This window comes from Isoptericola sp. NPDC057653, assembly GCF_042799955.1.
GTDB lineage: Bacteria > Actinomycetota > Actinomycetes > Actinomycetales > Cellulomonadaceae > Isoptericola.
The window spans coordinates 57672-114749 of record NZ_JBHVHP010000002.1 but is presented as its reverse complement, the minus strand read 5'-3'; the positions used below and the strand labels follow the sequence as shown (position 1 = coordinate 114749).

Annotated in this window: 48 protein-coding genes (2 of these 48 running past the window's edge); 22 read left to right on the top strand and 26 right to left on the bottom strand. The window is 75.3% G+C overall.

Annotated features, from left to right (window positions below; translation table 11 throughout):
- The 3 genes in view from ACFU9A_RS11775 to ACFU9A_RS11765 are tightly spaced (each overlapping or abutting the next) and all read right to left on the bottom strand, a layout consistent with a single transcriptional unit that may run on beyond the window.
- Positions 1-2021, bottom strand: partial view of a PHP domain-containing protein gene (locus ACFU9A_RS11775; RefSeq protein WP_430575473.1) — the 5' portion only. 1732 nt of this gene lie to the left of the window's left edge; 2021 of the gene's 3753 nt are visible here — the first part of the coding sequence; its start codon is at positions 2019-2021; its stop codon lies beyond the left edge, outside the window.
- Positions 2014-3783: a DNA polymerase Y family protein gene (locus ACFU9A_RS11770; RefSeq protein WP_430575472.1), complete on the bottom strand. Its 1770-nt coding sequence runs from the start codon at positions 3781-3783 to the stop codon at positions 2014-2016. The genes ACFU9A_RS11775 and ACFU9A_RS11770 overlap by 8 nt, the downstream gene beginning before the upstream one ends.
- Positions 3783-4637: a hypothetical protein gene (locus ACFU9A_RS11765; RefSeq protein WP_430575471.1), complete on the bottom strand. Its 855-nt coding sequence runs from the start codon at positions 4635-4637 to the stop codon at positions 3783-3785. The genes ACFU9A_RS11770 and ACFU9A_RS11765 overlap by 1 nt, the downstream gene beginning before the upstream one ends.
- A 359-nt stretch (positions 4638-4996) precedes the next feature.
- Between ACFU9A_RS11765 and fabG (ACFU9A_RS11760) the strand changes: the two genes are divergently transcribed.
- From fabG (ACFU9A_RS11760) to ACFU9A_RS11740, 5 genes are all read left to right on the top strand, one after another.
- Positions 4997-5788, top strand: coding sequence for a 3-oxoacyl-ACP reductase FabG (gene fabG / locus ACFU9A_RS11760; RefSeq protein ID WP_430575470.1), 792 nt, complete (start codon positions 4997-4999; stop codon positions 5786-5788).
- Positions 5785-6249, top strand: coding sequence for a MaoC family dehydratase (locus tag ACFU9A_RS11755; RefSeq protein WP_430575469.1), 465 nt, complete (start codon positions 5785-5787; stop codon positions 6247-6249). Before fabG (ACFU9A_RS11760) ends, ACFU9A_RS11755 begins: the two co-directional genes overlap by 4 nt.
- Before the next feature lie 187 nt (positions 6250-6436).
- Positions 6437-7591 carry a bifunctional glutamate N-acetyltransferase/amino-acid acetyltransferase ArgJ gene (gene argJ, locus ACFU9A_RS11750; protein WP_430575468.1) on the top strand — a complete coding sequence of 385 codons (1155 nt, stop codon included), beginning with the start codon at positions 6437-6439 and terminating at the stop codon, positions 7589-7591.
- A gap of 55 nt (positions 7592-7646) precedes the next feature.
- Positions 7647-8177, top strand: a complete 531-nt coding sequence (locus ACFU9A_RS11745) for a YbhB/YbcL family Raf kinase inhibitor-like protein (RefSeq protein WP_430575467.1) — start codon at positions 7647-7649, stop codon at positions 8175-8177.
- Positions 8174-8758 carry a YbaK/EbsC family protein gene (locus ACFU9A_RS11740; protein ID WP_430575466.1) on the top strand — a complete coding sequence of 195 codons (585 nt, stop codon included), beginning with the start codon at positions 8174-8176 and terminating at the stop codon, positions 8756-8758. The genes ACFU9A_RS11745 and ACFU9A_RS11740 overlap by 4 nt, the downstream gene beginning before the upstream one ends.
- 200 nt (positions 8759-8958) lie before the next feature.
- On the opposite strand, the gene ACFU9A_RS11735 is transcribed toward ACFU9A_RS11740, so the two are convergent.
- The 5 genes from ACFU9A_RS11735 to ACFU9A_RS11715 form a co-directional block, all read right to left on the bottom strand.
- Entirely contained in the window at positions 8959-10008 is a 1050-nt protein-coding gene (locus ACFU9A_RS11735; RefSeq protein ID WP_430575465.1) for a siderophore-interacting protein, read from the bottom strand.
- A gap of 54 nt (positions 10009-10062) precedes the next feature.
- The gene (locus ACFU9A_RS11730) at positions 10063-10992 is read right to left on the bottom strand and encodes a universal stress protein (protein ID WP_430575464.1); all 930 of its coding nucleotides are present in this window, start codon (positions 10990-10992) and stop codon (positions 10063-10065) included.
- A gap of 72 nt (positions 10993-11064) precedes the next feature.
- Positions 11065-13167: an iron ABC transporter permease gene (locus ACFU9A_RS11725; protein ID WP_430575463.1), complete on the bottom strand. Its 2103-nt coding sequence runs from the start codon at positions 13165-13167 to the stop codon at positions 11065-11067.
- 13 nt (positions 13168-13180) lie between these two features.
- Positions 13181-14167, bottom strand: a complete 987-nt coding sequence (locus ACFU9A_RS11720) for an ABC transporter substrate-binding protein (protein WP_430575462.1) — start codon at positions 14165-14167, stop codon at positions 13181-13183.
- Between the two features lie 91 nt (positions 14168-14258).
- Entirely contained in the window at positions 14259-15146 is an 888-nt protein-coding gene (locus tag ACFU9A_RS11715; protein WP_430575461.1) for an ABC transporter ATP-binding protein, read from the bottom strand.
- Positions 15147-15300: 154 nt separating this feature from the next.
- Between ACFU9A_RS11715 and ACFU9A_RS11710 the strand changes: the two genes are divergently transcribed.
- Positions 15301-17316, top strand: a complete 2016-nt coding sequence (locus ACFU9A_RS11710) for a beta-N-acetylglucosaminidase domain-containing protein (RefSeq protein WP_430575460.1) — start codon at positions 15301-15303, stop codon at positions 17314-17316.
- A gap of 59 nt (positions 17317-17375) precedes the next feature.
- On the opposite strand, the gene ACFU9A_RS11705 is transcribed toward ACFU9A_RS11710, so the two are convergent.
- Positions 17376-18575 (bottom strand): ROK family transcriptional regulator, encoded by a 1200-nt coding sequence (locus tag ACFU9A_RS11705; protein ID WP_430575459.1) that lies wholly within the window; start codon positions 18573-18575, stop codon positions 17376-17378.
- Positions 18576-18616: 41 nt separating this feature from the next.
- Entirely contained in the window at positions 18617-22111 is a 3495-nt protein-coding gene (locus tag ACFU9A_RS11700) for an alpha-N-acetylglucosaminidase TIM-barrel domain-containing protein (RefSeq protein ID WP_430575458.1), read from the bottom strand.
- A gap of 114 nt (positions 22112-22225) precedes the next feature.
- Between ACFU9A_RS11700 and ACFU9A_RS11695 the strand changes: the two genes are divergently transcribed.
- Positions 22226-23233 (top strand): alpha/beta fold hydrolase, encoded by a 1008-nt coding sequence (locus tag ACFU9A_RS11695; RefSeq protein WP_430575457.1) that lies wholly within the window; start codon positions 22226-22228, stop codon positions 23231-23233.
- Between the two features lie 25 nt (positions 23234-23258).
- On the opposite strand, the gene ACFU9A_RS11690 is transcribed toward ACFU9A_RS11695, so the two are convergent.
- Complete coding sequence (locus ACFU9A_RS11690; RefSeq protein ID WP_430575456.1) at positions 23259-24107, bottom strand: TrmH family RNA methyltransferase; 849 nt, start codon at positions 24105-24107, stop codon at positions 23259-23261.
- A 67-nt stretch (positions 24108-24174) separates the two neighbouring features.
- Positions 24175-25185 carry an AraC family transcriptional regulator gene (locus tag ACFU9A_RS11685; RefSeq protein WP_430575455.1) on the bottom strand — a complete coding sequence of 337 codons (1011 nt, stop codon included), beginning with the start codon at positions 25183-25185 and terminating at the stop codon, positions 24175-24177.
- A gap of 133 nt (positions 25186-25318) precedes the next feature.
- On the opposite strand from ACFU9A_RS11685, the gene ACFU9A_RS11680 reads away from it, so the two are divergent.
- Together ACFU9A_RS11680 and ACFU9A_RS11675 are read left to right on the top strand one after the other, a co-directional pair.
- Entirely contained in the window at positions 25319-25996 is a 678-nt protein-coding gene (locus ACFU9A_RS11680) for an NAD(P)-binding oxidoreductase (protein ID WP_430575454.1), read from the top strand.
- Between the two features lie 41 nt (positions 25997-26037).
- On the top strand, positions 26038-26580 hold the full coding sequence (locus ACFU9A_RS11675) for a GNAT family N-acetyltransferase (RefSeq protein ID WP_430575453.1): 543 nt from the start codon (positions 26038-26040) through the stop codon (positions 26578-26580).
- 229 nt (positions 26581-26809) lie between these two features.
- Here the strand turns inward: ACFU9A_RS11675 and ACFU9A_RS11670 are convergent, their stop codons facing one another.
- The 6 genes from ACFU9A_RS11670 to ACFU9A_RS11645 form a co-directional block, all read right to left on the bottom strand.
- Positions 26810-28837: an ABC transporter ATP-binding protein gene (locus ACFU9A_RS11670; protein ID WP_430575452.1), complete on the bottom strand. Its 2028-nt coding sequence runs from the start codon at positions 28835-28837 to the stop codon at positions 26810-26812.
- Positions 28834-30585 (bottom strand): ABC transporter ATP-binding protein, encoded by a 1752-nt coding sequence (locus tag ACFU9A_RS11665; protein ID WP_430575451.1) that lies wholly within the window; start codon positions 30583-30585, stop codon positions 28834-28836. Before ACFU9A_RS11665 ends, ACFU9A_RS11670 begins: the two co-directional genes overlap by 4 nt.
- On the bottom strand, positions 30585-31364 hold the full coding sequence (locus tag ACFU9A_RS11660; RefSeq protein WP_430575450.1) for a TetR/AcrR family transcriptional regulator: 780 nt from the start codon (positions 31362-31364) through the stop codon (positions 30585-30587). Before ACFU9A_RS11660 ends, ACFU9A_RS11665 begins: the two co-directional genes overlap by 1 nt.
- 130 nt (positions 31365-31494) lie before the next feature.
- The gene (locus ACFU9A_RS11655) at positions 31495-32685 is read right to left on the bottom strand and encodes an SPFH domain-containing protein (protein ID WP_430575449.1); all 1191 of its coding nucleotides are present in this window, start codon (positions 32683-32685) and stop codon (positions 31495-31497) included.
- A 78-nt stretch (positions 32686-32763) separates the two neighbouring features.
- Positions 32764-33243 carry an NfeD family protein gene (locus tag ACFU9A_RS11650; RefSeq protein ID WP_430575448.1) on the bottom strand — a complete coding sequence of 160 codons (480 nt, stop codon included), beginning with the start codon at positions 33241-33243 and terminating at the stop codon, positions 32764-32766.
- A 94-nt stretch (positions 33244-33337) separates the two neighbouring features.
- Positions 33338-34135 (bottom strand): ABC transporter ATP-binding protein, encoded by a 798-nt coding sequence (locus ACFU9A_RS11645; RefSeq protein WP_430575447.1) that lies wholly within the window; start codon positions 34133-34135, stop codon positions 33338-33340.
- 74 nt (positions 34136-34209) lie between these two features.
- Here ACFU9A_RS11645 and ACFU9A_RS11640 point away from each other — a divergent pair, with 74 nt between their 5' ends.
- Positions 34210-34977 (top strand): hypothetical protein, encoded by a 768-nt coding sequence (locus ACFU9A_RS11640; RefSeq protein WP_430575446.1) that lies wholly within the window; start codon positions 34210-34212, stop codon positions 34975-34977.
- 28 nt (positions 34978-35005) lie between these two features.
- On the opposite strand, the gene glgA is transcribed toward ACFU9A_RS11640, so the two are convergent.
- Positions 35006-36262, bottom strand: coding sequence for a glycogen synthase (glgA, locus tag ACFU9A_RS11635; protein WP_430576454.1), 1257 nt, complete (start codon positions 36260-36262; stop codon positions 35006-35008).
- A 124-nt stretch (positions 36263-36386) separates the two neighbouring features.
- Between glgA and glgC the strand changes: the two genes are divergently transcribed.
- From glgC to ACFU9A_RS11615, 4 genes are read left to right on the top strand one after another with little or no spacing between them, the layout of a single operon-like run.
- The gene (glgC, locus tag ACFU9A_RS11630) at positions 36387-37631 is read left to right on the top strand and encodes a glucose-1-phosphate adenylyltransferase (protein ID WP_430575445.1); all 1245 of its coding nucleotides are present in this window, start codon (positions 36387-36389) and stop codon (positions 37629-37631) included.
- Positions 37624-38346 (top strand): phosphoserine phosphatase SerB, encoded by a 723-nt coding sequence (gene serB / locus ACFU9A_RS11625; protein WP_430575444.1) that lies wholly within the window; start codon positions 37624-37626, stop codon positions 38344-38346. The genes glgC and serB overlap by 8 nt, the downstream gene beginning before the upstream one ends.
- A gap of 33 nt (positions 38347-38379) precedes the next feature.
- The gene (locus ACFU9A_RS11620; RefSeq protein ID WP_430575443.1) at positions 38380-39804 is read left to right on the top strand and encodes a purine-cytosine permease family protein; all 1425 of its coding nucleotides are present in this window, start codon (positions 38380-38382) and stop codon (positions 39802-39804) included.
- Positions 39801-40346 (top strand): cysteine hydrolase family protein, encoded by a 546-nt coding sequence (locus ACFU9A_RS11615; protein ID WP_430575442.1) that lies wholly within the window; start codon positions 39801-39803, stop codon positions 40344-40346. The genes ACFU9A_RS11620 and ACFU9A_RS11615 overlap by 4 nt, the downstream gene beginning before the upstream one ends.
- 39 nt (positions 40347-40385) lie before the next feature.
- Here the strand turns inward: ACFU9A_RS11615 and ACFU9A_RS11610 are convergent, their stop codons facing one another.
- The 3 genes from ACFU9A_RS11610 to fabG (ACFU9A_RS11600) are packed head-to-tail and all read right to left on the bottom strand — an operon-like array spanning position 40386 to position 42558.
- Positions 40386-40937 (bottom strand): SixA phosphatase family protein, encoded by a 552-nt coding sequence (locus ACFU9A_RS11610; protein WP_430575441.1) that lies wholly within the window; start codon positions 40935-40937, stop codon positions 40386-40388.
- A 48-nt stretch (positions 40938-40985) separates the two neighbouring features.
- Positions 40986-41750 carry an enoyl-ACP reductase FabI gene (gene fabI, locus ACFU9A_RS11605; RefSeq protein WP_430575440.1) on the bottom strand — a complete coding sequence of 255 codons (765 nt, stop codon included), beginning with the start codon at positions 41748-41750 and terminating at the stop codon, positions 40986-40988.
- Between the two features lie 49 nt (positions 41751-41799).
- Positions 41800-42558 (bottom strand): 3-oxoacyl-ACP reductase FabG, encoded by a 759-nt coding sequence (gene fabG / locus ACFU9A_RS11600; protein ID WP_430575439.1) that lies wholly within the window; start codon positions 42556-42558, stop codon positions 41800-41802.
- A 210-nt stretch (positions 42559-42768) separates the two neighbouring features.
- Here fabG (ACFU9A_RS11600) and ACFU9A_RS11595 point away from each other — a divergent pair, with 210 nt between their 5' ends.
- The 3 genes from ACFU9A_RS11595 to ACFU9A_RS11585 are packed head-to-tail and all read left to right on the top strand — an operon-like array spanning position 42769 to position 44464.
- Entirely contained in the window at positions 42769-43263 is a 495-nt protein-coding gene (locus ACFU9A_RS11595) for a DUF3099 domain-containing protein (RefSeq protein ID WP_430575438.1), read from the top strand.
- A complete protein-coding gene (locus ACFU9A_RS11590) occupies positions 43263-43499 on the top strand; it encodes a hypothetical protein (RefSeq protein WP_430575437.1) in 237 nt (78 codons plus the stop codon). The genes ACFU9A_RS11595 and ACFU9A_RS11590 overlap by 1 nt, the downstream gene beginning before the upstream one ends.
- Positions 43496-44464, top strand: a complete 969-nt coding sequence (locus ACFU9A_RS11585; protein WP_430575436.1) for an SURF1 family protein — start codon at positions 43496-43498, stop codon at positions 44462-44464. The genes ACFU9A_RS11590 and ACFU9A_RS11585 overlap by 4 nt, the downstream gene beginning before the upstream one ends.
- A gap of 34 nt (positions 44465-44498) precedes the next feature.
- On the opposite strand, the gene ACFU9A_RS11580 is transcribed toward ACFU9A_RS11585, so the two are convergent.
- Positions 44499-46097 (bottom strand): ABC-F family ATP-binding cassette domain-containing protein, encoded by a 1599-nt coding sequence (locus ACFU9A_RS11580; RefSeq protein WP_430575435.1) that lies wholly within the window; start codon positions 46095-46097, stop codon positions 44499-44501.
- Between the two features lie 185 nt (positions 46098-46282).
- The gene (locus ACFU9A_RS11575; RefSeq protein WP_430575434.1) at positions 46283-48811 is read right to left on the bottom strand and encodes a GH92 family glycosyl hydrolase; all 2529 of its coding nucleotides are present in this window, start codon (positions 48809-48811) and stop codon (positions 46283-46285) included.
- Positions 48812-49029: 218 nt separating this feature from the next.
- On the opposite strand from ACFU9A_RS11575, the gene ACFU9A_RS11570 reads away from it, so the two are divergent.
- Positions 49030-50532 carry a DUF2809 domain-containing protein gene (locus ACFU9A_RS11570; RefSeq protein WP_430575433.1) on the top strand — a complete coding sequence of 501 codons (1503 nt, stop codon included), beginning with the start codon at positions 49030-49032 and terminating at the stop codon, positions 50530-50532.
- A 39-nt stretch (positions 50533-50571) separates the two neighbouring features.
- Here the strand turns inward: ACFU9A_RS11570 and ACFU9A_RS11565 are convergent, their stop codons facing one another.
- Complete coding sequence (locus tag ACFU9A_RS11565; RefSeq protein WP_430575432.1) at positions 50572-51282, bottom strand: Type 1 glutamine amidotransferase-like domain-containing protein; 711 nt, start codon at positions 51280-51282, stop codon at positions 50572-50574.
- A 105-nt stretch (positions 51283-51387) separates the two neighbouring features.
- Here ACFU9A_RS11565 and ACFU9A_RS11560 point away from each other — a divergent pair, with 105 nt between their 5' ends.
- Genes ACFU9A_RS11560 through ACFU9A_RS11545 form a run of 4 tightly spaced genes read left to right on the top strand, consistent with a single transcriptional unit; the run spans position 51388 to position 55671 of the window.
- Positions 51388-52293 carry a neutral zinc metallopeptidase gene (locus tag ACFU9A_RS11560; protein WP_430575431.1) on the top strand — a complete coding sequence of 302 codons (906 nt, stop codon included), beginning with the start codon at positions 51388-51390 and terminating at the stop codon, positions 52291-52293.
- Positions 52294-52340: 47 nt separating this feature from the next.
- Positions 52341-53252, top strand: a complete 912-nt coding sequence (locus tag ACFU9A_RS11555; RefSeq protein WP_430575430.1) for an ATP-grasp domain-containing protein — start codon at positions 52341-52343, stop codon at positions 53250-53252.
- Complete coding sequence (locus ACFU9A_RS11550) at positions 53249-54526, top strand: glycosyltransferase (protein WP_430575429.1); 1278 nt, start codon at positions 53249-53251, stop codon at positions 54524-54526. Before ACFU9A_RS11555 ends, ACFU9A_RS11550 begins: the two co-directional genes overlap by 4 nt.
- 17 nt (positions 54527-54543) lie before the next feature.
- Positions 54544-55671, top strand: coding sequence for a hypothetical protein (locus ACFU9A_RS11545; RefSeq protein ID WP_430575428.1), 1128 nt, complete (start codon positions 54544-54546; stop codon positions 55669-55671).
- Positions 55672-55696: 25 nt separating this feature from the next.
- Here ACFU9A_RS11545 and ACFU9A_RS11540 read toward each other — a convergent pair whose 3' ends face one another.
- Positions 55697-57078 carry the 3' portion of an ATP-binding protein gene (locus tag ACFU9A_RS11540; protein ID WP_430575427.1) on the bottom strand. The gene runs 394 nt beyond the window's last position, so 1382 of the gene's 1776 nt are visible here — the last part of the coding sequence; its start codon lies off the right edge, out of view; its stop codon occupies positions 55697-55699.

Here is a 57078-nt window from a genome sequence, read left to right as displayed (position 1 = left end):
CGGGGCAGACGCAGCATGCGCTCGGCGAGGTCGAGCACGGGCGCGGGGATCTGCCCCTCCTCCGCGGCCGACGGCGGGCGCCGGCCGGGCACGACGTCGTGGGAGTCGTCCGCGCGGCGGACCTCGCCCTCGTCCGTCGCGAGCGGGTCCACGACCCGCCGGCGGCCCTCGTCGCCGTCGGGCCGGGGGCCCTGCCGGTGGCCGAGCGTCGGCGACCAGTCGCGGCGGCCACGCCCCGGCTGGTGACCCGCGTGCGGGCGGTCGGCGCGGCCCCCGCCCCGTCCTCCCTGCCCGCCCTGTCCGCCCTGCCCGAGCTGTCCGGGCTGTCCGAGCGGCCCGTCCGGGAGCGTCTCCGCCGGCCCCCACAGCGCGGCCACGCGCTCGTCCTTGGCCGCCGTCCGGTTCTCCGGTGCGCCCGCCGCCGCCCGCGCGGCCCCGGCCGCGGCGTCGGCCGCCGGGCTGGCCGGGTCCGGCCCGCGCAGCGACCCCCAGCGCTCGATGGACTTGCTCCAGGCGTCCTGCTGCCCGACGTCGTAGCCGAGCGCGCGGGCCGCGTCACGCACGGCCGATCGCGGCCGGTAGGAGATGACGTTCGCGACCTGCGCGGCGTGCGTGCGCCCGAACGTCGCGTAGACGTGCTGGATGACCTCCTCGCGGCGCCCGGACTCGATGTCGATGTCGATGTCCGGCGGGCCGTCGCGCTCGGGCGCGAGGAAGCGCTCGAACAGCAGGCCGTGCTTCACCGCGTCCACCGCCGTGATGCCCAGGGCGTAGCAGACCGCCGAGTTGGCGGCGCTCCCCCGCCCCTGGCACAGGATGCCCTCGCGCCGGCAGAACTCCACGAGGTCGTAGACGACCAGGAAGTAGCCGGGGAACGTCAGGTCCTCGATGACGCGCAGCTCGTGGTCGATCTGCGCCCACGCCCGGGCGGCGCCCACCCCACCGTCGTCCGGCCCGGCATCCGGCCCGGCGTCCGGCCCGGCGTCCGGCCGCGGCCCGTACCGGTCGGTGGCGCCCCGCCGCACCAGCTCGCGCAGCCAGCTCGCCTCGTCGTGGCCGTCCGGCACCGGGTAGGGCGGCAGGTTCGGCGCCACCAGGCGCAGGTCGAAGGCGCACTCGGCGGCGAGCGCCGCCGCCGCGGCGACGGCCTGCGGGTGCCGGCGGTGCAGCGACCGCATCTCGGCGGCCGAGCGCAGGTGCGCCACCGGGCCGCCGGGCAGCCAGCCGTCCAGCCCGTCCAGCGAGGAGCGCGCCCGCACCGCGGCGAGCGCGCCCGCGAGGTCGGCGTCGCGCGGGCGGGCGTAGTGCGCGTCGGTGGTCGCCACGAGCGGCACGCCCGCGTCGCGGGCCAGCGCCGCGAGCGCCGCGTGCAGGTCGGCGTCCCGGGGGTCGCCGGTCGCCGTGATCTCGACCGCGATGTTGTCGCGGCCGAAGGTGGCGGTCAGCAGGTCGAGCTCGCGCCGCGCCGCGGCGACGCCGCCGCCCGGCCCGGGGGCGGTGAGGGCGCGCCGGACGGCGCCCTTGCGGCACCCGGTGAGCACGAGCCACTCGCCGCCCGCCTCGGCGCCGAGCTGCTCGAGGTCGTAGCGGGCCTTGCCCTTGACCCCCGCCTCCAGGTGCGCGGTGGCGATCGCGCGGGACAGGTTGCGGTAGCCCTGGTCGCCGCGGGCGAGGACCAGCAGGTGGGTGGCGCGCGGGTCGGGCAGCCCGGTGGGCGGGTCGAGCACCGGGCGGCTCCCCGCCGTGCCGGGCGCCGCCCCGGGCGTCAGCGGGGCGGGCAGGTGCAGCTCGGCTCCGAAGACCGTGGGCAGCCCCACCTTCCGGGCCGCCTCCGCGAAGCGCACCACGCCGTACAGCCCGTCGTGGTCGGTGAGGGCCAGCGCCTCCAGCCCCAGCCGCGCGCCCTCGGCGGCCAGCTCCTCCGGGTGCGAGGCGCCGTCGAGGAAGCTGAACGCCGAGTGGGCGTGCAGCTCCGCGTAGCCGCCCGGGCGCCCGCCGGCGCTCCCCGTCGCCTCAGTCATAGAACGCCTCCACCTGCCACCGGCCGCCGGACTGCGCCAGCAGCAGCGCCCGCCCGTCGTCGAGCACCGCCTGCAGGTAGACGCGGCGCGCGCCCCCGCCGGCCGCCCACCAGCGCTCGGCGAGCGGCCACGGCCCGGCCCAGCCCGTCACGGAGGCCGCCTCCCGCGCGCCGGGGCCGCCCGGGTCACGACCGCACACGACGGCCGCCGGCTCGCCGCTCATCGCGAGCCGGGCGTCCACGACGACGTCGTGCCCCGCCGCGTCGAGCACCCGTGCGGGCACCGGGTCGTCCGGCAGGCCGGCGGGCGCGGGGCTGGGCAGGGCGCCGGGCCAGGGCAGGTCGGGGTCGCGGCCCGCGCCGCCCTCGGTGCCGAAGGGCACGAGCCGCACCCGGTCCCGGGGGCCGCGGCCGCCCTGCAGCTCCACCGTGAGCACGGCGTGCCCGCCGAGCAGCCCCTGCACCCGGCCGAGGGCGCGCCGGGCGCGCTCCCCCTCGCCGGCGTCCGCGCCCCACAGGCCGGGCTGGTGCGTGGTCGCCGGGACGACCTCCTCCGCCGCCAGCGCGAGGTGCGCGATGGGCGCGACGACCGGGTCCGTGCCCGACCCCCCGCGCCGGGCGGAGGCGGCGGTGAGCCAGCCCTCGAGCTGCCACCGCACGCGGTCGGTGATCCGCGCCGCGCTCATCCCGCCGGCCGCGCCGTCGTCCGTGCGCCACACGCGCTCCAGCACGGCGCCCTCGGCGTCCCCGCCGACGTCGTCCCCGCCCAGGTCCGCGCCCGCCGTCGTGCGCGCGGTGATGCGCAGGCGCCCGCAGGCCAGGCCGCGGGCGGTGAGCAGGTCGTACAGCGCGGTCGCCAGGCGGCGCGCGGCGAAGGTCGCGACGTCGACCCGCAGGGCGGGCGGGTCGAGCTCCTCGGCGACGGCGAGGTCCTCCTCCACGCGGCGGCGCGCCGGCGGGCGCAGGTCCTCCCCGCGGGCGAGTCGCTGGGCCCAGGTGCCCAGGTCGCCGAAGCGGGCCTGCACGCTCGGGGCGGGCAGGGCGGCCAGGTCGCCCAGGGTGTGCAGCCCCAGCCGCCACCACAGCCCCGCCGCCTCGCGCACGGCGGCCACCCCGGCCGGGTCGCAGACGGCGTGCACCAGCTCGCCCACCGGGCGGTCGGCGAGGAAGGCCGCGGACCCGCCCGCGGGCACGACGGCGTCCTCGCGGGCGGCGAGCACCGCCGCGAGCAGCCCGTCGGCCACGCCCACCTGGCTCTCGTACCCGGTGCGCGCGGCGACCGCGCCCACCAGGGCCTGCGCCAGCGCGAGCTCGGAGCCGTGGTAGCGCGCGGCCCCGCCCGCCGGCAGCAGGAGCAGGCCGGGACGCGCCACCTCGAGCCCCGCCACCACCGTCTCGGCGGCGAGCGCCACGGGCTCGAACTCGCGCGCGTCGCGGGCGTCGTCGGCGGGCAGCAGCGCCACCTCGGGGCACCGCTCCTGCGCCTGCCGGCGCCGCATCCCGCGCCGCACCCCCTGCGCCCGCGCGACCGCGGACACGGCCACCACGCTGTGCCCCGCGCCCGATCCGCCGCCCGACCGCGCGCCGAGCACCGCGGCCGGGACGTGCGCGTCCAGGCCCGCGCCCGCCAGCGCCGCCACCACCGGCCAGTCCGGGACCCACACGACGGCCGTCCGGACCCCGACCGCCGTCGTGCCGCCCGGCGTCGTCGCACCCCGCGCTGCGGCGTCCGGCGCCGTCGCAGGACCCGACGTCGCAGCCATCACGCCACCCGCAGCCGGGCGCCCGGCCCGCCGCGCTCCGCAGCGGGCGAGCCGAGCCCCTCGTCGAGACCCGCGCCGAGACCCGCGTCGAGACCCGCCGGGTCGCCCCCGACCACGCGCTCGACCCGCAGCGGCACGTCCACCTCGACCTCGACCGGCCGGGCGGCGGCGCCGCGCCCGGTGCGGCGCACCCGCAGGGTGCGGCGGCGCAGCCACCCCGACCCGTGGTCGACGCCGGACCAGGTGCCGCCGCGCGCCTCGAGGGCGACGTGCGCGCCCGGCCACGCCGCCTGCGCGACCAGCACCGCGCCCCGCTCCCGGGCGCGCGCGGCCAGGCGACGCCGGTCGGCGTCCAGCAGCGTGGCGCCGGGGCCGACGACCACCACGTCCATCCCGTCGAGCAGCGCGGCGAGGGCCGCCGGCGCGTCCGGGCCCGGGGCCGGCACGAGCACGGTCCGTCCGAGCGCGATCCCGGCGTCGGCGGCGGCCAGCATCCCGACCGCCGGCGTGCCGACGAACGCGACCCACGCCCCGGCCCGGGACGCCTCGCCCAGCAGGGCGAGCAGCAGCGTGGTCGAGCCGTGCACCGCGAGCACGGTGCCCGCGGCCAGCCCGCCCCCGGGTAGGAGGCCGGTCAGCCCCGGGTGCACCGGCAGCAGCCGGGCCTCGCGGGGTTCGGTCGCCCGGCCGGGCCCGGCGTGCTGACCCGTGTGGTGCCCGGCCTGGCGTCCGGCGTGGTGCCCGGTGCGGTGCTCCGCGGCGCGGAGCGCGGCGCGCGCCACGGCCGCGCGGTCCTGGGCCGGTGCGGCGGCCGGGGCGGGAGCCGCGGTGCGCGGAGGTGCGACGACCGTCACGCGACCTCCTCCCGGGCCCCCGACGTGCGCGAGCACCCCGGACGGGCCAGACCAGCACGACGGGCGACGCCGCGTCGCGTTCGAACGCTTGTTCGAACACTGCCAGTAGACGTCGGGCGCGGCCGACCTGTCAACCGCGCAGGTCCGCGCCCCGGACGCCGCGCCGTCACCCCGCCGCCGCGCACCGACCGCACGTCGTCGTACGCTCTCCTCGCCGCGCCACACCCCGCGCGGCGACCCCCGGCCCGGCCGGAGGAGCACCGCGGCGACGAGGAGGTCGTGCCCGTGCAGACGCCCGACGCGACGTCCCGCCCCGCCCTGCGCCGGCCCCCGCGCCTCCACCCGAGGAAGGACCACGCATGACCGAGCAGCCCACCGAGCAGCCCACCGAGCAGCCCACCCCGACCCGCACGGCGATCGTCACCGGAGGAGCCCGCGGCATCGGCGCCGCGACCGCCCGCCGCCTCGCCGCCGACGGGCGCGCCGTCGCCGTCCTCGACCTGCTCGAGGACCAGGCCGCCGAGACGGCCGCGGGCATCGTCGCCGCCGGCGGCCGCGCGATCGGGATCGGCGCGGACGTCGCCGACGCCGAGGCCGCCGAGGCCGCCGTCGCCCGCGTGACCGACGAGCTGGGCGCGCCCACCGTCCTGGTCAACAACGCCGGCATCCTGCGCGACAACCTGCTGTTCAAGATGTCCGAGGACGACTGGGACGCCGTGCTGCGCGTGCACCTGCGGGGCGCCTTCGTCATGTCGCGCGCGGTGCAGTCGCACATGGTCTCCGCCGGCTGGGGCCGCATCGTCAACCTGTCCAGCACGTCCGCCCTCGGCAACCGCGGCCAGGCGAACTACTCCGCCGCGAAGGCCGGCATGCAGGGCTTCACCAAGACCCTCGCGATCGAGCTGGGCAAGTTCGGCGTCACGGCCAACGCCGTCGCGCCCGGCGTCGTCGCCACGGAGATGATCGCCGCGACGGCCGCGCGCATCGGCATGACCCTGGACGACTACCTCGCCGCCGCGGCGAAGGACGTGCCCGTGGGTCGCGCCGGGCGGCCCGAGGACATCGCGGCCGCCGTGGCGTTCTTCTGCTCCGAGGAGGCCGGGTACGTCTCCGGGCAGGTGCTCTACGTCGCGGGCGGGCCGAAGGCGTGACCGCACCGATCCGCGTCGCCTCCCCCGCCGAGCTCGCGGACGCGGTCGGGCGGCGGGCCACCGGCGCCTGGCTCACGGTGGACCAGGCGCGGATCGACGCGTTCGCCGACGTCACCGAGGACCACCAGTGGATCCACGTGGACCCGGACCGCGCCGCGTCCGGCCCGTTCGGCACGACGATCGCGCACGGGTTCCTCTCCCTGTCGCTGCTGCCAAGGCTGGCGTCGTCGCTCGTCGAGGTGGGCGGCACCGCGATGGCGATGAACTACGGGCTGGACCGGGTGCGCTTCCTCGCACCCGTGCCGGCGGGCGCGCGCGTCCGCGCGGCCACGGAGCTCACGGGCGCGGAGACCGTCGCGCGGGGCGTGCGGCTGGCCTCGACCGTGACCGTCGAGATCGAGGGCGCTCAGCGGCCGGCCCTCGTCGCGCAGACCCTGGCGCTCTACGTCCCGGCTCCCTAGGCGGCGCCCCGGACGGCACGGCCGTCCGGGGATGCGCAGCACCAGATGCATATCTATGCATCGATGGAGTCCCAGTATCGCCCCCATCTTCCCGTATCGGTCGCATACATGTACGGTTCACAGCATCATCATGCAGCGGTCGCTGAGGTGTCGTCGCCTCCCGGCCCGTCACGGAGGTGCGCCGACCATGCAGCCGCTGACCCCCCGGGGATTCCGCAGCACGACCATGAACATGGGCCTCAAGGACAGCGGTCACGACTTCGCCGTCGTCGTGTCCGAGGTGCCGGCCCGCTCGGCCGCGGTGTTCACCCGGTCCCGGTTCGCCGGGCCGAGCGTGCTCCTGAGCCGCGGGTCCGCCCCGGCGCAGCGCAGCAGGGGGATGGTCGTCCTCTCGCGCAACGCCAACGTGGCCACCGGCCCGGTCGGCGCCGAGCACGCCGCCGAGGTGCGGCGCAGGGTGGCCGAGGTCGTCGGCATCGCCCCCGAGGAGCTGGTCATCGGCTCCACGGGCGTGATCGGCCGGCCCTATCCGATGGACGGCATCCGGGCCGGGATCGACTCCCTCCGCTGGCCCTTCCCCGAGGCGGACCTCCCCGCCGCGGCCGCCGCGATCATGACGACCGACACCCGCCCCAAGCACCGGAGCGTCCGCGTCGGCGACGCGGTCCTCACCGGCATCGCCAAGGGCGTCGGCATGATCGAGCCGAACATGGCCACCCTGCTCACGTTCTTCTTCACCGACGCCGACGTCGCCGCCGACGACCTCGACGCCGTCTTCCGCCGGGTCATGGACCGGACGTTCAACGCGCTGAGCATCGACACCGACACGTCCACCAGCGACACGGCGGCCGTCTTCGCCAACGGGCTCGCCGGCCCCGTCGACCTCGCGGCGTTCGAGGAGGCGCTGGAGGAGTGCGCGCTGCACCTCGTCCGATCGATCGCCTCCGACGGCGAGGGCGCGTCGAAGCTCATCGAGGTCCGGGTCACCGGGGCCCGCGACGACGCGCAGGCCAGGCGGGTCGGCAAGGCCGTGGTCAACTCGCCGCTGGTCAAGACCGCGGTGCACGGCGCGGACCCGAACTGGGGCCGGGTCGCCATGGCCGTGGGCAAGCTCGACGCCGAGACCGACGTCGAGCCGGCGCGCGTGCGCATCGCGTTCGGCGACCTGCCCATGCACCCCGCCGAGCCCGACGACGCGCTCCTGGCGCGCGCCGCCGACTACCTCCGGGCCGACGAGGTCGTCATCGGGGTCGACCTCGGCACCGCCGCCGGCGCGTTCACCGTCTACGGCTGCGACCTGACCGAGGGGTACGTGCGCCTCAACGCCGACTACACCTCCTGACCCGCCGGTCGTCGCGCCCTGGCCAGCACGACCGTGGTCGGGCACCATGACCGGCATGGACTTCGAGCGCCCGCTTCCTCCCGACCCGTACTCGCTGCTCCCCGTCCCCACCACGTTCACGCTGAAGAGCGCGGACGTCGCGGAGGGCGAGCCCCTCGACGTCGACTTCAGCGTCGACGGCGCCGACGAGTCGCCGCACCTGGCCTGGTCCGGCGCCCCGGAGGGCACCCGCTCGTACGTGGTGAGCTGCTTCGACCCGGACGCCCCGACGCCGTCGGGCTACTGGCACTGGACGGTCGCCGACGTGCCCGCGGACGTGACGTCCCTGGCCCGCGACGCGGGCGCGGTCGGCGGGGCCGGGCTGCCCGCCGGGGCGTTCCACGTGCCCAGCGACGGCGGGCGCCCCGGCTTCGAGGGCGCCGGCCCGCCGCCCGGGGACCACCCGCACCGCTACGTGTTCGCCGTGCACGCGCTCGACGTGCCGTCGCTCGGGCTGTCGGAGGCGAACAGCCCGGTGCACGTGGCGTTCAACGTCTACTTCCACACCCTCGCGCGCGCCACGCTCACGGCGACCTTCCGGCGATGAGCGGCGCCACGGCCGGGCTCCCGGCCCTCGGCGACCTCGCCTGGGCGCCGGCTCTCGAGCACCCGGGCCTGCTCGCCGACCCGGTGCGCGCCGCGCTCGAGTCCTGGGCGGCCGACGACGACCGGGTGGCCCGGCAGGTCGCGGTGGTCGAGATCGACCCGGACCATGCGGACACCGCCACGCTCAACGCGCTGCACGGCCTGCCGCCCGAGGCGTCCGCGAACTGCGTGGTCGTGGCCGGCCGCCGGGGCGACGTGGAGCGGGTCGCGGCGTGCGTCGTCACGGCTCGCACGTTCGCCGACGTGAACACCCGGGTGCGCAAGCTCCTCGACGCCCGCAAGGCGTCGTTCCTGCCCATGGACCGCGCCACGGCGGAGTCCGGCATGGAGTACGGCGGCATCACTCCCGTCGGTCTGCCCACCGCGTGGCGCGTGCTCGTGGACTCCCGGTTCGCCGCGCCCGGCGCGCTGGCGCTGATGGGCTCGGGCGTGCGCCGCTCCAAGCTGCTCATGCCCGGCGAGCTGCTGTGCGCGCTGCCGGGCGTCGAGGTGATCGAGGACCTCGGCGTGGAGCGCGGCTGACCCCGCCCCGGGGACGACGACGCCCCGCCCCCCGGTCGTGGGGGGCGGGGCGTCGTCGTTCGGCCTCGCCGTCAGGCGCGCGGGGCGCTCAGCACTCGGCGTTCATGACTCGGCGTTCATGACTCCGCGTTCAAGACTCCGCGTTCAAGACTCCGCGTTCAAGACTCCGCGTTCAAGACTCCGCGTTCAGCACTCCGCGTTCAGCACTCCGCGCGGCCGCGGCGCCAGTAGCCCATGAAGGCGACCGCCTTGCGGTCCACGCCCTTCTCGGAGACGAGGTAGCGGCGCAGCGTCTTGATGGAGCCGGCCTCGCCGGCGAGCCACGCGTAGAGCACGGTGTCCTGCGCGAGCGGCTGGCCGGTCGCGTCGACGGGGACCTCCCAGAGGATGTCCGCGTCGATGTCGACGTCGGGCAGCTCGCCGTCCAGGTCGACGCCGGCGGCGGTGAGGGCCGGGCGGTCGCCCTCGGTCTCGAGCAGCTCGGGCGCCACGGGGGCGTCGGACGAGGGGCGCACGCCCATGGCGAGCAGCCGGTCGGCCGCCTCCTTCACGGCGGGGACGAGCACGTCGCCGTGCTCGCGGTCCTCGCGCGGCAGCCAGGAGATCCGCACGCCGGCGGGCGCGGCCAGCGTCCAGCGGTCCTCGCGGTGCGGGACCTCGAGGAAGACCTCGCCGACGGCGTCGTCGGGCAGCGACTCGCAGATGGCCGCGATCGCGGGGACGGCGGTCTCGTCGCCGGCGAGCAGCAGCGCGTGGCTGCGCTGCGGCGGGTTGAACTCGAGGCCGCCGTGCGGGCCGTCGGTGTACCCGGCGTTGGGGCCCATGATGACGAGCGGGGCGCCCGGCTTGGCGCCGTTGGCCCAGCGGGAGGCGGGCCCGGTGTCGCCGTGCAGCACGATGTCGACGTCCACCTCGCGCAGGTCCTGGCGGACGGTGCGGACGGTGTAGGTGCGCAGCGGGTTACGACGCTCCTCGGGGAGCGCGCGCCACGACGTGAACCAGTCGGGGTTCTGCCGGTCGAGGTACTCCCAGCCGCCGCACGGCGCGGGGAGGAGGAACTTGATCCGCTGGTCGCGGCCGTTGTCGGCGAAGAGGTGCAGGTCCTCGCCGGTGAACGTGATGCGGATGAACGACGGACACAGCCGGATCACGCGCGAGACCGTGACGTCGAACATGCGGTAGGGCTGCTCGGGGACCACCTGCTGCGTGGTCTGGTCGGCGCGCTCGGTCGCCTCGACGGTCTCGGTCACGGTGGTAAGCCTAACCTCACCTCGCCGGGGGTCCGCAAGGCCGGGTGACCGGCATCACACCGACGGCGCGCTCGTCGCGCGGACCACCACGACGGGGCAGGCCGACGTCCGCACCAGCGTGTGCGTGGCGGAGCCCAGCAGCAGGGAGGCGAAGCCGCCGCGCCCCCGGGTGCCCACCAGCAGCCGCTCGGCGTCCTCCGCCTCCCGGTGCAGCACGCGTGCCACCTGCCCCTCGCGGGTCAGGCCCACGACCTCGAGGGCGCCGTCGGCCGCGCCCCGCTCGCGCAGCCGCTCCTCCACGCGTGCCATCGCCTTCTCCAGCACCGTGCCGGCGTCGGCCTCCGTGATGTCGTGGCCCTCGTGCTCGGAGGGGCCGCGCGACGTCACCCACTCGGTGACGCCCGGGCGCCACACGACGACGACGCGCAGCGTGCGCCCGAGCTCCCACGCCGTGCCGGAGGCGGCGTCGAGCGCCAGCCCCGCGGGCTCCGAGCCGTCGTAGCCGACGACGACGGGCGCGTCCGGGGGCAGGTCGGGGCGCACCCCGTCGGCGGGCACCACGACGACCGGGCAGTGCGCGTGCGCGGTCACCTGCAGCACCACGGTCCCCCGCACGGCCTCGTACAGCCCACCGTGCCGCGACGCGCCGAGCACGAGCGCGCCGGCGTCGGCGGACACGCCCACCAGCGCCGAGGCGGGCGAGGCGTACTCGACGAACGTCTCGGTCTCCACGCCGGGCGCGACGTCGCGGGCGCGCGCCGCGGCCTCCTCGACCACCGGCCACGCGCCGCCGTCGCCACGCTCCCCCAGGTCGCCGCCGTGGGGGTGGACGGCGGTCCCCGTGTCGTGGGCGTCGCGCACGTAGACGACGCGCAGCACGGCGCCGCGCATGCGGGCCTCGCGCGCCGCCCACGCCAGGGCGACGTCGGCGGGTCCCGACGCGTCGTAGCCCACCACCACCGGGGCGGCCTGGTGCTCGCTCACCCCGCCATCGTCTCTCGGGGCGGCCCCGCTCGACACCGCGCCGGCACCGCCGCGACGGTCGGTCGGGCCGGGTCAGGCGGTGCCGCGACCCCGCGACCGCCAGAGCAGGTAGACGAAGTACGGCGCGCCCAGCAGCGCGGTGCCGAGCCCGGCGGGGATCTGCCCGGGGGCGATGACGACGCGGCCGACGGTGTCCGCGACGGACACCAGCACGGCGCCGAGCAGGATGGCGACGGGCAGCACGCGGGTGTGCCGGGCGCCGACCAGCGCCCGCGCGGCGTGCGGCGCGACGAGGCCGACGAAGCCGATGACGCCGACCGCGCAGACGGCGGCCGCGGTGGTCAGGGCCGCCGCCGCGAGCAGCACGAGGCGCGTGCGGTCGACGGCGAGGCCGAGCACGCGGGGCGTGTCCTCGTCGAGGGCGAGCACGTCGAGCTCGCGGCGGTAGGTCGCGGCGAGCGGCACCATCACGACGAGCGCCAGCGCGACGGGCAGCAGCTGCTCGAGGCTGCGCCCGTACGTGGAGCCCGAGAGCCACGTGAGCGCGAGGTTGACGTCCCACGGCGAGATCACGAGGACGACCAGCGTGATGAGCGCCGTCGTGCCCGCCTGCGCGCCGATCCCGACCAGGACGAGCCGTTCCGAGCCGAGGCCGCCGCGCGACGAGAGCAGGTACACGAGGGCGAAGACGACGAGCGCGCCGATCCCGGCGGCGGCGGACATGGACCAGATCCCGACGCCCGGCACGAGCAGGATCGTGAGGACCGCGCCGAGGCCCGCGCCCGACGTCACGCCGAGCAGGCTGGGCTCGGCGAGCGGGTTGCGGCACACCGCCTGCACGATCGTCCCGGCGAGCGCCAGCGCCCCGCCCGCGAGGACGGCGGCGAGCACCCGCGGCACGCGCTGGTCGAGGACGAACGAGACCTGCCGCCCGGCGGCGCCCTGGACCCAGTTCGCGACGTCGCCCAGCAGCACGATCCGGTCCCCCAGCAGGAGCCCGGCGACCACCGCGGCGACGAGGGCGGCGACCAGCACCACGAGCACGGTGACCACCCTGGCCCGCGACCGGGGCCGGCCGAGCGCGCCGCGGGCGCCCCGCGCGCCGGTCCCGGAGTCGCGCAGGCGGCGCGCCATCCACACGAGGATCCCGGCGCCGAGCACGGTCGTCACGACGCCCGTGGGCACCGCGACGGACGCCTGGCCCGGCAGGACGGCGCGCAGCAGCACGTCGGAGCCGAGCACCACGATCACGCCGACGAGCGCCGCGAAGGGCAGGAGCAGCACGTGCCGGCCGAGGCCGGGCACCTTGCGCCCCACGAGCCGGGCGATGACGGGGGCGGCGAGGCCGACGAAGCCGATGGGGCCGGCGACGGTCACGGCGATCGCGGCGAGCAGCACCGCCGCCAGGACCGCGAGCACCCGGGTGCGGCGCACGTCGATGCCGAGCACGCGCGCGGCGTCGTCGCCGAGGCCGAGCAGGTCGAGCCGGCGGGCGAGCAGCAGCGCGACCACGACGCCGACGGCGACGACCGGCGCGGCGAGGCTCACGGTCCGCGTGCCGGACTGCACGATGCTGCCGCTGCCCCACGCGAACAGGCCGGTGGTCTCCTGCTCGAAGAGGACGAGCAGCACCATCGTCAGCGAGTGCAGGGCCAGCATGATGGCCGACCCGGCCAGGACGAGCCGCGTGGGCCCGTCCGCCCCGCCGCGGGCGAGGGCGAGCACGAGCCCGGCGGCGGCCAGCCCGCCGACGAAGGCGAGGCCGCCCTGCAGGTAGAACGGCACGGTGAGGCCGAGCGCGGCCGCCGCGACCACCGTGACGTAGGCGCCCGCGTTGACCGCGAGCGTGTCCGGCGAGGCGAGCGGGTTGCGCGCCACCGACTGGAGCACCGCGCCGGCGACCCCCAGCGCGACCCCGACGAGCAGCCCCGCGAGCAGGCGCGGCAGCCGGGAGGACAGGAGCACCGCGACCGTGCCGTCGGTGTCCGCACCGACGGCGGCACGCAGCACGTCCAGCGCGCCGACGTCCGCCGTGCCCTGGGCGAGGTGGACGGCGGACAGCACGAGGACGGCGACGACGGCGAGCACGAACGCCGCGGCCACGCGGACGGGCGCCGCCCGCCGCCCCGGCGCGGTGGCGGGGGCGGCGGACGGCGGGGAGACGGTCACGGACACGTGCGGCGGGCGGTCAGGCGAGCGCGTCGACGAGCGCGTCGATGTACGCGGCGCCCGACAGCGGGCCGCCGAACATCCAGATGCCGTCCGGGATGCGGTGCACGTCGCCCGCGGTGACGAACGGCAGCTGCTTCCAGACCTTGTTGTCCTTGAGACCGTCCGCGAACGGGTCCGCCTCGGAGTCGTTCGCGGCGTACACGAACTTCACGTCGCCGAGCTTCGTGAGGCCCTCGACGTCGGTCTGCGCGAGCCCGTAGTCGGGGTCGCCGCCCTCGGTCCAGGCGTCCTTGAGGCCGACGGCCTCGCCGAGCGCGCCGAAGAACGACCCCGGCGTGTACAGGCGGACGGACACCGTGCCGTTGGCGATCCAGCCGTCGGCCATCGCGAACTCGGCGCCGCCGAGGCCCGCGGCCTCGAGGGCGGACTTGCCCTCGGCGACCTTCGCGTCGAAGTCCTTCAGCGCGGACGCGGCGGCGTCCTGCTGCCCCGTGACCTCGCCGAGGGTCGTCACGGTCTCCTTCATGTACCCGAGCGGGTCCGTGCCGTCCGAGCCGCGCAGCGTCAGGACGGGCGCGACCTCCTCGATCTGCTTGATGACGTTCTCGGGCAGGTCGGTCGTGGTCACGACCAGGTCCGGCTCGAGCGCCGAGATGGCGTCGAGGCTCGGCTCGCCGCGGGTGCCGACGTCGGGCGTGCCCGCGTCGATCGGGGCGACGGTGTCCCAGGTGTTGTAGCCCTTGACGTCGGCCTGGCCGGCCGGCTGCACGCCGAGCGCGACGAGGTTCTCGGTGAGGCCCCACTCGAGCGAGACGACGTCGGTCGCGGGGGCGTCGAGCGTGTGCTCGCCGCGCTCGTCGGTGTAGGTGACGGGGCCGCTGGCGGCCGACGTCTCGGGCGCCGCCTCCGCCGCGGGGTCCTCGGTGGTGCCGCACGCCGCGAGGGCGAGGGCGGCCACCGCGGCGGTGGCGCCGGCGAGCAGCGAACGGGTGGAGGTGCGCATGGGTGTCTCGGTGTCCTTCGTGTCGGCGCGCCGCGGGACGGGCGCGCGGGGGCCGCCGGCGCGGGCCGGCGGGAGTCTCGGTGGGGTCGGGTCAGGCGCGCGCGTCGTGCCGGCCGACGGCCTCGCAGCGGGTCCGGCCGGTGTCCGGGTGGGTCGTGACCTCGACGCGGATGCCGTAGACCTCGGTGAGGAGCTCGCTGGTGAGCACCTCGGCCGCCGGGCCGGAGGCCCGCACCTCGCCGCGGTGCAGCACCACGACGTGGTCGGCGACGGCGGCGGCCTGGTTGAGGTCGTGCAGGACGACGCCGACGGCCACGCCGTGCTCGGCGGCGAGGTCCCGCATCAGGTCGAGCAGCTCCACCTGGTAGCGCAGGTCGAGGTAGGTCGTGGGCTCGTCGAGCAGCACGACGCCGGTGTCCTGCGCGAGGCAGGTCGCGAGCCACACGCGCTGCAGCTCGCCCCCGGACAGCTCGTCGACGCCCCGCTCGGCCATGTCGGCGACGCCCGTGACCTCCATGGCGTGCGCGATGGCGCGCGGCCCGTCGGCGTCGGCGGAGCGGAACCGCCCGCGGTAGGGGTGCCGGCCGTAGGCGACGACGTCTCGCACGGTGACGCCGCTGGGCGTGGGGTGGCTCTGCGAGAGCAGCGTGACCCGGCGGGCGAAGTCCTTCGGGTGCAGCGCCAGGGCGTCGGTCGCGCCGTCGCCGTCCGTGCCGCCGGCGCCGGCGGTGCCGGCGTCGGCGAGGGTGACGCTGCCCTGGTCGGGGCGGTGCAGCCGCGCGAGCGAGCGCAGCAGCGTCGACTTGCCCGAGCCGTTGGGGCCCAGCAGCGCGGTCACCTGGCCCGGCCGCAGCTCGATCGCGGCGCCGTCGACGACGGTGCGGCGGTCGTAGGAGAGCCGCAGGTCGCGCCCGGCCAGCGCGACGGCGGGGCGGGCGGCGAGCACGGGGGGCACCGACGGCACCAGGGTCTGACTCACGTAGGTGAGGCTAACCTTCACCGAAACAATTCGTCATCCCCCTGTTGCGTAATTCTGTGTGACTCGGGTCACGCCACCCCCTCCGGAGCTGTTGACACGGGCCACCGTCGATGACAGCGTTATCACGCCCTGGTCTAGACCAATGGAGGTACTCATGACCATGCCCACGAGACCCCGCAACGCCGCGGGGATGCTCTCCGCCGCCGCGCTCCTCGCGGCCGCGGCCGTCGCCGTCCCGTCCGCCGCCGCGGCCGCCCCAAGCCCGCTCGCCCCGTCCGCCCTGGCGGCCCCCACCGGCACCGCCGGCACCGACCTGCCGGTCGTCAGCCCCGCACCGCAGCAGATGTGGCGCGCCGGCCGCGACGTGCCGCTCACCGGCAACGTCGGCGTCGTCGTCGACGAGCACACCGACCCCGCCGCCCGCGACGCGCTGGTCCGGACCCTGCGCGCGCACGGGGTCGACCGGGTGCGCGTGACGGGCCCCGCCGAGGCTGGCGCCCACGGTCGCGCACCGCTGCAGATCCTGCTCGGCGACGCGGGGCGCGCGGACGTGCGCTCCGCGCTCGGGGACGTGTCCGTCCCCGACCACGCGGAGGCCTACGCGCTCCGCGTCGACCGCGGCGCCGGCGGACGCGTCGGCACCGTGACCCTCGCCGGCGCCGACGCGGCCGGGCAGTTCTACGCCGTGAAGTCGCTCGAGCAGCTCCTCGTCACCCGCGGCCACGACACGACGATCGCCGGCGCCGCCGTGCAGGACTTCCCGTCCATGCCGCTGCGCGGCACCATCGAGGGCTTCTACGGCGAGCCGTGGACGAGCGCCGAGCGCCTCGACCAGATGGCCTTCTACGGCGACCTCAAGGCGAACACGTACGTCTACGCGCCCAAGGACGACCCCTACCACCGCGAGCAGTGGCGCGACCCCTACCCCGAGGACGAGCTGGCCGGGCTCGCGGAGCTCGTCGACGCGGCCACCGCGAACCACGTGCGCTTCACGTTCGCCCTCTCCCCCGGCAACAGCATCTGCTACACCAGCGACGCCGACATGGCCGCCCTCGAGGCCAAGTTCCAGGCCCTGTACGACGTCGGGGTGCGGGCCTTCAACGTGCCGCTCGACGACATCGACTACTCGCGCTGGGCGTGCGACTCGGACCGCGCCGCGTACGGCGACCCGTCGCCGGGGGCCGCCGGCCAGGCCCAGGCCGACTTCCTCACCCGGGTGCAGCAGGGGTGGATCGAGACGCACGACGGCGCCCGGCCGCTCCAGATGGTGCCGACCGAGTACTACAACACGACCGAGTCGCCGTACAAGGCCGCGCTGCGCACCATGGACGACGACGTCGTCGTCATGTGGACCGGCAACGACGTCGTGCCGCAGTCGATCTCCGTCGCCCAGGCGGTCGAGGCCGACACCGTGTTCGGCGGGCCCACGTTCCTCTGGGACAACTACCCCGTGAACGACTACGGGCAGACCAGCGGCCGGCTCCTGCTCGCGCCCTACGACAAGCGCGAGCCCGGCCTCTCCGACCACCTCGCGGGGCTCGTCTCCAACCCGATGAACCAGGCCGCGGCCAGCAAGGTCGCCGTCTTCGGCATGCTCGACTTCGCGTGGCACGACCGCGGCTACGACCGGGACCGCAGCTGGGACGAGGCGATGCGCTACCTCGCCCACGACGACGAGCGGGCGGTCGACGCGCTCCTCGCGTTCGGCGACCTCAACCACCTCGCGCCCAGCTTCGGCGACCCGTGGCAGCCGCAGGCCCCGGCGCTCGCGGCCGACGTCGACCGGTTCTGGGACCGCTGGGAGGCCGGCGACCGGCAGGCCGCGGTCGACGGGCTGCGGCGGCGCGCCGACCTGGTCGCCGCGATCCCCGAGACCCTGCGGTCCGCGGACGTCGACCCCGGGTTCCTGTCCGACGCGAAGCCCTGGCTGGACGCCGACGACCTGTGGGGCGACGCCTTCGTCGCGACCCTCGACGCCGCGCAGGCGGACCTCGACGGCGACACGGCCGCCCGCGACGCCCTCCTCGCCCGGGCGAAGGCGTCCGCCGCCTCGGCGGCGAAGGTCCTCGTGGACCCGCCGGACAACCGGTGGGGCGTCGCCCCGGTGAAGCTGGGCGACGGCGTGCTCGACACGTTCCTGCGCGACCTGGGGGCCGACCTGGCCTCCTGACGCGGTCGGAACGGGGGCGAGGGGTCGGCGCACGACCCCTCGCCCTCGCGCGTCCCCGGTCAGGACCCGCCCGGCCCCTCGCCGTCCGCGCCCTGGAGCCACATCACCCCGAGCCGGTGCAGCATCGCCGCGGCGCCCGCACCGTGCATGACGGCCCGCTCCCCCATCGCCGAGTAGCGCGGGCGGCGCACGTCGCTCGGCGGCAGCCGCCTGGCCAGGGCCGCCTCGATCGTGTCGAGGAGCCGCGGACCCGCCCGCCGCACCGGCCCGTCGACCACCACGTCCGCGACGTCGAGGATTGCGACCTGGGCGCAGATCAGCGCCGCCAGCCCCTCCGCCGCGCGGTCGACGCGCGCGGCCAGGGCCCGCAGCTCCGCGGGCGCCGGCCCGTCCCCGAAGGCCGCGACGTCGTCGAGCCGCTCGAGCGGCAGCCCCTCCAGCACGGCGGGCAGGCCCGCCACCGTCTCGAGGCAGCCGCGCCGCCCGCACGAGCAGAGGCGGTCGCTCACGCCGAGGTCGATGTGACCGACCTCGCCCGCGCGCTGCCGGTCGCCGAGGTGGACGCGCCCGTCGAGGAGCACGGCCGAGCCGACACCCGTGTCGACGTGCAGCACGACGACCCCCGCGCCCGGAGCACCCTGGTGGGAGACCTCCGACAGCGCCACCGCCGTCGCGTCGTTCACCAGGACGACCTCGTGCCCGAGGACGGCCGACAGCGGGCCGGCGAGGTTCACGTCCTGCCAGCCGAGCTGCAGGGCCTCGGTGACCCCGCCGTCCGGGGAGACGATGCCGGGCACGGCGACGCCCACCGCGAGCACGTCGCGGCCGTCGCGCTCGGCCAGCCCGGCGAGCAGCGGGGCCAGGACCCCGACCACGTCGCCGGGCGTCGGGCCCGCCGGCAACGGCATCTCCGCGATCGCGCCGATCGCGCCGTCGAGCCCGCCGATCCCGGCGCGCACGCCGCCCGGCGTCACGTCGGCCATCAGCAGGCAGGAGTGCTGGGTGTCGACCCGCAGCGGCGTCGCCGGCTTGCCGCGCCCCTGCGGCCTGCCCGCCCCCTCGGCGACGAGGCGCCGGGCCACCAGGTCCTGCACGATCTCGGACACCACCGCCCTCGCGAGCCCGACCGACCGGGCGATGTCGGCCCGCGAGACCTCACCGGCGCCGCTCAGCACGCTCTGCAGCACCAGCCGGGTGTTGCGCTCGCGCAGGTCCGCGGGGGTCGCCTTCTGCGCGACGCGCACCGGTCCCGACGTCATCGACCCTCCCCGCGGCCTCGCGCCCGCCCGGCGGACGGGCCCTACCCGGCCCCGTAGACCGCCAGCTCCTGCAGATGGAGGCTATAGGCATTGGTGGTGTTCCCGAACCCGGTCACCCGCACGAACCGGTAGCTGCCCTCGACGGCGTACCGGTCGCCCACGTCCGTCTGCGGGGCGTGCGCCGTCTTCTCCGCCAGCAGCGTCCACGCCTGCCCGTCCGCGCTGCCCTCCACGCGGTAGAGGTACGACCGGCGGTCGGCGTAGTACGGCGTCACCCGGACCGCCGACAGGTCGTGGGCGGCCCCCAGGTCGACCTGGAGCGACGCGGGCTTCCCGTTGCAGGCCGCCGGGAGGCAGAACCACCCCGTGGACAGGTCGGCGTCGACCGCCTTGGCCGGCTCGCGGCCCGCCTCCGCGCTCGTGGCTGTCACCGACGCCCCCTCGCCGAGCGGGGTGGGCGGCGGGGACGCGCACGCCACCGTCGGGACACCGAAGGACAGCGCGTCGAAGTAGCGGTTCGCGTCCGACTGGTCCACCTGCAGGCGCAGCTGCCGCACCCCCGTGACGTCGACGTCGAGGCGGACGGCCGCCGTGCCGGGGCCCGAGGGGCCGCTGCGGAGCACGCCGGTCTGCGTCAGGAGCCTGCCGTCGCCGTAGACGCGCACGACCACGTCGCCGTCGGCGGTGTGGTTCATCGCGTCGTCGACGCCGACGACGGTCGTGAGCCGGGAGCAGGTGCCGCCCAGCTCGACGCGCACGTCGGCGTTGGAGTTGGTGCCCAGACCCTTCGCGAACGCGACCCCGTCGAGCCGGATCGGCGCGCCGTCGCCGGCCGGGGTGGCGGCCGTGACGGTGTCCCGGGCCACCGGGTGCAGGCCGTCGTGGTTGCGCGACGACGAGAACGCCAGGTCGCTGAGCTGGTACCGCCCCGTCGAGGCGACCGGGAGCACGGCGGACGACGTCCGGACCTGGGACCCGTCGGCACCGTCGGCACCGTCGAAGCGGAGGGTGACGTCGACGGTCACCTCGTCGGTGCCCGCCGGCAGCGCGGCGGTGCGCCGCACGGTCCAGGTCCGCTCGGCCGTCTCCCCGGGCCCGATCTCGTCCGGCTGCCCCCCGGTCGGGACCACCTCGATCCCGGCGGGCGCCGCGACCTCGACGTGGACGCCGGTGGCCGCGGCGAAGTAGTTGGTGTTGGTCACCGACGCGGTCACCTGCGCGGCGTCCGGACCCGTCCCCGACCCCGTGACCGAGCCCGTCGGCCGCAGCGTGAGGGGCACGTCGTACCGGTCGTCCTGCAGGCGGCGGAGCGTGCGCGACGCCTCCCGGTAGGCGTTGCCCGACGGCCGGGTCGGGTAGACCGTGCGGTCCGCGATCCACTCCTCCGCCATCGCGTCCCAGTCGATGTCGGGCACCGCCTCGCCGGTCTCCAGGTGCGCGCGGAGCGCGTCGAACAGGCGCTCCCAGCGCGGCAGGTAGTAGTCGTCCAGCAGGCCGGACCGCTCACGGTAGGCGTAGTCGTGCAGGTCGGTGGTCGCCGGCCCCCAGGAGGTGATCAGCCGGCGCGCGTCCTGCTCGAGGGCGACCGCCTCCTGCGGGTCGCCCGCGGCGGCGCGCGCCTGCGCGGTCCACGGGCCCAGGAGGAAGTGCTCGTCGGTGGCCAGGAGGTCGTCCAGCCCGCGCACGTGCCCGGTCCACGACCGGGTGAGGCGGGTGAGCTCGTCGAGGTCGCCGGCCTGGTACGCCGCCTGGATCTGGGGCAGCAGGGTACGGGACCGGTCGGCCACCGACTGCCGCGCGACGTCGACCAGGTCGTACCGGTAGGCGGCGCTGCCGCGCAGCGCCGGGTCGACGTCGAGCAGGGCGGGCAGGGCCTTCGCGAACGCCGCCGGGTCGTAGGCGAAGGCGGCCTGCGCGTAGGTGTGCGGGCGCGTGGTCGAGAGGTTGGGCGTCGCGGCGAACAGGCCGCCGTGACCCGAGGAACGGCCCCCGGTGGGCGGGATGGAGTACGCCGTGCCGGCGAGCACGCGCCACGCCCTGCGCGCGGCGGGGTCGACGCCGCCGTAGCGGGCGTCGGCGTAGACGTCGAACCAGCGGTCGAGGTCGACCGGGCCGTCGTGCCAGGGCAGCTCGGCCAGGAACTCCATCGCGACCGGGTTGTTGCCGCTCGCCTCCGGCAGGATCGCCACGCCGTCCAGGGCGCTGCCCGGGCGCTCGAGCCAGGCCCAGAACCGCTCGTTCCACGCCTTGATCGGCGCACCCACGGTCGAGTTGCCGCCGAAGTTCCAGATGGACCCGAAGGCGTAGGGCGTGCCCTTCCAGTCGTTGTCCCGGTCGGGCTTCAGCGCGCGGTCGGAGAGCCCGTCCACCACGAGCATGCGGGTCCTGTCGATCGCCGCCACCGTCTCCGGGCGCGGGTTGCTCTGCCAACCGAGGATGACCCAGATCGCGCCCGGGTGGGCCGCCTCGAGCGCGTCCTGCACCGCGACCGACGCGTCGCCCACGGGGATGTCACCGGCGCGCCCGCCCTCGTGCAGCAGGTCCATCTTGAACATCGTCGACGGCCCCAGGACGCGTTCCTGCACCGTGTAGAAGCGTGCGGCGACGCGGTCGAAGGTCGGGTCCGTGGGAGCCAGCCAGTCCGGCCTCGTGAACCCGCTCCAGGTGCCCTGCGGCACCGTCTTCGCGCCCGGGTTGCGCTCCTCGAAGTCGGTCGGCACGGTGCCGAAGTACCCGGGCAGCACGGGCGTGATGCCGAGCGAGCGCATCCGGTCGGCGATCCGGCGGCCGAGGTCCGCGCGTTCCTGGAGCAGCCGCTCGCTGACGGGCGTGGTGAAGCCGGACATGTTCTGCAGGAGCCACCACGGCTGATAGCCGGGGGTCGGGACCCAGTGCCGCATCTCCTGCGCCGAGTAGCCGAACGACTGCAGGGTCTCGGCGTAGACGGCATCGGCGCCGACGGGCATGAACATCTCGTTCACGCCGTGCATGGCCGCCACGTCGATCTCCCGCTCCCAGTCCTCGAAGGTGCGGAAGGGGCCGGAGTAGCCGTCCTCGGTGTCGTTGCCGGAGAACCGGTGCGCGACGAGCGACGTCTGCGTGATCGGCTCACGCGGCAGCGGGAGCCGGGGCGGAAGGTCCAGCTGGTCCCCGGTCCAGGAGACGTCCGCCTTCGCGACGTCCTTGAGGTACCAGTTGACGCCCATGAGCAGGGCCGAGGTGCTGCTGCCCTCGACCACCAACCGACCGCCACGCGCTGCGACCCGGAAGGTCTCGTGCCCGTCGTCGGCCGCGACGGTGGCCAGTCCCACCTGGCCCGCGTACCGCGGGCCGAGCACCCGCCGCAGGACGTCGCGCGCGGGCCGGGTGTCGAACGACCCCGGGCCGGCCGCCTGCTGAGCCGCGAGATCGTCGGTGCGCGGTGGTGGTCCGGCGGCGCCGGCCGCGCCCGCCCCGGTCGTGGCGAGCATCGCGACGCCCATCAGCGTGGCGAGCGCCTTCGTGGAGAACTGCCGCAGCGTCGTGCTCCCGACCATGGTCTGCCCCTTTGCAGCGATTATGATCGCGGCCCAACCTAAACCTGGGCCGGGAGCCGGTCAAGGGTCGTGGCGCCTGCCGCGGACATCGCCGGGGTCCCCTAGGGTGCCGCCATGACCGACGACGCGGGGCGAGCAGTCATCGCCGACCTGAGCATGATCCCCAACCCGCAGGCCGTGGACCTCACGGCCATGGTCGAGCTCGGCGGCGTCGAGCAGTTCGTCTCCGTCCGAGGCCGTGACCGCGCGAACCCGGTGCTCGTCGTCTGTCACGGCGGGCCCGCCGTCCCGTCCCTGCCCACCTCGTGGATCTGGCAGCGCGGGGTGGAGGACTACTTCACCGTCGTCAACTACGACCAGCGCGGCAGCGGCAGGTCCGTCGCCGGCGTCGACGGCGCCACCGACCTGAGCGTGGACCGCTACGTCGACGACCTGGTCGAGCTGATCGCCTGGCTGCAGGAGGAGCTCGGCGTCGAGCGGGTCGGCCTCCTCGGGCACAGCTGGGGGTCGATCCTCGGCGTCCTGCTCGCCCGGCGCCGGCCCGACCTGCTCTGGGCGTACATCGGCGTCGGCCAGGTCATCTCCGGCCCGGACAACGAGTCCGAGGTCTTCGCGCACGCGGTGCGGAGCGCCACCGCCGACGGGAACTCCGAGGCTCTCGCGGAGCTGCGCGCCCTCGGCGACTACCCCGGCGACGAGCCGCTCACCGTCGAGCGCATCGTCGTGTGCCGGCGGTGGGCGCAGCACTACGGCGGCCTGTCCGCCTACCGCGCGGAGTCGATGTACTTCTTCGAGTCCGAGTCGCTGTCGCCGTACTACTCCGCCGACGACCGGGAGCTGATCGGGCAGGGCCAGTCGATCACCCTGCCCCGGGTCCTGTCCGACGTCCTCGCCTTCGACGCGAGCGACCAGGTCGAGTTCGACGTCCCGATGGTCCAGCTCCTCGGCCGGCACGACTTCACGACGCCGACCGCCCCTGTGGAGCGGTGGTTCGACCGCGTCACCGCACCGTCGAAGGACGTCCTGTGGTTCGAGCACTCGGCGCACCTGTGCATGCACGAGGAGCCCGGCCGGTTCGTCGTCGGCCTGGTGAGCCTGGCGCTGCCGCACGCCGGACGCTGACGACCGGCGTCCGGCCCCGCCCCGGCTAGCGCGTGGCCCAGAACGCCACGGCCGACGCGGCGGCGACGTTGAGCGAGTCCACGCCCCCGGCCATCGGGATCGTGACGACGAGGTCGGCGGTGTCGACCGCGCCGCGCGAGAGCCCGTCGCCCTCGGTGCCGAGCACCAGCGCGAGGCGCTCGGGCGGGTCGGCGACGACGTCGTCGAGGGAGACGGCGTCGTCCGCCAGGGCGAGGGCGGCGACGGTGAAGCCGTCCTCCTGCAGGGCGCGCAGGTCGCCCGGCCACGACTCCAGGCGCGTCCACGGGACCTGGAACACCGTGCCCATGGAGACGCGCACCGACCGGCGGTACAGCGGGTCCGCGCAGCGGGGCGAGACCAGCACGGCGTCCACGCCGAGCGCGGCCGCGGAGCGGAAGATGGCACCCACGTTCGTGTGGTCGACGATGTCCTCCAGCACCGCGACGCGGCGCGCCCCGGCGCCGCCGCGGGCGCCCGCGACCAGCTCGTGCACGCTCGGCAGCACCGGGCGGTGCATGGCCGCGAGCGCCCCGCGGTGCAGGTGGAACCCGGTGATCCGCTGCACCACGTCGTCGCCGCCGACGAAGACGGGCACGTCGGGGTGCGCGTCGAGCACGTCGGCCATGGAGTCGAGCCACTTCTCGCCCATGAGGAACGACCGCGGCCGGTGCCCCGCCTCGAGCGCGCGGCGGATCACCGACGACGACTCGGCCATGTACAGCCCCTCGGCGGGCTCGCGCGCGGAGCGGAGCTTCACGTCCTTGAGGTCGGTGTAGTCGTGCAGGCGCGGGTCGGCGGGGTCGGTGACGCGCGTGACGCGATCTGCCAGGGCGCCGGGCTCGGGGGTGCTCACCGGGGCATTCTCCCCCGGGACGGCGGCCGGACCCGCGGCCGGTCCGCCGCGCCGGTCACCGCGCCGGTCACCGCCCGAGGGCGTCCGCGAGGGTGGGTGCTCCGCCCGACGCGCGCCACGCGCCCGGCGTCGTGCCGTGGCGCCGCACGAAAGCGCGGTGGAAGCCCGGCACGGAGTCGTAGCCGACGCGGCGGGACACGGCCTCGACGGACGCGTCGCCCTCGCGCAGCAGCCGGGCCGCGGCGTCCAGGCGGCAGCCCGTGACGTACGCCATCGGCGGCTCGCCCACCGTGCCCGTGAACCGCTCCGCGAAGGCCGACCGGGACAGCCGCGCGACCGCGGCGAGAGACTCCACGGTCCACGGGTCGGCGGGTGCCGCGTGCACGGCCCGCAGCACCGGGCCCAGCGCGGGGTCGCGCAGTGCGGCGATCCACCCGGACGCGGGCTCCTCCGCCTCCAGCCAGCCGCGCACGACGTGCACGAGCAGGACGTCCGCGAGGCGCGCGGTGACGACGTCGGTGCCGGGCCGCGGGCGCCGCACCTCGTGGTCGATGGCGGTGACGAGGGCGCGCAGCCACGCCCCGTCGGGGTCCGCGCCGGAGCCTCCGGAGCTCGGCGCCCGCAGCACGGGAGGGAGGCTCGCCAGCAGGCGGCCCACCCCGGGGTCGGTGAACCCGACCGCCCCGCAGACGAGCGTCGCGGGGCGGCCGCCGCCGGCGATGCGCAGCTGCTCGTAGCGGTCGGCGACCACCGTGCGGTCGACGTCCCAGAGGCCGGTCGCGGGGTCGCCGGCGGCACCGGTGATGCGGTGCCCCGTGCCGTGCGGCACCAGCACCAGGTCGCCGGGCGCCAGGTCGTGGTGCTCACCCTCGACGTCGACGACGGCCCGGCCGTCGAGCAGCAGGTGGAACATCGTGGTGCCCGGCAGCGGCGGCAGCGCGAGCCCCCACGGCTCGGAGAACCGGCCCGTGGAACAGAACACGGCGGTCATCTCGAGGTCGCCCAGCACCTGGGCCCAGGGGTCCTCCTGCGGGAGCCCCGCCCCCGGCACGGGCAGCAGCGTCGCGGCGTCGGCCATGCCGACCATCCTCGCGCCCTCTCGGACGATCGGTCAAGAACCCCGGTGATCGCGGCATGGTTCGTCCGGTCCCCGGGCGGAAGTCTGGGAGCAGACGCCGGACCGCGAGGGCCCGGCCGGAAGGAGGATCGTCATGGACGTGCTGGTGGTCGGAGCGACGCGAGGCACCGGCCTCGCCCTGACCCGTCGCCTCGTGGCGGACGGGCACCGCGTCACCGCGTTCGGGCGGACGGCGAGCACGGCGTTCGCCTCGCCCGTCGAGGGGTCCGTCGACGGGCCGGGCAGCGTGCGGCCGGTGGACGGCGACGCGCTGGACCCCGACGCGGTCGCCAAGGCCGTGGCCGGGCAGGACGCGGTGGTCGTCACGCTCGGCATCTCGGACAACCCGCTCGCCGTGCAGTGGCTGCACCGGTCGAGCACCCCCGCGGACGTCCGCTCGCGCGGCACCGCGACCGTCGTCGCGGCCATGCGGGAGACCGGCGTGCGGCGGCTCGTCGTGCAGAGCACGTACGGGCTCGGGGACTCCTGGCGGCACCTGGACCTCACGTGGAAGTTGGTGTTCCGGTTCGTCATCGGCCGGCAGTTCGTCGACTCGGGGCGGCAGGAGGAGGTGGTGCGCGGCAGCGGGCTGGACTGGACGCTCGTGCGCCCCGTCTCGCTCACCGACGCCGCCGACGGTCCCCCCGCCCACGTCACGACCGACGACACCCGGCGCGGCCTGAAGGTCTCCCGGGCGCAGGTCGCGGGCGCGCACGCCGCGGCGCTCGCCGACCCGGGGACCGTCGGCGCCACGCTCAGCGTGTCGGCTTAACGGCGGGCCGCATGTCGGGGCGGCGTGCCAGGATCACGGGCGTGACCACCGACCCCGCCCGCGACGGCGTCGCGCCCGCCGTCGTCCTGCGCGACCGCGTCCCCGCCGACCTGCCCGCCCTCGCCGAGGCCCTCGCCGGCCAGCAGCCGGCGTCGGGCTACCCGCACCGCTGGCCGCTGCCGTTCCCGGTGGAGGACTTCATCGTGCGGCCCGACGAGGAGCGCGCCTGGGTCGCCGAGGTCGGCGGCACGGTCGTCGGGCACGTCAGCGTGACCGCCGTGCCCGACGACCGGTTCGGCGCGATCTGGTCGGCCGGCGCCGGCCGCCCGGTCGACGAGCTGGGCTGCGTCTCGGTCCTGTTCGTCGGCCCGACGGCGCAGGGCCGCGGCGTCGGAGGCGCCCTGCTCGACGTCGCCGTGGCGCACCTGCACGCGCTGGGGCGCACCCCGGTGCTCGACGTCGACGACCGCGACGGCATCGCGCACGCCGTCTACCTGCACCGCGGGTGGCGCGTGGTCGGCGAGGCCCGGTTCGACTGGCAGCGCGAGGGGGCTCCGCCCGCCCGGCTGCTCGTCCTCCCCTGACCGCCAAGGAATCGAGCGTGGGGGGGTGGTGAAACACACCGGGGGTGGCGGGTAAAAACACCACCCGCGGATAGCGCCCCGGGGGACACCCCCCCGGGGGGCCCGCCCCCAGCCACCACCCGCCCCCCTCCCCCCACCCCCCCCCCCCCCACCCCCTCCCCGCGGGTGGCTACCCCCCCCCCCCCCCCGCGCTCCACACCCCCCCCCCCCCCTCCACCCGCGACCGGGGTCAGACCCCGGCGGAGTCCGCGACCACGTCCTCCTCGTCCACCGCGGGGGCGCTGAACTGCGACTCGTAGAGCCGCGCGTACGCCCCGCCGGCGGCGAGCAGCGCGTCGTGGTCGCCCTGCTCCACGATCTGCCCGTGCTCCATCACCACGATGGTGTCGGCGTCACGGATCGTGGACAGGCGGTGCGCGATGACGAACGACGTGCGGTTCGCCCGCAGCGCGTTCATCGCCTGCTGCACCAGCACCTCGGTGCGCGTGTCGACCGAGCTCGTCGCCTCGTCGAGCACGAGGATCTCCGGGTCGGCCAGGAACGCCCGGGCGATGGTGAGCAGCTGCTTCTCGCCCGCGGACAGCGAGGTGGCCTCGTCGTCCAGGAGCGTGGCGTACCCGTCGGGCAGCGTGCGCACGAACGGGTCGACGTGGGTGGCCTCCGTGGCGGCGAGGAACTCCGCCTCCCCCACCGTGGCGCCGTCGCGCACGCCGTAGCGGAGGTTCTCCTCGATGGTGCCCTTGAACAGCCAGGTGTCCTGCAGCACCATGCCGATCCGCGAGCGCAGGTCGTCCCGCGTCAGCTCGCGGGAGTCCACGCCGTCGAGCGTGATCCGGCCGGAGTTCACCTCGTAGAACCGCATGAGCAGGTTGACCAGCGTCGTCTTGCCGGCGCCCGTCGGCCCGACGATCGCGATCGTCTGGCCGGGCTCCGCCACGAGGTCGAGGTGCTCGATGAGCGGCGTCTCGGGGTCGTAGGAGAACGACACGTCCTCGAACGCCACGCGGCCGCGCACGTCCGCCAGCCGGCGGGGGTCCGCCGGGTCCGGCTCCTGCTCCGGGGCGTCGAGCAGCTCGAAGACCCGCTCGGCCGACGCGACGCCCGACTGCAGCAGGTTCATCATCGACGCGATCTGGGTGAGCGGCTGCGTGAACTGCCGCGAGTACTGGATGAACGCCTGGACGTCACCGAGGGACAGCTGGCCCGACGCCACGCGCAGGCCGCCGATCACGGCCACGACCACGTAGTTGAGGTTGGCGAGGAAGCCCATCGACGGCTGCATGGTGCCGGAGATGAACTGCGACTTGCGGGACGCGTCGTACAGCGCCTCGTTCTCCGCGCCGAACTTCTCCGCCGCCGCCTCCTGGCGCCCGTAGACCTTCACCAGCGAGTGCCCGGTGAACATCTCCTCGACGTGCGCGTTGAGCCGGCCGGTGGCCGCCCACTGCGCCACGAACTGCGGCTGCGACCGCTTGGCGATCTGCATCGTGAGGACCACCGACAGCGGCACCGTGACGAGCGCGACCAGCGCCAGCACCCACGAGATCCAGAACATCATGCCGAGCACGCCGATCACCGTGAGCACGGAGGTCACGAGCTGCGCGAGCGTCTGCGTCGTCGTCTGCGCGACGTTGTCGATGTCGTTGGTGACCCGCGAGAGGATCTCGCCCTTGGCCTGCTTGTCCACGTAGCTCAGCGGGATGCGGTGGAGCTTGGCCTCCACCTCGTCGCGCAGGCGGCGCATCGTGTTCTGCACCGCGATCGTCATGATGCGCGCCTGCAGCCACCCGAAGAGGAACGCGCCCACGTAGATCGCGAGCACCCACATCAGGATCTCGCCGAGCCGGGTGAAGTCCACGCCCTGGCCCGCGACCACGTCGGGCAGCGAGGAGATCAGGCCGGCCTGGGCGCTGTCCCCGGAGGCGCGCAGCATGGTGGCGGCCTCCTCGCCGGTGGTCCCGGCGGGGACGCCGGCCGCCGTGAGCGCCTTGCCGACCACGCCGGCGAAGATGACGTTGGTCGCGTCACCGAGGATCTTCGGGCCCGCCACGGTGAGCGCCACCGAGACGACGCCGCACAGGGTGAGCAGGACGACGCGCGCCCGCTCGGGGCGCATCACACGGGCGAACCGCACGAGCGACCCGCGGAAGTCCATCGCCTTGGCGCCGGGGGCGCCGCCCATGCCCATCGGGCCGCCTCCTCGCGGGCCCCCGGCGGGGCGGGCGGGCGCGGCCGGTGCCTTGCGTTCGGTGCTCATGCCGCCTCCTCGAGGGACATCTGGGAGGAGACGATCTCCTGGTAGGTCTCGTTGTCCGCCAGCAGCTCGGCGTGCGTGCCGCGCCCGACGATGCGCCCGTGGTCCAGCACGAGGATCTGGTCCGCGTCCCGGATGGTCGCCACGCGCTGGGCCACGACCAGGACGGTCGCGTCGTGCGTGCGGGGCCTCAGCGCCGCGCGCAGGCGCGCGTCGGTGCTGTAGTCGAGAGCCGAGAACGAGTCGTCGAACAGGTAGACCCGCGGGCGCCGCACCACGGCGCGCGCGATGGCGAGCCGCTGCCGCTGGCCGCCGGAGAAGGTGCTGCCACCCTGCGCCACCGGCGCCTCGAGCCCGTCCGGCAGCGCCTCGACGAAGTCGCGCGCCTGCGCGATCTCGAGCGCGGCCCACATCTCGTCCTCGGTGGCGTCGGCCTTGCCGTAGCGCAGGTTGTCCGCGACCGTGCCGCTGAACAGGAACGCCTTCTGCGGCACCAGGCCGAGCACGGAGCCGAGGTCGCCCGTCGACAGGTCGCGCACGTCCACGCCGTCCAGGAGCACCCGGCCGTCGGTCACGTCGAACAGGCGCGGCACCAGGTTGAGCAGCGTCGTCTTGCCCGCACCGGTGGAGCCGATGATCGCGGTCACCCGGCCGGGCGTCGCGGTGAACGTCAGGTCGTGCAGCACGGGCTCGTCCGCGCCCGGGTAGCGGAACTCGACGCCCTCGAACGCCACCTCGCCGCGCGGCCCCTCGCCGTCGGCCAGGGCGGTGAGGGACACCGGCGCGTCCGGCTCGGTGACCGAGGTCTCGGTGTCGAGCACCTCGGAGATGCGGCCCGCGGCGACGGAGGCACGCGGCACCATCATCACCATCATCGTCGACATCATGACGGCCATGAGGATGTACATGATGTAGCTGAGGAACGCCATGAGCGCGCCCACCTGCATCTGGCCGTTGTCGATGCGCTCCGCGCCGAACCACAGCACGGCGACGCTGGACGCGTTCATGATGAGCATGACCATCGGGAACGCCAGCGCCATGAGCTTGCCGGCGTTCAGCGACGTGTCGTACAGCGCCTCGTTCGTGGCGCCGAACCGCTCCCGCTCGCGCTCCTCGCGGACGAACGCGCGCACCACCCGCAGCCCGGTGATCTGCTCGCGCAGCACCCCGTTGATGGCGTCGATCCGCTTCTGCATCGCCCTGAAGTAGGGCACCATCCGCCACATCAGCAGGCCCATCGCGATGCCCAGGACGGGCACCACGACGAGCAGCAGCGCGGAGAGCTCGACGTCCTCCTGCAGGGCCATGATGACGCCGCCGACCAGCATGATCGGCGCCATCACCATGATGGTGAAGGTCATCAGCACGACCATCATCACCTGCTGCACGTCGTTGGTCGTGCGGGTGATGAGCGACGGGGCGCCGAACTGGCCGAGCTCGCGGGCGGAGAAGCCCTGCACGGAGTCGAACAGGTCGCGCCGCACGTCCCGGCCCAGCGCGGTGGCGGTCCGGGCGCCCAGGAACACGGCGCCGATCGCGCACAGGACCTGGCCGAGGCTCACGACGAGCATCCAGCCGCCCACGCGCATGATGTAGCCGGTGTCGCCCGTCGTCACGCCGTTGTCGACGATGTCGGCGTTGAGGGAGGGCAGGTAGAGGGAGGCGAGCGTCGCGAGCAGCTGGAGCACCAGCAGCAGGCCGACGGCGCCGGAGTAGGGGCGCAGATAGCTCCGCGCCAGGGAGACGAGCATCAGGGCTCCTGGGGGTGGGGGGTACGGGGCGTGGCCCCGGGGTGATTCTCCGTCGCCGCGGGGTCGCGGTCCTGGTCTTTTTCGGCCGTGGGCGGGCCGCCGGCGGTGCCGCCCGTATCGGTGTCGGTGTCGGTGCGGGCGATGCCGTGCACGAGGGCGTCGGCCACCACGCGGGGCGACGGCGCGGGGAGCAGGTGGTCGACGCGACCGTGCGTGCCCGCGATGCTCGCCTCGAGGAGCGCGACGGCGACCTCGATCGGCACCCGCAGCCGGTGCTCGTCGGGCTGCAGCACGCCGATCAGCCCGGCCACCGTCGCCTCGCGCTGCTGCTCGCGCTGTGTCGCGAGCTGGGCGCGGAAGTCCTGCACGTGCTCGGAGGGGACCATGTCGCGGGCTCCGGTGCGGTGGTGCAGCGCGCGCAGCACGCCCATCCACCGCACCACGTCGCTCATGCGGCGCCGGCCGAGCTCGATGACGCGCTCGAGCCGCTCCTCGAGCGGCGCCTCGCGGTCGATCGCCGCCAGCTCCGCGCGGGTCTCGACCGGGCCGGAGGCGCGGTGCAGCCCCTCGACCGCGACGGCGCCGATCAGCGTGAGCTTGTCCCCGAAGGCGCGGAACAGGGTGCCCTCGGCGACCCCGGCCGCGTCGGCGAGCTCGCGGCTGGTCACGTCGAGGCCGAACTCGCCGACCAGCGGCAGCACGGCGTCGATGATCGCGGTCCGCCGGTCGTCCGGGGAGAGCGGGGTGGCGCGACGACTCGCGCCCTGTGCAGCCAGCATGAGCGCCATGCTAAATGAGTGAGCACTCACTCGTCCACCCCTCCGCCGCTCGCGTCGCGACCGGGGCCGGACATGACGGGACCCCGCCACCCCACGAGGGGTGACGGGGCCCCGTCCCGGCGTCCGCCGACTACTGCTGCTGCGGCTCGTCCGGCTCGCCGGTCACCGGGCGCGGCGGGATGCCGGTGGCCGGAGGCGGGGTCGGGCCGTCGGCGGGGCGCTGGCCGCGCTCGGCCGAGGGGTCGAACGGTGCACCCGACCGGGTGCCAGCGCTCGTGGCGTCGGCGGTCGCGGCCTCGGCCTGACGACGCGCCTCGGCGAGGGCCTCGCCCGGGTCGGTCAGCGCCGTCTCGGGGAACGCGGTCCGCGGGCGCGGCGTGCGCTCGCCCTCGCCCTCCCCCGACGGCGGGGTCGGGATGCCGGGCGTGCCGGGCACGCCGCCGAAGCCCTGCGCGATCGAGCCGAGCGCGGCCGTGAACTCGGTCGGCACGACCCACAGCTTCGAGGCGTTGCCGTTGGCGATCTGCGGCAGCATCTGCAGGTACTGGTACGCGAGCAGCTTGGGGTCGGCGTCGCCCTGGTGGATGGCGTCGAAGACCTGCAGGATCGCCCGCGCCTCACCCTCGGCCGTGAGGATCGCCGCCTGGGCGTTACCCTCGGCGCGCAGGATCTGGGACTGCTTCTCGCCCTCGGCCGTGAGGATCTGCGACTGCTTGACGCCCTCGGCCGTGAGGATCGTGGCGCGGCGGTCGCGCTCGGCGCGCATCTGCTGCTCCATCGCGCCCTGCACGGAGGCGGGCGGGTCGATCGACTTCAGCTCGACGCGGTTGACGCGCACGCCCCAGCGGCCCGTCGCCTCGTCGAGGACCCCGCGCAGCTGGCCGTTGATCTGGTCGCGGCTGGTGAGGGTCTGCTCCAGGTCCATCGAGCCGACGACGTTACGCAGCGTGGTGACGGTGAGCTGCTCGATGGCGGTGATGTAGTTCGCGATCTCGTAGACGGCGGACTTCGGCTCCGTCACCTGGAAGTAGACGACGGTGTCGATGCTCACCACGAGGTTGTCGCTCGTGATCACCGGCTGCGGCGGGAAGGAGACGACCTGCTCGCGCAGGTCGACGCCCGCGCGCACGCGGTCGATGAACGGCACGAGCCAGTGGAGCCCCGGCTCGAACGTGTGCCGGTAGCGGCCGAGGCGCTCGATGATGAGCGCCGTGGCCTGCGGCACCACCCGCACCATCTTGAACAGCGCCACGACCACGAAGATCACGAGCGCGAGAATCACGATCCATAGCACGATGGTGCCGGCGTTGGGGTCGGACACGAGGGTCCCTTTCTGTCGACGTCGAACAGGACTGCCGGCACACCCGGCAGGGTGGTGCACGCCCCCAGGGGGCGTCCGTCAGGCGCTGTGCTCGGGCTGGGAGTGCGAGGTCGGGACGGGCTCGACCACGGCGGTCGCACCCTCGATGCGCACGACCCGCAGCTCGGCGCCCGCGGGCACCCGCCCGGTCGAGTTCGGCACGCCGTCGTCGACGAGCCGGGCGCTCCAGACCTCGCCCGCGAGCTTGACGCGGCCCCCGGCCTCGGTGATCTCGCTGAGCGCGACCGCGGGACGGCCCACGTGCGCCGCGACGTTGGTCTCCTGCAGCGGCACGCGCTGCTTGAGGTGCTGCAGGAGCCACGGGCGCAGCAGGAGCACGAGCAGCAGCGCGAAGACGCACGCCACCACGAACTGCAGCCACACCGGGCCGCCCGCCGCCGCCGTCACGGAACCGGCCAGCGCGCCCCCGGCGAGCATGATGAACACGAGGTCCAGCGAGAACATCTCGATGGCGGCCAGCACCAGCGCCGCGCCGATCCACCACAGCCAGGAATCCATGGTCACCTCCGCCAGGCCCTGCACCGGGACCCGACTGTCGCGGCCACAGGGTTTTGCTCAGACTTTACCAAGATTTCCCCCGTGCCGGGAACAGTCAGCGGCTGGCGGGTCGCGCCGCGCGCGCGAGCCAGCGACCGCCCCCGTGGGCGACCATCAGCGGCATCCCGAAGGCCTGCGAGAGGTTGTCCGCCGTGAGCACCTCCTGGATCGGGCCGGCGGCCTGGATCCCGCCGTGGCGCATGAGCAGCAGGTGCGTGAAGCCCGGCGGGATCTCCTCGACGTGGTGCGTCACGAGCACCAGGACGGGCGACGCCGGGTCGGCCGCGAGCTCCGAGAGCGCGCCCACCAGCTCCTCGCGACCGGCGAGGTCGAGGCCCGCCGCCGGCTCGTCGAGCAGCAGGAGCTCCGGGTCGGTCATGAGGGCGCGGGCGATCTGCACGCGCTTGCGCTCCCCCTCGGACAGGGTGCCGTAGTAGCGGTCGGACAGGTCCGCGACGTCGAACGCCGCGAGCAGGTCCTTGGCGCGCTGCTCGTCGAACTCCTCGTACGACTCCTGCCAGCGGCCCGTCACGCCGTAGGCGGCGGTCAGCACGACGTCGCGCACCGTCTCGTGGCCCGGGATGCGGTCGGCGAGCGCGGCGGACGCGAAGCCGATGCGCGGGCGCAGCTCGAAGACGTCGACACGGCCCAGCCGCTCCCCCAGGAGCTCCGCGGTGCCGGACGTGGGGTGCGAGCGCGCCGCGAGGATCTGCAGCATCGTCGTCTTGCCGGCGCCGTTGGGCCCCAGCACCACCCAGCGCTCGCCCTCGTTCACCTGCCAGTCCACGGCGTCGAGGATGGTGGTGGTACCGCGTCGAACGGTGACGCCCTGCAGGTCGAGAACCGCGCTCATGAGGCCCGACCCTACCCGAGGCCCGACGCCGGACCGGCCTGCGTCCGGACCCGCCGGACGTCTACTGTGAGGCCGTGGAGACCTCCCCCGACGCGCTGCCGCGCAGCGTCGTCCTCGCGCTCTGGCTGCAGACCGCGGGTGCCGCGCCCGGCGTCGTCGTGCGCAGCGTGCAGGGCGACGACGAGCCGCACGGCGTCGTGGGCATGCCCGGCCGCGAGGACGACGCCGACCTGCGCGCCCTCGTGACCGCGTGGCTCGACGGCCCGCGCGAGGTGTGCGCGCTCCTGCCGGCGCCCGGCGACCTGGGCGGCGTGCCCGCGGCCGTGAGCGCGGAGGCCACCGACGCCGGCGAGTGCGTGATGGTCACCACGCCGGCCGGGTCCTGGGCCGCGGTGCCGGCCGTCACGACGTTCGGCAGCGCCCTCGAGCCGGGCCACCTCGTCGCCTGGCAGGTGCGGCCGGTACCCGCGTGGTCGACCCGCGTGGCGGGCACGCTGGGCGCCCTGCCGGACGCCGAGCGCGAGCTGCGCACCAGCCTCGTGACCGCCACCGAGGCGCTCGACGCCCTCGACGTGGCACGGTGGCGCGACGACGCGGCGGACGCGATCGAGCGCCTGCGCGGGGGCAGCACGGACGGCTGGCCGGTGCCCGCCCTCGAGGGCCGGCGTGCGCGCGTGCTGCAGCTCGCCACGCGGCTCCTGGCGATCGTCGACCTCGCGACCGTCGACGAGGGCGGCGCTGTCAACGTCTGGCAGTCCGACCAGCGCTCCACCGCCCTGCGCGAGGTGGAGCGCACCGCGCGGCGGGCGCTGAGCGCCGCCACCTACGGCGCGGTGCGCTGACCGCCCCGAGGCCCACGGCCCGCCTCCGTCAGCCCGCGAGGACCGCCCGGTAGACGTCGAGCGTGCGGCCCGCGACGGCGTCCCAGGAGAACAGGTCCTCGGCACGGCGCCGGCCCGCCGCGCCCATCTCCGCCCCGCGGGCCGGGTCGTCGAGCACGCCCAGGAGCGCGGCCGCCAGGTCGCCGACGAACCGTTCGGGGTCCAGCGGGGTGCCCGTGCCGTCGTCGGCCTGCTCGATCGGCACCAGCGCGCCGGTGACGCCGTCGTCGACCACCTCGGGGATGCCGCCCGTCGCGGTGCCGACCACGGGAAGGCCGACGGCCATGGCCTCGAGGTTGACGATGCCGAGCGGCTCGTACACCGAGGGGCAGACGAACACGGTGCTCGCGGCGAGCACCGCGATCAGGTCGGGGCGCGGCAGCATCTGCTCGATCCACACGACGCCCGCCTCGGCGCCGCCCCCGCCGGGTCCGGCCTCCCCCGTGCCGCCGCGCGCGCGACGCAGCTCGGCGACCAGGCCGCGCACCTCGTCCATGAGCTCCGGGGTGTCCGGGGCGCCGGCGCACAGCACGAGCTGCACCTCGCGCGGCAGCCGGGCCGCGGCGCGCAGCAGGTAGGGCAGCCCCTTCTGCCGGGTGATGCGCCCGACGAACACGACGGCCGGGCGCTCGGGGTCGATGCCGAGGTCGCGCACCACCCGCTCCGCCTCCGGGTCGTCGACCGCGGGCCGCCGCCAGCCGGCCAGGTCGATCCCGTTGTGCACGACGTGCACGCGCTCGGGGTCGAGCTCGGGGTAGACCCGCAGGATGTCGGCGCGCATGCCTGCCGACACCGCGATCACGCCCGCCGCCCCCACGTAGGCGGTGCGCTCCGCCCACGACGACAGGGCGTAGCCGCCGCCGAGCTGCTCCGCCTTCCACGGTCGCAGCGGCTCGAGCGAGTGCGCCGTCACCACGTGCGGCACGCCGTGCAGCAGGCCGCCCAGGTGGCCGGCGAGGTTCGCGTACCAGGTGTGGGAGTGCAGCACGTCCGCGCCGGCGACGTCCTGCGCCATGGCGAGGTCGACGCCGAACGTGCCGAGCACCGGGTCCGCGGCCGCCAGCCCGGCGGGCACGCCGTACCCCGTCACGCCGGCCGCGGCGGCGTCCGCGGCGCGCGGCCCGTCGAAGCAGCGGACCCGCACGTCGACCTGGCGGCGCAGCACGGCGGACAGCTCCTCGACGTGCACGCCGGCGCCGCCGTAGACGTGCGGCGGGTACTCGCGGGTCAGCAGGTCGACGCGGATCGGGCTCGTCTGCGGGGTGCTCACGCGGCAAACCTACCCACCCGGGCGAGCGGCCGACGCGACCGTCCCCACGGTGCGGGCGGGTCGCGGGCGCGGCGGCCCACGACGCCCTAGGGTCGGGGGCATGGCGTCGACCCAGCCCCGCGTGCTCGCGATCGTCCTCGCCGGCGGCGAGGGCAAGCGGCTCATGCCCCTCACCGCGCACCGCGCCAAGCCGGCGGTCCCCTTCGGGGGGATCTACCGGCTGGTCGACTTCGCGCTCTCGAACATCATCAACTCGCGCTACCTGCGGGTCGTCGTGCTCACGCAGTACAAGTCGCACTCGCTGGACCGGCACATCTCCAAGACGTGGCGGATGTCCTCGCTGCTCGGCAACTACGTGTCGTCCGTGCCCGCGCAGCAGCGGGTGGGCAAGCACTGGTACCTCGGCTCGGCGGACGCGATCTACCAGTGCCTCAACATCATCGACGACGAGCGGCCGGACATCGTGGTCGTGGTCGGCGCCGACCACGTGTACCGCATGGACTTCTCGCAGATGGTCGAGTCGCACGTCGCGTCGGGGGCCCGCGCGACGGTGGCCGCCATCCGGCAGCCGATCGCGATGGCCGACCAGTTCGGCGTCATCGAGGTGGACCGCGAGGACCCGACGCGCATCTCCGAGTTCCTCGAGAAGCCCGAGAGCCCGGTGGGGCTGCCCGACTCCCCCACCGAGGTGCTCGCCTCGATGGGCAACTACGTGTTCGACGCCGACGCGCTCGTCGAGGCCGTCACGAAGGACTCCGCCGACCCGGACTCGCGGCACGACATGGGCGGCGACATCATCCCCGCGTTCGTGGCCGACGGCACCGCCGGCGTCTACGACTTCATCCGCAACGAGATCCCCGGGTCGACGGAGCGCGACCGGGACTACTGGCGCGACGTCGGCACCATCGACGCCTACTTCGAGGCCAACACCGACCTCATCGCCGTGCAGCCGGTGTTCAACCTGTACAACCAGGACTGGCCGCTGCTCACCGGGTACACGGGCCTGCCGCCGGCCAAGTTCGTGCACGCCGGCCCGGGCCGCCTCGGCCACGCCGCCGACTCGATCGTCTCGCCTGGTGTCCTCATCTCCGGCGCGACGGTCGCAGGGTCCATCCTGTCCCCGGGCGCCTACCTGCACTCCTGGGCCACCGTCACCGACTCCGTCGTGATGGACAACGTCCAGGTGGAGCGGCACGCCCAGGTCCACCGCGCCATCCTCGACAAGAACGTGGTGGTGAGCGAGCGGGCCCGGGTCGGCGTCGACCACGAGGAGGACCGGGCCCGCGGCTTCACCGTCTCGGAGTCGGGGATCACCGTCGTCCCGAAGGGCACCGTCGTTGCTTGATCCCGCTCCCCGCACCGCCCCCGTCCCCGCCGAGCCGCCGAGCCGGCGCCGCCTGGTGGTCACCGACGTCGACTCGACGTTCATCACCGCCGAGGTGATCGAGCTGCTCGCCGACCACGCCGGCACGCGCGCGCAGGTCGCCGAGGTGACCGAGCGCGCGATGCGCGGCGAGCTCGACTTCGCGGGCTCCCTGCGCGAACGGGTCGCCACGCTGCGCGGCGTGCCCGTCGAGGCGCTCACCGCGGTGCGCGAGGCGGTCGTGCTGACCCCCGGCGCCGCCGACCTCGTCAGCGAGGTGCAGCGGCGCGGCTGGGAGTTCGGCCTGGTCTCCGGCGGCTTCGCCGAGATCCTCGGCCCGATCGCCGCCGCCCTCGGCATCGGTCGCTGGCGCGCGAACCGGCTCGAGGTCGCCGACGGCGTCCTCACCGGCCGCACCGTCGGCCCCGTCGTCGACCGGGCGGACAAGGCCGCCACCCTGCGCCGGTGGGCCGACGAGTGCGGGCTGGAGATGGTCGACACCGTCGCCGTGGGCGACGGCGCGAACGACCTCGACATGATCGACGCCGCCGGCATCGGCATCGCGTTCGCGGCCAAGCCCGTCGTCCGGGCGCAGGCCCCGTTCAGCCTGGACGGCCCGCGCCTCGACGCCGTGCTCGACATCGTCGACGAGGTGGACGCCGCCGCCGGCCGCGCGCCGGGCAGCGCGCAGCCGTAGCGCGAAGCCCCTGGCAGGGGCCAGGATCGGACCATGGCGACGACGGTCGAGACCAACGCCCTCAACACCATCGACGAGTCCGAGCGGCACGGCCGCCCCCGCGACCTGTTCTGGCCGTGGTTCGCGGCCAACGTGTCCGTGCTCGGCCTCGGCTACGGCGCGTACCTGCTGGCGTTCGGGGTGTCGTTCTGGCAGGCCGTGCTGGTGGGCCTCGTCGGCATCGTGGCGTCGTTCCTGTGCTGCGGGTTCATCTCGCTGGCCGGTCGGCGCGGGTCCGCACCGACGATGGTGCTCAGCCGCGCCGCGTTCGGCGTGGACGGCAACCGGCTGCCCTCCCTGCTGTCGTGGATCCTCACCGTCGGCTGGGAGACCGTGCTGGTGGCGCTCGCCACCCTCGCCACCGCGACCGTGCTCGGCACGCTCGGCTGGGGCGGCGGCACCGTGACCCAGGTGGTCACGCTGGCCGTGGTGGCCCTGGTCGTCGTGACGGCGGGGATCTTCGGGTTCCAGCTCGTGATGCGCCTGCAGCAGGTCATCACCGTCCTGACCGCCGTGCTGACCGTCGTGTACGTGGTGCTCGTCGCGGGCCACATCGACTGGGCCACGGTCGCGGCGATCCCGCCCGGGCACGCGCCCCAGGTGATCGGCGGGCTCGTGTTCATGATGACCGGGTTCGGCCTCGGCTGGGTGAACATGGCGGCCGACTACTCCCGCTACCTGCCGCGCACGGCCTCCGGCCCCGGCGTCGTCGGCTGGACGACGTTCGGCGCGTCCCTGCCGCCCGTGCTGCTCCTGGTCGCGGGCCTCCTGCTCGCCGGGTCGGACCCCGCCCTCGCGGACGCGATCGGCACCGACCCGATCGGCGCGCTCGCCGTGCTGCTGCCCGAGTGGTTCCTGATCCCGTTCATGGTCGTGGCCCTCGCCGGCCTCATCGGCGGCGCGGCGCTCGACATCTACTCCTCCGGGCTCGCCCTCCTGTCGCTGGGCCTGCCCGCCCCGCGCTGGGTCGCGGCCGCGATCGACGGCGTCCTCATGGTGCTGGGCGCCGTGTACGTGGTCTTCGTCGCCGACGACTTCTTCGGCCCGTTCCAGGGCTTCCTCATCACCCTCGGCGTCCCGATCGCCGCCTGGTGCGGCGTGCTGCTCGCCGACATCGCCCTGCGGCGCCGCGACTACGCCGACGCGGAGCTGGGCGACCGGCGCGGCCGGTACGGGAGCGTGCGCTGGCCCGCCGTCCTCCTCGTGGTCGGCGGCACCGTGGTCGGCTGGGGCCTGGTGACCAACACCTACGCCGGGTGGCTGTCCTGGCAGGGCTACCTGCTGGGGCCGCTGGGCCTCGGCGGGCGGGACGGGCAGTGGGCCGGCGCCAACCTCGGCGTCCTGGTCGCCCTCGCGCTCGGGCTGCTCGGCACGTTCCTGTTCTCCGCCCGGGCCGTCCGCCGGCAGGAGGCGGCGTGAGCGCCGCGGTGCTGGTCGTCGTCGACATGCAGACCGTCTTCGGCGAGCCCGGCAGCCCCTGGGCGTCGCCGGACTTCGGGGCCGCGGCCGACGGCGTGCGGCGGCTGCTGCCCGCGTTCGCGGGCCGCACCGTCTGGACGCGCTACGTGGCGCCGGCCGATCCGGCCGGCGCGTGGCGGGAGTACTTCGCGCAGTGGCCGTTCGCTCTCGTGCCCGCCGACGACCCGCTCTACGCGATCGCCGACGGCCTCGACCCCGCTGGCGCGCCGGTCGTCACCGCGACGACGTTCGGCAAGTGGGGACCGGAGCTCGACGCCGCCGCCGGCGGCGCGGCCGACCTGGTGGTGGCCGGCGTCTCCACCGACTGCTGCGTGCTGTCCACCGTGCTCCCCGCGGCCGACGCCGGACGGCGGGTGCGGGTGGTGGCGGACGCGTGCGCCGGCGCGAGCCGCGAGGACCACGAGCGGGCGCTGGCCGCGATGCGGCTCTACGCGCCGCTGGTGGAGGTCACCTCGGTCGACGAGGTGCTCGGCACCACCTGAGCCGGGGCGGGTGGGCACCCGGGCCCGCCGGACCGGAGGTCAGGACGGGCGGCCGACGTGCACGAGGCGCGAGGTGCTGCGGCCCCAGTCGGCCCACGGGTGCGCGGCGGACTCCAGCACCGAGTAGGTGGCCGTCGGGACGCCGACCCGCACCTGGGCGAGCGCGGCGGGCTCGGACCCCTCGGCGGCGAGGTACGCCGCCGTCGCGGCCATGGTCGGCTCGTGCCCGACGACGAGGACGGTGCGCACGGACTCCTCGACCTCCCGCAGGAGGCCGAGGACGTCGCGCACGCTCGCCTCGTAGAGCTCGTCGCGCACCTCGAGGACGGTCGCGGCGGACCCGTCCAGGTGGGCGGAGGCCAGGTCCCAGGTCTGACGGGTGCGCAGCGCGGACGACACCAGCGCGACCTGCGGCACCAGGCCGGCCGCGGTGAGGGCCATGCCCACGCGGCTCGCCTGCTTGCGCCCGTTGAGCGCGAGGGGACGCTGCTCGTCGGAGAGCGCACCCTTGCCCGGCTCCGCCTTCGCGTGCCGCAACAGCACGAGACGCCAGGTCGGCCCGTCGCCCTCGGCCTGCGTTACCGCTCTCATGCGCTCCGTCTCACAGGTCGGTCCGGGGGTCGTTCCGGGACCGGCCCGTCACTGACCCATCGCGTGCACACCACCGTCGACGTGGACGATCTCACCGGTCGTGGCGGGGAACCAGTCCGAGAGAAGCGCCACGACGGCGCGCGCAGCGGGCTCCGCCGTCGTCTGGTCCCAGCCCAGCGGGGCACGCTGCGGCCAGGCGTCCTCCATGGTCGCGAAACCCGGGATGGACTTCGCGGCCGTGGTGCGGATGGGCCCGGCGGAGACGAGATTACACCGGATGCCGTGCGGCCCGAGGTCACGGGCCAGGTAGCGGTTCGCGGACTCCAGCCCGGCCTTCGCGACGCCCATCCAGTCGTAGACCGGCCAGGCGAACGAGGCGTCGAAGGTGAGGCCCACGTAGGCGCCGCCGGACATCAGCGGGCGGGCCGCCTCGATGAGCGACTTGTACGAGTAGGTGGACACCTGCAGCGCCGTGGCGACGTCGCCCCACTCCGCGGCGAGGAAGTTGCCGCCCATGACGGACTGCGGGGCGAAGCCGATCGAGTGCACGACGCCGTCGATGCCGTCGACGTGCTCCTGCACGCGCTCCGGGAGGGCCGCGAGGTCCTCGTCGCTGGTGACGTCGAGCTCGACCACGGGCGCCGTGACGGGCAGCCGCTTGGCGAAGGCCTGCGTCAGCTTCATCTGGCGGCCGAAGGAGGTGAGCACCACCTCGGCGCCCTCCTCCTGGGCGAGGCGGGCGGCGTGGAACGCGATCGAGCTGTCCGTGAGGACGCCGGTGACGAGGAGCTTCTTGCCGTCGAGCAGAGCCATGATGACCTTCCGGTTGTGCTGAGGATGAGGGAGCGAGGGGCGGCGGGCGTCAGTGGCCCATGCCGAGGCCGCCGTCGACGGGGATGACCGCGCCGGAGACGTAGGCCGCGGCGTCGGAGGCGAGGAACCCGACGACGCCCGCGATCTCGTCGGTCGAGGCGAACCGCCCGGCGGGGATGCTCGCCTTGTACTGCTTCTGGGTGGCCTCGGGCAGGGCCGCCGTCATGTCGGTCTCCACGAAGCCCGGCGCCACGACGTTGGCCGTGATGCCCCGCGCGCCGAGCTCGCGGGTGATCGACCGGGCCATGCCGACCAGCGCGGCCTTCGACGACGAGTAGTTGACCTGCCCGGGCCCGCCGTACAGGCCGACGACGGAGCCGACCAGCACGATGCGGCCCTTGCGCGCGCGGATCATGCCCTTGGAGGCGCGGCGCACGCAGCGGAAGGTGCCCGTGAGGTTGACGTCCAGGACGGTCTCGAACTCCTCGTCGCTCATGCGCATGAGGAGCTGGTCGCGGGTGACGCCCGCGTTCGCGACGAGCACCTGGACCGGGCCGAGGTCGGTCTCGATCGCCGAGAAGGCGGCGTCCACGGCCGCGGAGTCGGTCACGTCGGCGACGTAGCCGTGCACGCCCTCGGGGAGGTCGCCGCCCCGGTAGAGGGTGGCGACGGTGTCGCCGGCGGCGACGAAGTGCTCGGCGATCGTGCGGCCGATGCCGCGAGCGGCACCGGTGACGACGACGACCCGGCCCGTGGGTGCGGCACCGGCGGCGGCCGGGGTGGGCTGGGTGGCGGGGGCGTCGGTCACGGGGTCTCCTCGGCGGTGGTGCTCGTGGTCGTGGACGGGGCGGGACGGCGCGCGGAACACCGCCGACGCCCTGGTGACGGTACCCCGACGCGACGCTCCCGCAGGGTCGCGGCGCGTCACACGTCGCCCCGGCCGTTTGTCGGATCCCTACAAGGCGCGGGCCCCGCACGGCCGGTCGGGGGCGCGCGGAGCCCGCCGTAGACTGGCCGGGTGAGCAACGCCCGCGCGACCTCGCCCGGTTCGCGCCCCTCCGGGGACCGCCGTCACGGGGCGGACCGTGACGCCGAGGTCCCCTCGATCACCAGCGCTCCCGAGCCGCTGGAGGAGGACCAGGCGCGCCGTACCCGGCGCTACCTGGTGCAGATGGGCATCCGGATCGTGTGCTTCATCGGCGCCGTCCTGGTGGACGAGCTCTGGATCCGTCTGGTGCTCGTCGCGGCCGCCGTCGTGCTGCCGTACTCGGCGGTGCTGTTCGCCAACGCCGGGCGCGACCGCGTCTCCTACGACACCTCGCCGATGGTCGACGTCGCGCCCACCGCGCTCCCCGCGCCCGAGCCGCGGCCGGCCGCTCCGACCGGCCCCGCGACGTTCGACGACGGCACGCACCGCGTGGTGGAGCACCAGGACGACGTGGCCGAGGGCGCGGCCGACGACCCGGGTGAGGGCGACGGCCCGACCGACGAGAACCGTGGAGGAGACCGCTGATGGACGTGCTGGGGACCGGGGCCGACCCGGTGGCCGGTGAGCTGGTGTGCTCCGCCAAGGGCTGCCGGGGAGAGGCCGCGTGGGGCCTGCTGTGGAACAACCCGCGGCTGCACACGCCCGAGCGCCGCAAGGTCTGGCTCGCGTGCGACGACCACCGTGAGCACCTCGAGCAGTTCCTCGGCGCACGCTCCTTCTGGAAGCAGACCGTCCCCGTCGCGGAGCTCGACCGCGCGTGAGCACCTCCCCCGCGCCCGCGCCGGGCCGCCCCTCCGACCTGCCCGCCCCCGCCGCGCCCCGCACCCGCCGGCAGTGGGTCACCCTCGGCCTCGGTGCCGTGGCGCTGGCGGCGCTGTGCATCCTCGCCGCCTTCTGGCAGTGGCACCGCTACACCTGGCGCGAGGCGCAGATCGAGCTCGTCGAGACCAACTACGCGAGCGCGCCGGTGGCCCTCGACAGCCTGCTGCCCGAGCCGGGGGCCGACCTCGCCCCCGACGACGAGTGGCACCCCGCGGTGGCGACGGGCACCTACCGCCCGCAGGACACGGTGCTGCTGCGCAACCGCCCCGTCGGCGGCCAGCCCGGCTTCCACGTCCTGGTGCCGTTCGAGACGACGGGCGCCGACGGTCAGCCGCTCGTCCTGGTGGTCGACCGCGGCTTCGTCCCGCTCGGCGAGGACGCGAGCAGCCCGTCGTCCGTCCCCGATCCCCCGAGCGGGCAGGTCGAGGTGACGATGACGATGCGGCCCGACGAGCCGGCCTCCTCGCGCGGCACGCCCGCCGGCCAGGTCCAGGCGATCAACACCGGCCAGGTGCTCGCCGCCGGCTCGGAGGGCGCGGCCTGGGCCGACGGGGCCACGGCGGGCGGCTACGGACAGCTGCGCACCGAGGACCCGGCGGCCGCCACGACTCCCGGCGCGCTCCCCGAGCCCGACACCGACCCCGGCTCGCACCTGAGCTACACGTTCCAGTGGTGCATCTTCGCGCTCGGGGCGCTGGGCGGCTACATCGTCCTGTGGCGGCGCGAGACCCGGCCGGCGCGCGTCACCGCCGGCGACCTCATCGCGGCGCACGACGGCCCGGACCCCGACGGGGCCGGGTCCCGGGGCCCGCGGCCCGGGCGCCGCCGCGTCGACGAGGACTACGAGGACGCGCTGCTGGACGCCGCCGAGCAGGGCGGCGCCCACGAGGACGCCGCCCGGTAGGACGGGCCCGCGGGGCGGCTCGTCGAGCCGGCCGTCAGGCCAGGGAGACCAGCTCGGCGTAGTCCGCCGACCAGAGGTCCTCGTCGCCGTCGGGCAGGAGCAGGACGCGCTCGGGGTTGAGCGCGTCGACCGCCCCGTCGTCGTGGGTGACCATGACGACGGCGCCCTCGTAGGTGTCCAGGGCGCCGAGGATCTCGGCGCGTGACGCCGGGTCCAGGTTGTTGGTGGGCTCGTCGAGCAGCAGCACGTTCGCGCTGGAGACGACGAGCGTCGCGAGCGCGAGGCGCGTCTTCTCCCCGCCGGACAGGACGCTCGCGGGCTTCTCCGCGTCGTCCCCGCTGAAGAGGAACGAGCCGAGCACGGACCGCACCTGGGTGTCGGTGAGGTCGGGGGCGGAGTGCCGCAGGTTCTCGACCACGGTCGCGTCCATGTCCAGGGTGTCGTGCTCCTGGGCGTAGTACCCGATCTTCAGGCCGTGCCCCGGCACGACGCGGCCGGTGTCCGGCTCCTCCACGCCGCCGAGGATGCGCAGCAGCGTCGTCTTCCCGGCGCCGTTCAGCCCGAGGATGACGACGCGGGACCCGCGGTCGATCGCGAGGTCGACGCCCGCGAAGACCTCCTGGGAGCCGTAGCTCTTCGACAGCTCCGTCGCGGTGAGCGGCGTCCGCCCGCACGGGGCCGGCTTCGGGAAGCGCAGGTGCGCCACCTTGTCCGCGCGCCGCTCCCCCTCCAGGCCGGACAGCATGCGCTCCGCGCGCTTCATCATGTTCTGCGCGGCCGTGGCCTTGGTGGCCTTGGCGCGCATCTTGTCCGCCTGGGCCAGCAGCACGCCGGCCTTCTTCTCGGCGTTGGCGCGCTCGCGGCGTCGACGGCGCTCGTCCTGCTCGCGCTGCTCGAGGTAGGCGTCCCAGCCGAGGTTGTACTGGTCGAGCTCGCCCCGGTTGGCGTCCAGGTGGAACACCTTGTTCACGGTGGCGCGCAGCAGGTCGACGTCGTGGCTGATGACGACGAAGCCGCCGCTGTAGGTCTTGAGGTAGTCGCGCAGCCAGATGATCGAGTCGGCGTCGAGGTGGTTCGTCGGCTCGTCGAGCAGCAGCGTGTCGACGCCGGAGAACAGGATCCGGGCGAGCTCGATGCGGCGGCGCTGACCGCCCGAGAGGGTGTTCAGCGGCTGCGCGAGGACGCGGTCGTCGAGGCCGAGGTTGCTGGTGATCCGGTGCGCCTCGGACTCGGCGGCGTAGCCGCCGGCGGCGACGAAGCGCGCCTCGAGCTTCGGGTAGCGCTCGAGCGCAGCCTCCTGCGTGTCGGCGTCCGCGGAGGCCATGAGCCCCTCGGTCTCCCGCATCTGCGTGACGATGTGGTCCAGCCCGCGCGCGCTGAGCACGCGGTCCATCGCGACGACGTCGAGGTCACCCGTGCGCGGGTCCTGGGGCAGGTAGCCGATGTCGGTGCCCCGCGTGATCTGCCCGGCCGCGGGCAGGCTCTCGCCGGCGAGCGTCTTGGTGAGCGTCGTCTTGCCCGCGCCGTTGCGGCCGACCAGGCCGATGCGGTCGCCCGGGGCGATGCGGAACGTCGCCTCGTGCAGCAGGGTCCGGGCGCCGAAGCGCAGCTCGACGCCGTGGGCGGTGATCAAGGCAGGGGTGTCCTTCGTGAGTGCGGGGGGAGGCCGGGTCAGTCTACGGGCCCGGGCGCCGCCCCCACGAGGACATTGGTCACAGCACGCCGCGGGCGGGTGCACCGTGGTCCGGTGCGCCCGCCCGCGGCGGCCGATCGTGCGGGGCCGTCAGCGGCGGTGCCGCGGCGGTCCCCCGGTGGCGGCTACTTGCGCGCCGCCGTCATCCTCTCGTAGTTCGCGTCCGGCCCCGACGGCGGGGTGAGCGCGTCCGCGGCGGCCCACTGCGAGGCGGTGTCACCGAGCGTGTAGCGCAGCTCGACGCCACGGCGCACCTTGGAGATCGGCAGCCACGAGCCCGCGTAGTCGCGGTCGTCCAGCCGCAGGGACTGGACGAACGGCGCGGCGTGCGCGTCCTGGGACGTGGTGAGGCGCAGCGGCTTGTTGCCGAGCCACACCGTGGTCGCCGGGAACTGCGGCGTCGACAGCGCGACCCCGCCCGCGGTACCGACCGTCGGGAACATGCCGAGCGCGGCGAACACGTACCAGCTGGACGTCGCGCCCATGTCGTCGTTGCCCGGCAGCCCGTCCCGGCGCGTGGTGAACGCCGTGTCCATGATCTGCTGCACCACGTACTGGGTGGCGGCCGGCTTGCCGGCCCAGTTGTAGGCCCAGGGCGCGGCGTGCGCCGGCTCGTTGCCGATGTAGAGGCCCTCCGACTCCTGCCCGCCGTTGAGCTGGCGCAGGGTCGGCTTCGCGGTGAGGGCGTCGTCGACGCTGAAGAGGCGGTTGAGCCGCTCGACGGCGACGTCCTTGCCGCCCGACGCCGCGACGAGGTCCGACCAGGCGTACCCGAACGACCAGAAGTAGTTCGGCTCCGTCGACTCGTGGAACGAGCCCGTGGTCAGCTCGCCGGGCTCCCCCGGCGTCGTCGGCGCCTTGCGCGCCTTGATCGTGCCCGTGGAGGCGTCGAAGATGGTCCGCCACCAGCCGGCCCGGTCGTTCAGCGCGTCGAGGTCGGCGGCGGTGACGGCGACGCGCGGGTCCTTGCGCACGTCCTTCGGCAGGTCGGCGAGGAACGCCGCCGCGGCCCGGTCGCTGTTGTAGCGCTCGATGTTGGCCGAGGACGCGTCCGGGTAGTAGCCGTCGCGCAGGTACTGCTCGGCGTCGCTGAAGCTGGCGCGGTCGTTGCAGCTGCTCGTCGGGTCGAAGGCGGACTGCTTGACGAGCGCCCCGGCGCTGACGAGGTCGAAGTCGTCCACGCCGAACGCCTGCACGCCGGCCAGCACGGGCAGGGCGTTGTCGCCCGCCATCGGCGTGGAGTCGTCGCTGCCGTCCACCCAGTGCGGGAACGCGCCGCACTGCTGCGCGTCGACCACGAGGGACTGCATCATCTCGGCGGACTCCTTCGGCGCGAGCAGCGCGAGGAGCTGGGCCTGGGAGCGGTAGGTGTCCCACATCGAGAAGCTGGTGTACTGCGTCGAGTAGCTGCCGCGGCTGCCGTCCGGGCGCCGGTAGTCGTGGTCCCGGACGTTCGCGACCGCCCGGTCCTCGACGCCGCCCGTGGCGTCCACGTCGCCCGGGTACGGCTTCCGGGCCTCCATGCTGCGGAAGTCGCCGTTCACGTCGGAGTAGACGGTGGGCGAGCCGAAGACGCGGTAGAGCGCCGAGTAGAGCTGCACCAGGTCGTCCCGCTGGGCGGGCGACAGGGCGGAGGGGTCCGCGGCGCGGTCGACCTGCACCGTGTTCAGGCGCGCGTTCCAGTCCTGGTCGGCGTCGGCGCGGACCGCGTCGAAGGCGCCGTCCGGGTTCTCGGTGTCGAGGTTGAGCCGCGCGTTCTCGACGCTCACGGACGAGATGCCGGTGCGCATCGTCAGCGTGCGGTCGGTGTCGGTGAGGTCGTACTGGAAGACGCCCCCGCCGTTCTTGACGGTGTTGACGGTGGAGCCGTCGGCCTGGGCGCGCAGCGGCTTGTCGAGCTCGCCGTAGAAGTAGACGGGCGCGTTCCACTTGGTGCCGTACGGCGTGCAGAACGCCGGGGCGACGGTCTTGCCGGAGATCGTGCGGCCGTCGTCCGAGACCTCGAGCGAGACGTTCTCGGGCTTCACCTGGACGGAGCCGCCCTGGTTGGCCCGGGCGTTGACCCGCATGTCGAGGGCGAGGTAGCCCTGGTCGGCGTCGGGGAACGTGAAGCGCGCCATGCCGGTGCGCTGGGTGGCGGTGAGCTCGGCGTTCACGCCGGTGTCCAGGCCCACCTCGTAGTAGCCGGGCTTCGCGGTCTCGGTCGAGGTCTTGAAGCCGACCGCGCTGACCCGGTTGCTGCTGCTGACGAGCGGTGTCGCCGCCGTGCGCGGCATCATCGCCACGGCGCCCTGGCCCGGGCAGCCGACGCCGCTCAGGTGCGTGAGGCTGAAGAAGTTGATCGAGCCCGAGGTGGCGTTCGCCCCGATGAGGTAGCCGCCGGACCCGTTGAAGTTGGTCCGCGGCATGTCCGGGCCGAAGGTCACCGCGCCGAACGGCACCTGCGCCCCGGCGTTGACGTTCCCCGCGTAGCCGCTCGTCGAGTTCGTCGACGTGCCGATCCGCGGGTCGACGAACTGCGTGAGCGCGAGCTTGTCGCGGTGGTGCGGCGGCACGGCGCCGGTACCGGCGGCCGCGGAGATCTGACTGCCGAGACACAGGCCACCCACCACGACGAGGGAGACCACCGTCCTCGGCCAACGTGACACACGCATCGATGCGCTCCCGTCAACACGTGGCGACCCTGTTGTCGCCGCGGTCAGCGAGGCTATGTCACCGCTGTCATCGGAGCAAAACGGACCTCGGTGGGGACGTTCGCCCCCGGTCACGGCACCCACGGGACACTCACCGCTCGGCGCTAAGGTGTGCGCGTGATCCTCCCCGCCGTGCCGCCGGAACCCGCGCGCGCCCCCGCGTGCCGCCGCCAGGTCCCGTGACCCGGCCGACCACGGCGGTCCCCCGCGCGACGTCGTCCCTGCTCGCCCTCCTCGTGGTGCTCCTCGGGCTGGGCGCGCGCCTCCTGCTGCCGGACGCCGTCGGCGGGCCGCTCGGCGACGCGCTCTACGCGACCCTCGTCGTGCTGCTCGTGGCTCTGGTGCGGCCCCGCACGTCGCCGGTCGCCGCCGCCGTCGTCGGCCTCGCCCTGAGCGCGGCCGTCGAGCTGGCGCAGCTCACCGACGTGCCCGCCCAGGTCGTGGCCCGGGTGCCCGAGGCGAGGTTCGTGCTCGGCACCACCTTCGTGGCCTCCGACCTGGCCTGGTACGCCGCCGGCGCGGCGGCGGGCGGGGCCCTCCTGGCCCTGGTCGCACCTCGGTCCGCGCGCGTGGACGGCCGGCTGCGGCACGTGACAGCGCCCGCCGGCCCGCGCCGGCGGCGGCGCGCGGCCGTCGTCGTGCCCGTCGTGGCGGTCCTGCTGCTCGGCGCCGCCGGCGGGTGGCTCGCCTGGGTGCTCTACGACGAGGCGAGCAGCCTCACCGCACAGGTCGCCGACGCCCGGCAGACCCTGGACGACTCGGCGGACCGCGTCGCCGACGACGCCGTCCGGCCCGCCCTGGCCGCGTCGATCGACCGCGCCGAGACCCTGCTGGCCGCGACGCCGCTGCTGGAGCGCCGCCCGGGCGACGCCGAGGAGGCGGGCCGCGGGCTCGCCCGGGACGCCGCTGCCGTGGACCGGTCCCGCCTGGAGCACGCGCGGGCGCAGGTCGCCGACGGCCGGGACGCCCTCGCCCCCGTGACCCGCCGTGCGAAGCAGGTCGTCGCCGCCGTCGGCGAGCTCGCCGAGGACGGGCGCGGCGCGGGCACGAAGGCCCGGTCCACCGCCGACGACGCGCTCACCGCCGCGCGGGACGCGCTGGCGGCGTCGACCGACGACGCCCTCGACGCGGACGACCTGCCCGCCGTCGAGGCCGCCGCGACGGCGCTCGGCACGAGCCGCGACGACCTGGACCGCGCGACCACCGACCTCATGACCGCGCAGGACGCCGTCGTGTGCCCCGAGCCGGACCAGCTCTGGTTCCCCGAGACGGGGCGCCTCGCCGACGACGAGCTCGCGGGCATCCCGTGGGCCTCCGGTCTCGCCGTGCGCTCCGACGTGCTCGCCGGCCTGGTCGAGCTCGACGCGGCCTTCCACGAGCAGTTCGGGACGCACCTGAAGATCAACTCCGCCTACCGCAGCCACGCCCAGCAGGTCGCCGTGTACGACCCGGCCCACCCGAACCCGCTCGCCGCGCCCCCCGGCTGCTCGAACCACGGCCTCGGCACCGCCGTCGACATCAGCGTCGGGCCCGCCGGGTTCGACGGCGACGTCTACGCGTGGCTGAAGAAGAACGCCGAGCGGTTCGGCTGGACGCACCCGGACTGGGCGGAGCCCGACGGCCGTCTGCCCGAGCCCTGGCACTGGCAGTCGGTGGAGACGCCGGTCAGCTACGGCGGGTGACGCCGGGGCGCGCCGCGGGGCGCGTGCACTGGCCCGCTGTCACGCGCCGGGCAGCGACCGCACCTCCAGCGACGTCTCCGTCGCGACGTCGCCGTCCCGCTCCACGCGGTACGCGGGCCGCCCGGGACGCTCGGCGACGGCCTCCACGGCGACGCCGTCCACGAAGCGGACGGCGGCGTACTCGTCCACCGCGTAGCCGCCCGGGAGGGCGCCGGACGCCACCCAGCCGAGGTACGCGGCGCGCCGGTCGGCCTCGCCGAGGTAGTGCGGGCAGGCGCTGCCGGGCAGGAGGCCGAGGCCGTCGTCGAGCGGCGCGAGCGGGCCGAACGAGTCGGTCGAGGACGCCTCGAACCAGCAGTTCATGCCGGCGCTGATGCCCGCGAGGACCGTGCCCTGCGCGGCGGCGCGGGTGAGCAGGTCGGGCAGGCCGTGGCGCCGCCAGACGTCGAGGAGGTTGGCGGTCGAGCCGCCGCCGACGTACACGACGTCCTGCTCGAGCAGCATCTGCGGGTCGGTGTACCCCCACGGCTCGTGGCAGAAGAGGGACAGCACCGACGTCGTCGCCCGACCCGAGAACGCCTCCTCGAACCGGCGCGCGTACCCGTTGTCGTCGCCGCTCGCGGTCGGGACGAAGCACACCTTGGGGACGTCCTGCCCCGTGAGGTCGAGCAGGTGGTCGTCGATGGCCGAGGAGCCGTCGTCCGACATCGAGAAGCCACCACCGCCGAGAGCGAGCACCGTTCCGATCATGCGGGCACCCTAGGACGGGTCGTCCGCGCGGCGCCCGTCCTTTCCTGTGCGGTGCCCGGCCGGACAGGCCGCGCGACCGGACCCGGCGCGACCTACCGTGTGCTCGTGACCTTCAACGAGGGCGGGCAGTTCGAGGGCGGGCGCGTGCGGAAGGGCTCGGGCGGCCGCCGGGGCGCGGTCGTCGGCGGGGGCATCGGGGCGATCGTCGTGGCGCTGCTGGCCGTCTTCCTCGGCGGCGGCGACCTGGGCCAGCTCACCGGCGCGCTCAGCGGCGCCGTCCAGGACGCGGGGGCGCCCGTCGGCGACGGCCAGGAGCAGTACGTCGACGCGTGCAGCGCGCAGGAGGCCAACGCCGACCGCGAGTGCCGGCTGTCGGCGACCGTGCAGTCGCTCGACGCGTACTGGGGCCGCGTGCTGCCCGAGCAGGCCGGGGTGTCGTACTCCCTGCCGCCGGTCGAGAGCTTCTCCGGGTCGACGACGACGGCCTGCGGCGCCGCGTCGAGCGCGACCGGGCCGTTCTACTGCCCGCCCGACCGGACCGTCTACGTCGACGTGTCGTTCTTCGACCAGCTCAGCTCCCAGTTCGGCGCCGAGGGCGGGCCGCTCGCGGAGGAGTACGTCGTGGCGCACGAGGTGGGGCACCACGTCGAGCAGCTCACGGGGGCGATGGACGCCGCCGCCCGCGGCGGGAGCGGCCCCGAGTCCGACTCCGTGCGCATCGAGCTCATGGCCGACTGCCTGGCCGGCATGTGGGCCGGGTCCGCCGCCACCGAGGTCGACCCCGACACCGGCGTCACGTTCCTCGACCCGATCTCGCAGGACCAGCTGCGCCAGGCCCTCGACGCGGCCGCCGCCGTCGGCGACGACCGCATCCAGCAGCAGGCCACGGGGCAGGTCGACCCCGAGGGCTTCACCCACGGCACCTCCGAGCAGCGGATGCGCTGGTTCACCGTCGGGTACGAGGGCGGCACGGTGCAGGACTGCGACGCCCTGTCGGCGCGCACCCTCTGAGCGCGCCCCGGCTGCAGCGTCGCAGGTGGGACCCTACGATCCGAACCATGGGTGTAGCGGCGGACCAGCACACGATCCTGGTGACCGGCGCGGCGGGGCCCGCCGGTCGCACGCTCGGCGGGCAGCTCGCCGCCAGACCGGACGCCGGCCGGCGCCGGGTCGTGGGGGTGGACCTCTCCCCCGGCGACGTCCCGGGCTACGACGTGGTCGAGGCGGTCCCGGCGGCCGCCGACCCCGCCTACGACGCCGCGACGCTCGAGCTGCTGTCGAAGCACCGGCCGCGCCTGCTGGTGCCCACGGTCTCCGACGAGCTGCCGCGGCTCGCGGTGCTGGCGGACGCCGCCGGGCTCGGGGACGCGGTCGTGCTGTCGGCGCCCGGCCCGGCCGCCGTCGCGGGCGACAAGCTCCTGACGATGTGGGCCCTCGCGCGCCACGGCGTCGCGGTGCCCCGGCACGCCCCCGCCGACGAGCTGGCCTCGGCCGCCGAGGCCCTCGCCTGGGACGACGCGCCCGTCGTGGTCAAGCCGCGCGTCTCCCGCGGCGGGCGTGGCGTGCACGTCGTCGAGGACGCCGACGACCCGCTCTGGGCCGGGCTCGACGCCTCGTGGGTGGTGCAGGCCTTCGCCCCCGGCACGGAGTACAGCCCGCAGGTCTACCGGTCCCCCGCGGACGGCCGGTGCGTCGTCGTCGTGCTCGAGAAGACCGGGCGCAAGGAGGGGCGGGTGGGCAACGCGACCACGGTCGAACGCCTGCCCGACGGCGCAGCACCCGACGTCGCGGACCTGGCCGCGCGGACCGCGGAGGCCCTCGACCTCGTGGGCCCCCTCGACATGGACGTGCGGCGCCTCGCCGACGGCACGCCGGTGGTGCTCGAGGTCAACGCCCGGTTCGGCGCCGTCTCCGCGGGTGCGCCGGAGCTGCTCGACGCCGTCCTCGACGACTGGCCGGGTCGGCCGTGACGTCCGTCCTCGTCGCCCTCGTCCTCGTCCTCGGCCTGTCGCTGCTGGTCGTGGGCCTCGTGCGGCTCGCGTTCGTCCCGGCCGCGCTCGTCTTCGAGGCCCGGCGCCGACGCGACGACCCGGGCCCCGCGGGGTGCGGCCCGATGTTCCCCGACGCCCCCTTCGTGAGCGTCGTCGTCCCCGCGTACAACGAGGCCGTCGTCATCGAGAACTGCGTGCGCTCGGTGCTGCGCACCGAGCACCCCGCGTTCGAGGTCGTCTGCGTCGACGACGGATCGTCCGACGACACCTTCGAGCGCATGGAGCGCCTCGCCGCCGAGTTCCCGCAGGTGCGCGCGCTGCGCCAGGAGAACGCCGGCAAGGGTGCCGCGCTCAATACCGGCATCGCCGCAGCCCGGGGCGACGTCCTGGTCCTCGTCGACGCCGACGGGCTGTTCCGGCCCGACACGGTCACCCGCCTGCTGCGGGGGTTCCGCGACCCGCGGACCGGTGCCGTGTGCGGCAACGACCGGCCCGTCAACCTCGACCGGGTCCAGACGCGCCTGCTGTCGCTGATCAGCCACGTGGGGACCGGGCTGATGCGCCGGGCCCTCGACGTGCTCGGCTGCCTGCCGGTCGTCTCCGGGAACATCGGCGCGTTCCGGCGGGACGTGCTCGACGCCACGGGACCGCTGCGCACCGACACCCTCGGCGAGGACCTCGAGCTCACCTGGCGGGTCCACCGGGAGGGCTACCGGGTCACGTTCGCCCCCGACGCCCTCGTGTACGCCGAGTCCCCGTCGACGGTGCGTGCGCTGTGGCGCCAGCGCGTGCGCTGGGCGCGCGGCCTGCTCCAGGTGACCGGCATGCACCGGTCGATGATCGGCAACCCGCGGTACGGGCCGTTCGGGATCTACCTGGTGTACAACACGGCGGCCCAGATCGTGGCCCCGTTCGTCCAGGTGCTGGCGCTGGTCGCGCTCGCGGTCCTGGTGGCGGTCGACGGTCCGGAGGGGTGGGTCCCCGCGTCGTGGTGGGCATGGGTCCTGCTCGTGGGCCTGCCCCTGTCCCTCGGCCTGCTCCTGCTCGCGGTCGGGCTCGATCGCGCGCCGGGCGACCTGCGCCAGCTGTGGACGCTCCCGCTGTGGCCCGTCTACTCCACGATGATGACCCTCGTCGTGCTCGACGCCGCCCGGCTCGAGCTCGGGAACGCGGAGAACCGATGGAACAAGCTGGACCGCACCGGGACGGTGTCGGTGCGCGGGCTCGTCGACGACGATGGCCCTGGGTCCTGACCGTTGTCGCCGCGCTGGTGGCGGCCGTCACGGCCGCCGTCCTGGTCGCGCGCCCGTGGGAGGACGTCCCGCCCGTGATGCGCCCTGAGGTGGCCCCGGAGGACGCCCGGTCGGTGAGCGTCGACTTCGGCATCGTCACGGACCCGGGCACCGACTGGGCCGCGGTGGACCAGCACCTCGACGCCGTGGGGGCGAACGGCGTCGACCTCAACGCGGGCCGGGTCGAGTTCACCGCGTTCGACTGGCCCGCCCACCCGGACGCCGCCGCCGAGCCGGGCGCGGACCACCTGGCCCGCGCCGCCCGCGCGCTGCACGAGAACGCCGACGGCTCCACCCGGCAGGTCGGCCTCGTGGTCGACGCGTACGTGCCCGAGTGGATCGCCGCCGATCCTTCCGTGGCGGGGGTCTCCGCCCACGGCCGCCGGTCGCCCTACCAGGCGTCCGCGACGCAGCTGGCCACGGGCGAGGTCGGCGACCGGCTCGTGGAGTACGTCGCCGCGCTCGGCGAGCGCTACGACCCCAGCCAGATCGCCGTCACCGAGCTCTTCCTCTACCGGTACAGCTTCGGGGCGGACGACCTCGCCCTGTACCAGGAGATGACGGGGGCGGACGACTGGCCCCGGACGGCGGACGGCGAGATCGACGAGGACTCCCCCGCGATCGGCCGCTGGCGCTCGGAGGTGATCGCCGGCCTCCTCACGCGGATGCGCACCGCCCTCGACGGGGTGCGCGGCGGCGAGGGCGCCGAGATCGCGCTCGCGATGGACGTCCGCGTCGACTGGGACGACCCCGCCGCCGGCGCGCCCGCCAGCGGGCACGACTACCGGATCCTCCTCGGCGCCGCCGACCGCCTCGTGGTCTGGGCGTACGTGGGCCCCGGGGACCGCACGCCCGCGCAGGTCGAGGGCCTCACCGGCGCCCTCGAGGACGAGGGATTCGACATGTCGCGGTTCACGATGTCGGTCGGCCTGTGGGCGGGGTCCGCGGACGCCGACCCGCCGCAGTCGATCACCCCGCGCCTCATGACGCGCACGATCGAGGCCGCCGGCACGCACGGGGTCACCGCCGTCAACGTCACGCCGCTGTCGCACCTGTCGGACGCGCACTGGGCGGCTCTCGCAAAGGTCTGGGGCGCCGACGGCTGACCCTCGTCGTCCCGGCGCGGCGTGGTCAGGCGCCCGGCGAGGACGCCAGGTCGGGCAGCGTGACGTCGACCTCCGTGCCGCGCCCGAGCTCGCTGCGGATCGTCATCACGCCTCCGTGGTCGCGGACGATCTGGTCGACGAGGGCGAGCCCGAGCCCGATCCCGCGCACCCGCCGCCGCTGGGTGTCGCGGGAACGGTAGAAGCGCTCCGTGACGCGCGTGAGCTCGTCGGCGGCGATGCCCGTGCCCTCGTCCGTCACGCGCAGCCGGGCGAGGCGTGCGCCGTCCGGCGTCGCCACCCCCGTCACGGTGACCCACACGCGGCCGCCCGGGCGCGAGTACTTCACGGCGTTGCTCAGCAGGTTGTCGACCACGTGGGCGAGCCGGTCCGTGTCGGAGACCAGCGGCACGGTCGCGTCGCCCTCCACGAGGACCTGGACGTCTGCGGCCTCCGCCGCGGGGCGCACGCTCGCGACCGCGTCCCGCACGACCGCCACGACGTCGACCAGCTCCGCCGTCAGGGAGTGGGCGCCCGACACGATCTGGGCGCTCGTCAGCAGGTCGTCCACGAGGGTGGTCAGGCGCCGGGCGTTGCGCTCGACCACGGTCAGGTACTCCCGCTGCTCGTCGTCGAGCCGCTCGTCCCCCAGCCGCAGCAGGTCCAGGTAGCCCAGGATGGACGCGAGCGGCGTGCGCAGCTCGTGACTGACCAGGCCCACGAGCTCGTCCTGGACCCGCTCCTCCTCGTACCGGGCGGTCACGTCCGTCACCACCACGAGGTAGCCCGCGGGGATCTCCGGGGAGCTCACCCCGCGCGCCGGTCGCGGCGTGACGGCGAACTCCACCTGCCGCCGCGACCCGTCCGGCAGCGTGCACTCCCACTGCTCCACCTGGGTGCCGCCGTGCACGGCGCGACCGAGCACCCGGCGGTTCGCCGCGTCCGCGCCGTCGAGAGCCTCCGGTTCCTCCTGCGCGGCGTCCGCGCGCACGCCGGGCTGCGGGCCCGCCATCGCGGCCGCGAGCGCCTCGACCGAGACGAGCTGCGCCACGTCGAGCCCGACGAGGTCCTTCTCGGGCCGGCCCAGGATGCGCTCGCCGCCGGGGTTGACGGACGTCACGTGCCCGGCGATGTCGGTCGTGATGAAGCCCTGCTCCGTGGCGGCGGCCAGGATGCCGCGCAGGGTGTCGCGCGAGTCACGCAGCCGGGTCGCGCCGTCCTCGAGCTCGTCGCGTGCCCGCTCCAGGTCGGCGGCCTGCCGGCGCGCGACGGCGACGATCCCGTGCGACCCCACCGCGACGAACGCGATGACGATCAGGTCCACGAGCGCGTGCATCGCCGGGTGCACGCGCTCCGCCTCGCCGAGCGGGAACAGCGCCGGCCCGAAGAGCACCACGACCGAGCCGCCCA

Excerpts from the sequence above, each read along its gene's own strand:
- ACFU9A_RS11665 (WP_430575451.1), bottom strand. The coding sequence starts at position 30,585 with ATGCTCGTCTCCCTGGCGCGGAGCTATCTGCGCCCCTACTCCGGCGCC.
- ACFU9A_RS11710 (WP_430575460.1), top strand. The coding sequence starts at position 15,301 with ATGACCATGCCCACGAGACCCCGCAACGCCGCGGGGATGCTCTCCGCC.
- argJ (WP_430575468.1), top strand. The coding sequence starts at position 6,437 with ATGCAGCCGCTGACCCCCCGGGGATTCCGCAGCACGACCATGAACATG.
- ACFU9A_RS11650 (WP_430575448.1), bottom strand. The coding sequence starts at position 33,243 with ATGGATTCCTGGCTGTGGTGGATCGGCGCGGCGCTGGTGCTGGCCGCC.
- ACFU9A_RS11705 (WP_430575459.1), bottom strand. The coding sequence starts at position 18,575 with ATGACGTCGGGACCGGTGCGCGTCGCGCAGAAGGCGACCCCCGCGGAC.
- ACFU9A_RS11660 (WP_430575450.1), bottom strand. The coding sequence starts at position 31,364 with ATGCTGGCTGCACAGGGCGCGAGTCGTCGCGCCACCCCGCTCTCCCCG.
- ACFU9A_RS11695 (WP_430575457.1), top strand. The coding sequence starts at position 22,226 with ATGACCGACGACGCGGGGCGAGCAGTCATCGCCGACCTGAGCATGATC.
- ACFU9A_RS11620 (WP_430575443.1), top strand. The coding sequence starts at position 38,380 with ATGGCGACGACGGTCGAGACCAACGCCCTCAACACCATCGACGAGTCC.
- ACFU9A_RS11590 (WP_430575437.1), top strand. The coding sequence starts at position 43,263 with ATGGACGTGCTGGGGACCGGGGCCGACCCGGTGGCCGGTGAGCTGGTG.
- ACFU9A_RS11740 (WP_430575466.1), top strand. The coding sequence starts at position 8,174 with ATGAGCGGCGCCACGGCCGGGCTCCCGGCCCTCGGCGACCTCGCCTGG.
- fabI (WP_430575440.1), bottom strand. The coding sequence starts at position 41,750 with ATGGCTCTGCTCGACGGCAAGAAGCTCCTCGTCACCGGCGTCCTCACG.
- ACFU9A_RS11555 (WP_430575430.1), top strand. The coding sequence starts at position 52,341 with ATGGGTGTAGCGGCGGACCAGCACACGATCCTGGTGACCGGCGCGGCG.
- ACFU9A_RS11745 (WP_430575467.1), top strand. The coding sequence starts at position 7,647 with ATGGACTTCGAGCGCCCGCTTCCTCCCGACCCGTACTCGCTGCTCCCC.
- ACFU9A_RS11770 (WP_430575472.1), bottom strand. The coding sequence starts at position 3,783 with ATGGCTGCGACGTCGGGTCCTGCGACGGCGCCGGACGCCGCAGCGCGG.
- fabG (WP_430575470.1), top strand. The coding sequence starts at position 4,997 with ATGACCGAGCAGCCCACCGAGCAGCCCACCGAGCAGCCCACCCCGACC.
- ACFU9A_RS11670 (WP_430575452.1), bottom strand. The coding sequence starts at position 28,837 with ATGAGCACCGAACGCAAGGCACCGGCCGCGCCCGCCCGCCCCGCCGGG.
- ACFU9A_RS11610 (WP_430575441.1), bottom strand. The coding sequence starts at position 40,937 with ATGAGAGCGGTAACGCAGGCCGAGGGCGACGGGCCGACCTGGCGTCTC.
- ACFU9A_RS11700 (WP_430575458.1), bottom strand. The coding sequence starts at position 22,111 with ATGGTCGGGAGCACGACGCTGCGGCAGTTCTCCACGAAGGCGCTCGCC.
- ACFU9A_RS11685 (WP_430575455.1), bottom strand. The coding sequence starts at position 25,185 with ATGGCCGACGCCGCGACGCTGCTGCCCGTGCCGGGGGCGGGGCTCCCG.
- glgC (WP_430575445.1), top strand. The coding sequence starts at position 36,387 with ATGGCGTCGACCCAGCCCCGCGTGCTCGCGATCGTCCTCGCCGGCGGC.
- ACFU9A_RS11575 (WP_430575434.1), bottom strand. The coding sequence starts at position 48,811 with ATGCGTGTGTCACGTTGGCCGAGGACGGTGGTCTCCCTCGTCGTGGTG.
- ACFU9A_RS11680 (WP_430575454.1), top strand. The coding sequence starts at position 25,319 with ATGGACGTGCTGGTGGTCGGAGCGACGCGAGGCACCGGCCTCGCCCTG.
- ACFU9A_RS11720 (WP_430575462.1), bottom strand. The coding sequence starts at position 14,167 with ATGCGCACCTCCACCCGTTCGCTGCTCGCCGGCGCCACCGCCGCGGTG.
- ACFU9A_RS11645 (WP_430575447.1), bottom strand. The coding sequence starts at position 34,135 with ATGAGCGCGGTTCTCGACCTGCAGGGCGTCACCGTTCGACGCGGTACC.
- ACFU9A_RS11565 (WP_430575432.1), bottom strand. The coding sequence starts at position 51,282 with ATGATCGGAACGGTGCTCGCTCTCGGCGGTGGTGGCTTCTCGATGTCG.